At 38.0% G+C, this 57,671-nt stretch carries 64 protein-coding genes and 4 pseudogenes (2 of these 68 only partly in view); 64 read left to right on the plus strand and 4 right to left on the minus strand.

Features of this window, described 5'->3' with window-relative positions; genetic code table 11:
* Positions 1-15, plus strand: partial view of a CTP synthase gene (gene pyrG, locus ACUN28_RS02385; RefSeq protein WP_016085459.1) — the 3' portion only. Its footprint begins 1,593 nt before the window's first position; only the last 15 of its 1,608 coding nucleotides appear in the window; its start codon lies beyond the left edge, outside the window; its stop codon occupies positions 13-15.
* A 33-nt stretch (positions 16-48) separates the two neighbouring features.
* On the opposite strand, the gene ACUN28_RS02390 is transcribed toward pyrG, so the two are convergent.
* The gene (locus ACUN28_RS02390; protein ID WP_016085460.1) at positions 49-573 is read right to left on the minus strand and encodes a DUF2529 domain-containing protein; all 525 of its coding nucleotides are present in this window, start codon (positions 571-573) and stop codon (positions 49-51) included.
* A gap of 202 nt (positions 574-775) precedes the next feature.
* On the opposite strand from ACUN28_RS02390, the gene spo0F reads away from it, so the two are divergent.
* The 15 genes from spo0F (at position 776) to ACUN28_RS02465 (ending at position 13,754) form a co-directional block, all read left to right on the plus strand.
* Positions 776-1,144 carry a sporulation initiation phosphotransferase Spo0F gene (gene spo0F, locus ACUN28_RS02395; protein WP_000398592.1) on the plus strand — a complete coding sequence of 123 codons (369 nt, stop codon included), beginning with the start codon at positions 776-778 and terminating at the stop codon, positions 1,142-1,144.
* Between the two features lie 211 nt (positions 1,145-1,355).
* Complete coding sequence (locus ACUN28_RS02400; RefSeq protein ID WP_001131859.1) at positions 1,356-2,213, plus strand: class II fructose-bisphosphate aldolase; 858 nt, start codon at positions 1,356-1,358, stop codon at positions 2,211-2,213.
* Between the two features lie 331 nt (positions 2,214-2,544).
* Positions 2,545-3,834, plus strand: coding sequence for a UDP-N-acetylglucosamine 1-carboxyvinyltransferase (gene murA / locus ACUN28_RS02405; protein ID WP_000413265.1), 1,290 nt, complete (start codon positions 2,545-2,547; stop codon positions 3,832-3,834).
* A 116-nt stretch (positions 3,835-3,950) separates the two neighbouring features.
* Entirely contained in the window at positions 3,951-4,916 is a 966-nt protein-coding gene (gene glpX, locus ACUN28_RS02410; protein ID WP_000442336.1) for a class II fructose-bisphosphatase, read from the plus strand.
* A gap of 301 nt (positions 4,917-5,217) precedes the next feature.
* Complete coding sequence (gene rho, locus ACUN28_RS02415) at positions 5,218-6,489, plus strand: transcription termination factor Rho (RefSeq protein WP_001053898.1); 1,272 nt, start codon at positions 5,218-5,220, stop codon at positions 6,487-6,489.
* Between the two features lie 443 nt (positions 6,490-6,932).
* Positions 6,933-7,178: a type B 50S ribosomal protein L31 gene (locus tag ACUN28_RS02420; RefSeq protein ID WP_000643447.1), complete on the plus strand. Its 246-nt coding sequence runs from the start codon at positions 6,933-6,935 to the stop codon at positions 7,176-7,178.
* Between the two features lie 111 nt (positions 7,179-7,289).
* Positions 7,290-7,874 (plus strand): thymidine kinase, encoded by a 585-nt coding sequence (locus tag ACUN28_RS02425; protein ID WP_000281086.1) that lies wholly within the window; start codon positions 7,290-7,292, stop codon positions 7,872-7,874.
* A 194-nt stretch (positions 7,875-8,068) separates the two neighbouring features.
* A complete protein-coding gene (prfA, locus tag ACUN28_RS02430) occupies positions 8,069-9,136 on the plus strand; it encodes a peptide chain release factor 1 (RefSeq protein WP_016085462.1) in 1,068 nt (355 codons plus the stop codon).
* Positions 9,136-9,987, plus strand: coding sequence for a peptide chain release factor N(5)-glutamine methyltransferase (gene prmC, locus ACUN28_RS02435; RefSeq protein ID WP_016085463.1), 852 nt, complete (start codon positions 9,136-9,138; stop codon positions 9,985-9,987). The genes prfA and prmC overlap by 1 nt, the downstream gene beginning before the upstream one ends.
* A 112-nt stretch (positions 9,988-10,099) precedes the next feature.
* Complete coding sequence (spoIIR, locus tag ACUN28_RS02440; protein ID WP_016085464.1) at positions 10,100-10,960, plus strand: stage II sporulation protein R; 861 nt, start codon at positions 10,100-10,102, stop codon at positions 10,958-10,960.
* A 49-nt stretch (positions 10,961-11,009) separates the two neighbouring features.
* Positions 11,010-11,468, plus strand: a complete 459-nt coding sequence (locus ACUN28_RS02445) for a hypothetical protein (protein WP_016085465.1) — start codon at positions 11,010-11,012, stop codon at positions 11,466-11,468.
* Between the two features lie 108 nt (positions 11,469-11,576).
* Positions 11,577-12,617: an L-threonylcarbamoyladenylate synthase gene (locus tag ACUN28_RS02450; protein ID WP_016085466.1), complete on the plus strand. Its 1,041-nt coding sequence runs from the start codon at positions 11,577-11,579 to the stop codon at positions 12,615-12,617.
* Between the two features lie 77 nt (positions 12,618-12,694).
* Positions 12,695-13,243, plus strand: a complete 549-nt coding sequence (locus ACUN28_RS02455; RefSeq protein ID WP_016085467.1) for a manganese efflux pump MntP — start codon at positions 12,695-12,697, stop codon at positions 13,241-13,243.
* 19 nt (positions 13,244-13,262) lie between these two features.
* On the plus strand, positions 13,263-13,391 hold the full coding sequence (locus tag ACUN28_RS02460; protein ID WP_255290081.1) for a hypothetical protein: 129 nt from the start codon (positions 13,263-13,265) through the stop codon (positions 13,389-13,391).
* Positions 13,392-13,475: 84 nt separating this feature from the next.
* The gene (locus tag ACUN28_RS02465) at positions 13,476-13,754 is read left to right on the plus strand and encodes a DUF3935 domain-containing protein (protein ID WP_016085469.1); all 279 of its coding nucleotides are present in this window, start codon (positions 13,476-13,478) and stop codon (positions 13,752-13,754) included.
* A 315-nt stretch (positions 13,755-14,069) separates the two neighbouring features.
* Here the strand turns inward: ACUN28_RS02465 and ACUN28_RS02470 are convergent, their stop codons facing one another.
* Both ACUN28_RS02470 and ACUN28_RS02475 read right to left on the minus strand, forming a co-directional pair.
* Positions 14,070-14,681 (minus strand): flavin reductase family protein, encoded by a 612-nt coding sequence (locus ACUN28_RS02470; RefSeq protein WP_016085470.1) that lies wholly within the window; start codon positions 14,679-14,681, stop codon positions 14,070-14,072.
* 159 nt (positions 14,682-14,840) lie between these two features.
* Positions 14,841-15,227, minus strand: a complete 387-nt coding sequence (locus tag ACUN28_RS02475; RefSeq protein WP_000968618.1) for a DoxX family protein — start codon at positions 15,225-15,227, stop codon at positions 14,841-14,843.
* Positions 15,228-15,615: 388 nt separating this feature from the next.
* Between ACUN28_RS02475 and ACUN28_RS02480 the strand changes: the two genes are divergently transcribed.
* From ACUN28_RS02480 to ACUN28_RS02580, 21 genes and pseudogenes are all read left to right on the plus strand, one after another.
* Positions 15,616-16,113 (plus strand): PTS sugar transporter subunit IIA, encoded by a 498-nt coding sequence (locus tag ACUN28_RS02480; RefSeq protein ID WP_016085471.1) that lies wholly within the window; start codon positions 15,616-15,618, stop codon positions 16,111-16,113.
* Between the two features lie 246 nt (positions 16,114-16,359).
* Positions 16,360-16,686: pseudogene (locus ACUN28_RS02485) on the plus strand (low molecular weight protein arginine phosphatase); the annotation flags it as partial.
* A 617-nt stretch (positions 16,687-17,303) separates the two neighbouring features.
* Positions 17,304-17,423, plus strand: a pseudogene (locus ACUN28_RS02490) (zinc ribbon domain-containing protein); the annotation flags it as partial.
* A 67-nt stretch (positions 17,424-17,490) separates the two neighbouring features.
* Positions 17,491-17,616, plus strand: a pseudogene (locus tag ACUN28_RS02495) (low molecular weight protein arginine phosphatase); the annotation flags it as partial.
* Between the two features lie 96 nt (positions 17,617-17,712).
* Positions 17,713-18,156 carry a ribose 5-phosphate isomerase B gene (gene rpiB, locus ACUN28_RS02500; protein WP_016085473.1) on the plus strand — a complete coding sequence of 148 codons (444 nt, stop codon included), beginning with the start codon at positions 17,713-17,715 and terminating at the stop codon, positions 18,154-18,156.
* Between the two features lie 21 nt (positions 18,157-18,177).
* Positions 18,178-18,795, plus strand: a complete 618-nt coding sequence (locus tag ACUN28_RS02505; protein WP_016136088.1) for a TIGR01440 family protein — start codon at positions 18,178-18,180, stop codon at positions 18,793-18,795.
* A gap of 228 nt (positions 18,796-19,023) precedes the next feature.
* On the plus strand, positions 19,024-20,265 hold the full coding sequence (gene glyA, locus ACUN28_RS02510; RefSeq protein ID WP_016085475.1) for a serine hydroxymethyltransferase: 1,242 nt from the start codon (positions 19,024-19,026) through the stop codon (positions 20,263-20,265).
* 273 nt (positions 20,266-20,538) lie between these two features.
* A complete protein-coding gene (upp, locus tag ACUN28_RS02515; protein WP_000517539.1) occupies positions 20,539-21,168 on the plus strand; it encodes a uracil phosphoribosyltransferase in 630 nt (209 codons plus the stop codon).
* A gap of 371 nt (positions 21,169-21,539) precedes the next feature.
* Positions 21,540-21,653 (plus strand): DUF4024 domain-containing protein, encoded by a 114-nt coding sequence (locus ACUN28_RS02520; RefSeq protein WP_000232961.1) that lies wholly within the window; start codon positions 21,540-21,542, stop codon positions 21,651-21,653.
* A 26-nt stretch (positions 21,654-21,679) separates the two neighbouring features.
* Positions 21,680-21,904 carry an AtpZ/AtpI family protein gene (locus ACUN28_RS02525; RefSeq protein WP_001171223.1) on the plus strand — a complete coding sequence of 75 codons (225 nt, stop codon included), beginning with the start codon at positions 21,680-21,682 and terminating at the stop codon, positions 21,902-21,904.
* Positions 21,904-22,296, plus strand: a complete 393-nt coding sequence (locus tag ACUN28_RS02530) for an ATP synthase subunit I (protein ID WP_000567600.1) — start codon at positions 21,904-21,906, stop codon at positions 22,294-22,296. Before ACUN28_RS02525 ends, ACUN28_RS02530 begins: the two co-directional genes overlap by 1 nt.
* Positions 22,297-22,303: 7 nt before the next feature.
* A complete protein-coding gene (atpB, locus tag ACUN28_RS02535) occupies positions 22,304-23,023 on the plus strand; it encodes a F0F1 ATP synthase subunit A (protein ID WP_016085476.1) in 720 nt (239 codons plus the stop codon).
* Positions 23,024-23,079: 56 nt separating this feature from the next.
* A complete protein-coding gene (atpE, locus tag ACUN28_RS02540) occupies positions 23,080-23,298 on the plus strand; it encodes a F0F1 ATP synthase subunit C (protein ID WP_000052064.1) in 219 nt (72 codons plus the stop codon).
* A gap of 129 nt (positions 23,299-23,427) precedes the next feature.
* Positions 23,428-23,934 (plus strand): F0F1 ATP synthase subunit B, encoded by a 507-nt coding sequence (gene atpF, locus ACUN28_RS02545; RefSeq protein WP_001142618.1) that lies wholly within the window; start codon positions 23,428-23,430, stop codon positions 23,932-23,934.
* Complete coding sequence (gene atpH / locus ACUN28_RS02550) at positions 23,931-24,473, plus strand: F0F1 ATP synthase subunit delta (protein WP_016085477.1); 543 nt, start codon at positions 23,931-23,933, stop codon at positions 24,471-24,473. Before atpF ends, atpH begins: the two co-directional genes overlap by 4 nt.
* Positions 24,474-24,484: 11 nt before the next feature.
* The gene (atpA, locus tag ACUN28_RS02555; protein WP_000027521.1) at positions 24,485-25,993 is read left to right on the plus strand and encodes a F0F1 ATP synthase subunit alpha; all 1,509 of its coding nucleotides are present in this window, start codon (positions 24,485-24,487) and stop codon (positions 25,991-25,993) included.
* 214 nt (positions 25,994-26,207) lie between these two features.
* Positions 26,208-27,068: a F0F1 ATP synthase subunit gamma gene (gene atpG / locus ACUN28_RS02560; protein WP_016085478.1), complete on the plus strand. Its 861-nt coding sequence runs from the start codon at positions 26,208-26,210 to the stop codon at positions 27,066-27,068.
* A gap of 118 nt (positions 27,069-27,186) precedes the next feature.
* Positions 27,187-28,596 carry a F0F1 ATP synthase subunit beta gene (gene atpD / locus ACUN28_RS02565; RefSeq protein WP_016085479.1) on the plus strand — a complete coding sequence of 470 codons (1,410 nt, stop codon included), beginning with the start codon at positions 27,187-27,189 and terminating at the stop codon, positions 28,594-28,596.
* 20 nt (positions 28,597-28,616) lie between these two features.
* A complete protein-coding gene (atpC, locus tag ACUN28_RS02570; RefSeq protein WP_000847215.1) occupies positions 28,617-29,018 on the plus strand; it encodes a F0F1 ATP synthase subunit epsilon in 402 nt (133 codons plus the stop codon).
* Positions 29,019-29,149: 131 nt separating this feature from the next.
* Positions 29,150-29,932 (plus strand): DUF975 family protein, encoded by a 783-nt coding sequence (locus tag ACUN28_RS02575; protein ID WP_016085480.1) that lies wholly within the window; start codon positions 29,150-29,152, stop codon positions 29,930-29,932.
* Between the two features lie 47 nt (positions 29,933-29,979).
* Positions 29,980-30,633 (plus strand): DUF975 family protein, encoded by a 654-nt coding sequence (locus tag ACUN28_RS02580; RefSeq protein WP_016085481.1) that lies wholly within the window; start codon positions 29,980-29,982, stop codon positions 30,631-30,633.
* A 70-nt stretch (positions 30,634-30,703) separates the two neighbouring features.
* Here ACUN28_RS02580 and ACUN28_RS02585 read toward each other — a convergent pair whose 3' ends face one another.
* Entirely contained in the window at positions 30,704-33,433 is a 2,730-nt protein-coding gene (locus tag ACUN28_RS02585; RefSeq protein WP_445423329.1) for a putative bifunctional diguanylate cyclase/phosphodiesterase, read from the minus strand.
* A gap of 289 nt (positions 33,434-33,722) precedes the next feature.
* Between ACUN28_RS02585 and nuoA the strand changes: the two genes are divergently transcribed.
* The 27 genes and pseudogenes from nuoA to ACUN28_RS02720 form a co-directional block, all read left to right on the plus strand.
* Complete coding sequence (nuoA, locus tag ACUN28_RS02590) at positions 33,723-34,091, plus strand: NADH-quinone oxidoreductase subunit NuoA (RefSeq protein ID WP_445423330.1); 369 nt, start codon at positions 33,723-33,725, stop codon at positions 34,089-34,091.
* Entirely contained in the window at positions 34,082-34,600 is a 519-nt protein-coding gene (gene nuoB, locus ACUN28_RS02595; RefSeq protein ID WP_016085483.1) for an NADH-quinone oxidoreductase subunit NuoB, read from the plus strand. The genes nuoA and nuoB overlap by 10 nt, the downstream gene beginning before the upstream one ends.
* Entirely contained in the window at positions 34,597-35,790 is a 1,194-nt protein-coding gene (locus ACUN28_RS02600) for an NADH-quinone oxidoreductase subunit C (protein ID WP_016085484.1), read from the plus strand. Before nuoB ends, ACUN28_RS02600 begins: the two co-directional genes overlap by 4 nt.
* A 3-nt stretch (positions 35,791-35,793) precedes the next feature.
* Positions 35,794-36,894, plus strand: a complete 1,101-nt coding sequence (gene nuoD / locus ACUN28_RS02605) for an NADH-quinone oxidoreductase subunit NuoD (RefSeq protein ID WP_000621434.1) — start codon at positions 35,794-35,796, stop codon at positions 36,892-36,894.
* Positions 36,894-37,895 carry an NADH-quinone oxidoreductase subunit NuoH gene (gene nuoH, locus ACUN28_RS02610; RefSeq protein ID WP_000573437.1) on the plus strand — a complete coding sequence of 334 codons (1,002 nt, stop codon included), beginning with the start codon at positions 36,894-36,896 and terminating at the stop codon, positions 37,893-37,895. Before nuoD ends, nuoH begins: the two co-directional genes overlap by 1 nt.
* A gap of 25 nt (positions 37,896-37,920) precedes the next feature.
* On the plus strand, positions 37,921-38,340 hold the full coding sequence (gene nuoI / locus ACUN28_RS02615; RefSeq protein ID WP_000677191.1) for an NADH-quinone oxidoreductase subunit NuoI: 420 nt from the start codon (positions 37,921-37,923) through the stop codon (positions 38,338-38,340).
* Positions 38,337-38,861: an NADH-quinone oxidoreductase subunit J gene (locus tag ACUN28_RS02620; RefSeq protein WP_063262324.1), complete on the plus strand. Its 525-nt coding sequence runs from the start codon at positions 38,337-38,339 to the stop codon at positions 38,859-38,861. The genes nuoI and ACUN28_RS02620 overlap by 4 nt, the downstream gene beginning before the upstream one ends.
* Positions 38,854-39,168 carry an NADH-quinone oxidoreductase subunit NuoK gene (gene nuoK / locus ACUN28_RS02625; RefSeq protein WP_000100078.1) on the plus strand — a complete coding sequence of 105 codons (315 nt, stop codon included), beginning with the start codon at positions 38,854-38,856 and terminating at the stop codon, positions 39,166-39,168. The genes ACUN28_RS02620 and nuoK overlap by 8 nt, the downstream gene beginning before the upstream one ends.
* Before the next feature lie 29 nt (positions 39,169-39,197).
* A complete protein-coding gene (nuoL, locus tag ACUN28_RS02630) occupies positions 39,198-41,060 on the plus strand; it encodes an NADH-quinone oxidoreductase subunit L (RefSeq protein WP_098646527.1) in 1,863 nt (620 codons plus the stop codon).
* On the plus strand, positions 41,057-42,559 hold the full coding sequence (locus tag ACUN28_RS02635) for an NADH-quinone oxidoreductase subunit M (protein WP_098646529.1): 1,503 nt from the start codon (positions 41,057-41,059) through the stop codon (positions 42,557-42,559). The genes nuoL and ACUN28_RS02635 overlap by 4 nt, the downstream gene beginning before the upstream one ends.
* A 7-nt stretch (positions 42,560-42,566) precedes the next feature.
* Positions 42,567-44,081, plus strand: coding sequence for an NADH-quinone oxidoreductase subunit NuoN (nuoN, locus tag ACUN28_RS02640; protein ID WP_445423428.1), 1,515 nt, complete (start codon positions 42,567-42,569; stop codon positions 44,079-44,081).
* A gap of 212 nt (positions 44,082-44,293) precedes the next feature.
* Complete coding sequence (locus ACUN28_RS02645) at positions 44,294-44,530, plus strand: DUF1146 family protein (protein WP_071724788.1); 237 nt, start codon at positions 44,294-44,296, stop codon at positions 44,528-44,530.
* A gap of 51 nt (positions 44,531-44,581) precedes the next feature.
* Positions 44,582-45,286 carry a YwmB family TATA-box binding protein gene (locus ACUN28_RS02650; RefSeq protein WP_445423331.1) on the plus strand — a complete coding sequence of 235 codons (705 nt, stop codon included), beginning with the start codon at positions 44,582-44,584 and terminating at the stop codon, positions 45,284-45,286.
* A gap of 39 nt (positions 45,287-45,325) precedes the next feature.
* Positions 45,326-46,630: a UDP-N-acetylglucosamine 1-carboxyvinyltransferase gene (gene murA / locus ACUN28_RS02655; RefSeq protein WP_061679415.1), complete on the plus strand. Its 1,305-nt coding sequence runs from the start codon at positions 45,326-45,328 to the stop codon at positions 46,628-46,630.
* Between the two features lie 207 nt (positions 46,631-46,837).
* Positions 46,838-47,857 carry a stage II sporulation protein D gene (gene spoIID / locus ACUN28_RS02660; protein WP_061679414.1) on the plus strand — a complete coding sequence of 340 codons (1,020 nt, stop codon included), beginning with the start codon at positions 46,838-46,840 and terminating at the stop codon, positions 47,855-47,857.
* A 143-nt stretch (positions 47,858-48,000) separates the two neighbouring features.
* Positions 48,001-48,223: pseudogene (locus tag ACUN28_RS02665) on the plus strand (hypothetical protein); the annotation flags it as partial.
* 116 nt (positions 48,224-48,339) lie between these two features.
* Positions 48,340-49,347, plus strand: a complete 1,008-nt coding sequence (locus ACUN28_RS02670; RefSeq protein ID WP_097863794.1) for a LytTR family transcriptional regulator DNA-binding domain-containing protein — start codon at positions 48,340-48,342, stop codon at positions 49,345-49,347.
* 180 nt (positions 49,348-49,527) lie between these two features.
* The gene (locus ACUN28_RS02675; RefSeq protein WP_097817060.1) at positions 49,528-50,370 is read left to right on the plus strand and encodes an ABC transporter ATP-binding protein; all 843 of its coding nucleotides are present in this window, start codon (positions 49,528-49,530) and stop codon (positions 50,368-50,370) included.
* On the plus strand, positions 50,370-51,077 hold the full coding sequence (locus tag ACUN28_RS02680) for an ABC transporter permease (protein WP_087959193.1): 708 nt from the start codon (positions 50,370-50,372) through the stop codon (positions 51,075-51,077). The genes ACUN28_RS02675 and ACUN28_RS02680 overlap by 1 nt, the downstream gene beginning before the upstream one ends.
* A gap of 161 nt (positions 51,078-51,238) precedes the next feature.
* Entirely contained in the window at positions 51,239-52,144 is a 906-nt protein-coding gene (locus ACUN28_RS02685) for a M23 family metallopeptidase (RefSeq protein ID WP_098324538.1), read from the plus strand.
* Between the two features lie 140 nt (positions 52,145-52,284).
* Complete coding sequence (locus ACUN28_RS02690) at positions 52,285-52,419, plus strand: hypothetical protein (protein WP_000008903.1); 135 nt, start codon at positions 52,285-52,287, stop codon at positions 52,417-52,419.
* A gap of 309 nt (positions 52,420-52,728) precedes the next feature.
* The gene (gene spoIIID / locus ACUN28_RS02695; RefSeq protein WP_000544012.1) at positions 52,729-53,001 is read left to right on the plus strand and encodes a sporulation transcriptional regulator SpoIIID; all 273 of its coding nucleotides are present in this window, start codon (positions 52,729-52,731) and stop codon (positions 52,999-53,001) included.
* Between the two features lie 161 nt (positions 53,002-53,162).
* A complete protein-coding gene (locus tag ACUN28_RS02700) occupies positions 53,163-54,164 on the plus strand; it encodes a rod shape-determining protein (RefSeq protein WP_000457990.1) in 1,002 nt (333 codons plus the stop codon).
* 504 nt (positions 54,165-54,668) lie between these two features.
* Positions 54,669-55,103, plus strand: a complete 435-nt coding sequence (gene fabZ / locus ACUN28_RS02705; protein WP_000931959.1) for a 3-hydroxyacyl-ACP dehydratase FabZ — start codon at positions 54,669-54,671, stop codon at positions 55,101-55,103.
* 366 nt (positions 55,104-55,469) lie between these two features.
* Positions 55,470-56,147, plus strand: a complete 678-nt coding sequence (locus ACUN28_RS02710) for a CpsD/CapB family tyrosine-protein kinase (RefSeq protein ID WP_061679408.1) — start codon at positions 55,470-55,472, stop codon at positions 56,145-56,147.
* A gap of 276 nt (positions 56,148-56,423) precedes the next feature.
* A complete protein-coding gene (locus ACUN28_RS02715) occupies positions 56,424-57,167 on the plus strand; it encodes a YveK family protein (protein WP_097817058.1) in 744 nt (247 codons plus the stop codon).
* Positions 57,157-57,671, plus strand: partial view of a CpsD/CapB family tyrosine-protein kinase gene (locus ACUN28_RS02720; protein ID WP_097817057.1) — the 5' portion only. 187 nt of this gene lie beyond the right edge of the window; only the first 515 of its 702 coding nucleotides appear in the window; its start codon is at positions 57,157-57,159; the stop codon falls past the right edge of the window. The genes ACUN28_RS02715 and ACUN28_RS02720 overlap by 11 nt, the downstream gene beginning before the upstream one ends.

Raw genomic sequence — 57,671 nt, forward strand, 5'->3', positions numbered from 1 at the left:
AAAGAGAGCAAGTAATAAAAAAAAAGCGCCTGAAATAGGGCGCTTTTTTTAATATTCATTTAACATTTCATCGATTGTAAATTTGATCCCGTGATATGCAAATATAGCTATCATTAAACTTGGGAATCCGTAGCGATTGCCTTCATCGTCTGGAATAAGACCTTTTAACAGCTTTGTATCAATATGTACATCTGTATATTGTTCTAGTGATTCAGTACCTTCTTGAATAGCAGAGATGCCGACAATAGAGTGTCCATTTGCTTGAAGTTTTTTTGCAATTGCTACAACTTCTTCATCTGTTGAAAAACGGCTAATAAGAAGTACACGATCTGCAGAAGTTACTTCTACTTCTTTACCATCTTCAAATAATCGTTTTGCTTGCTTCATTGGTTCAGCGCCAAATAGTGCTTCAGCAATAACGCCCTCCATTTCGTTTGTACCATGTAAATAAATGAAGCCGTCGCCAACTAATGCTTGAGCAAGTAGACGGGCGCTATCTTCTATATTCATTTCTTCTTTTTGAGAAACTCTGGAGAAATAACCACTTAATTGAGTTGAAAAAATTTTTAACATAATGTTACTCCCTTTCGTACGTGTTTACCGGCTTTCATTATAGTTTATTTTTTTAGAAAGGTGAAATCGAAGGGTAGCATAACAAAATAGGAAACGGTAAAATAAGAAAGAATAGGAAGGAATTTGCCAAAGAATATCGAAAATTAATCGTTAAGATATAAGAAGCTTTAAATCTTGTATTTATACAGAAAGGTTGGGAGTTATGGAAGGGAAAATTTTAATCGTTGATGATCAGTATGGCATTCGTGTGTTATTACATGAAGTGTTCCAAAAAGAAGGTTATCAGACATTCCAAGCAGCGAATGGATTTCAAGCTTTAGATATCGTGAAAAAAGATAATCCAGATTTAGTAGTGTTAGATATGAAAATTCCAGGTATGGATGGTATAGAGATTTTAAAACATGTAAAGGAAATTGATGAGAGTATTAAAGTAATTTTAATGACTGCTTATGGAGAGCTTGATATGATCCAAGAAGCAAAAGATTTAGGAGCTTTAATGCACTTTGCTAAACCGTTTGATATTGATGAGATTCGTCAAGCAGTGAGAGATCAGCTTGCTGTAGAGGCGTAAAAAATGAATTTTTTATAAAAAATATGGAAAAAAGCGTTTACATGGACTATTGAGCAGGTGAATACGGTTGAGTTTTTGAGTACAAGTTGTTATCCTATTGAGTGTAGAAAAAAGTCCGGTATGTAAATATACATATTTTACCTTATTCTGGTCATACTACCAGCGATAAGAACTTATCGGATACAAAAAACGTTTTTTAGGAGGATTCACCATGCCTTTAGTTTCTATGAAAGAAATGCTAAACACAGCACTAGAAGGAAAATACGCAGTTGGTCAATTCAACATGAACAACTTAGAGTGGACTCAAGCTATCTTAGCTGCTGCGGAAGAAGAAAAATCTCCTGTAATCCTAGGTGTATCTGAGGGTGCAGCTCGTCATATGACTGGTTTCAAAACAGTTGTAGCTATGGTTAAAGCTTTAATCGAAGAAATGAACATCACTGTTCCTGTAGCGATTCACCTTGACCATGGTTCAAGCTTCGAAAAATGTAAAGAAGCAATCGATGCAGGTTTCACATCTGTAATGATCGACGCTTCTCACCACCCATTCGAAGAAAACGTTGAAACTACTAAAAAAGTAGTAGAATACGCACACGCTCGTAACGTATCTGTTGAAGCTGAGCTTGGAACAGTTGGCGGACAAGAAGACGACATCATCGCTGAAGGCGTAATTTACGCTGATCCAGCAGAGTGTAAGCACCTTGTTGAAGCAACAGGTATCGATTGCCTAGCTCCAGCTTTAGGTTCTGTACATGGTCCTTACAAAGGTGAGCCTAACTTAGGATTCGCTGAAATGGAACAAGTTCGTGACTTCACTGGTGTACCTTTAGTATTACACGGTGGTACTGGTATCCCAACTGCTGATATCGTAAAAGCTATCTCTTTAGGTACTTCAAAAATTAACGTAAACACTGAGAACCAAATCGAGTTTACAAAAGCTGTTCGTGAAGTATTAAACAAAGACCAAGAAGTTTACGATCCACGTAAATTTATTGGACCTGGCCGCGACGCTATTAAAGCAACTGTTGCTGGTAAAATGCGTGAATTCGGTTCTAACGGTAAAGCGTAAGAATAAAATTCCGTTTTGGAAACCGTCTAGTCTTTTAGACGGTTTCCTTTCGTTGTATAATGAAAGCGTGAACAAGTCTAAAGATTTTTATCATTTTGTTTTTGAAATAGAAAATAATGTGCATAGTCCTATTAATAAATGTGATAATGTATCTAAGTTTATAAAGTAAATTCGATGAATAGTTAATCTTTATCTATTCGTATTACGGGAGAAATGAAGATAATGGTTTCCTATTTATTGAGTTTTAGGGTGGAAGAGTGAGTGAGATTCTTAAGGGGAGCTTTCTATAAAGATATAGAAAGTAAATACATTCACAAGAAGGGAGCTCAATATGGAAAAATTGCTAATTGAAGGCGGAAGAGCTTTAAATGGAACAATTCGAGTGAGTGGTGCAAAGAACAGCGCCGTTGCACTAATTCCAGCGACAATTTTAGCAGATACTCCAGTAACTATTGGTGGTGTCCCTAATATTTCGGACGTGAAAATGTTAGGAGACTTGCTAGAAGAAATTGGAGGAAGAGTAACTTATGGACAGGAGGAAGAGATGGTAGTCGATCCTTCTAACATGGTTGCGATGCCTTTACCGAATGGAAAAGTGAAAAAATTGCGTGCTTCTTATTATTTAATGGGTGCGATGCTTGGCCGTTTTAAAAAAGCTGTTATTGGGCTTCCGGGTGGATGTCATTTAGGACCGAGGCCGATTGATCAGCATATTAAAGGGTTTGAAGCGTTAGGTGCACATGTTACGAATGAACAGGGTGCGATTTATTTAAGAGCAGATGAATTGCGCGGGGCACGTATTTATTTAGATGTTGTTAGTGTAGGAGCTACGATTAATATTATGCTAGCAGCTGTGCGAGCGAAAGGTAGAACTGTTATTGAAAACGCAGCGAAAGAGCCAGAGATTATTGATGTAGCTACATTGTTAACAAGCATGGGTGCACGCATTAAAGGTGCTGGCACAGATGTAATTCGAATTGATGGTGTGGATTCACTGCATGGTTGTCACCATACTATCATTCCGGATCGTATTGAAGCGGGTACGTATATGATTTTAGGAGCTGCATCAGGAGGAGAAGTAACGGTTGATAATGTTATTCCTCAGCATTTAGAGTCAGTTACGGCGAAGTTAAGAGAAGCTGGTGTCCAAGTTGAAACGAATGATGACCAAATTACAGTGAACGGTAATAGAAGGTTAAAAGTAGTTGATATAAAAACGCTTGTATATCCAGGATTCCCAACAGATTTACAACAACCATTTACGACGCTTTTAACAAAGGCGCATGGGACGGGTGTTGTAACGGATACGATTTACGGCGCGCGCTTTAAACACATTGATGAGTTACGTCGTATGAATGCACAAATTAAAGTAGAAGGTCGTTCGGCAATTGTAACTGGTCCCGTTTTATTGCAAGGTGCAAAAGTGAAAGCGAGTGATTTACGAGCTGGAGCGGCCCTTGTTATTGCAGGGTTAATGGCGGATGGAATTACAGAAGTAACCGGACTTGAGCATATTGATCGAGGTTATGAAAATATAGTAGACAAGCTTAAAGGGCTTGGCGCAAACATTTGGCGAGAACAAATGACAAGTCAAGAAATTGAAGAGATGAAGAACGCATAAGTGATACTTCCGCAAGGGGGAAGCGAAGCATCACTACTTGCGGAAGTACACTTTATAGAAAAACACGGTTCACAAAATACGGCAGAAATATAAAGACTTAAAGGAGAGGGATTATCGTGGAAAGAAGTTTATCTATGGAGTTAGTACGTGTAACAGAGGCTGCAGCATTATCATCAGCGCGTTGGATGGGGCGCGGGAAAAAGGATGAGGCAGACGGTGCAGCAACATCAGCTATGCGTGATGTATTTGATACAATCCCGATGAAAGGTACAGTTGTAATTGGTGAAGGTGAGATGGACGAAGCACCAATGCTGTATATCGGAGAGAAATTAGGTACAGGATATGGACCACGTGTAGACGTTGCAGTTGATCCTTTAGAAGGGACAAATATTGTAGCAGCTGGTGGATGGAATGCTCTTGCTGTTATTGCAATTGCAGATCATGGTAATTTGTTACATGCTCCTGACATGTACATGGATAAAATCGCGGTTGGCCCAGAAGCGGTTGGGGCGGTCGATATTGATGCGCCTATTATCGATAACTTACGTGCGGTTGCGAAAGCGAAAAATAAAGATATTGAAGATGTTGTAGCGACAGTTTTAAACCGTCCACGTCATCAAGCGATTATCGAAGAAATTCGTAAAGCGGGTGCTCGCATTAAATTGATTAATGATGGAGACGTAGCTGGCGCAATCAATACTGCATTTGATCGCACAGGTGTAGATATTTTATTCGGCTCTGGTGGAGCACCTGAGGGTGTATTAGCGGCAGTTGCATTAAAATGTTTAGGTGGAGAAATCCACGGAAAGCTTCTGCCTCAAAATGAAGCTGAATTAGCTCGTTGTAAAAAAATGGGTATTGAAGATATAAATCGTATTCTGCGTATGGAAGACTTAGTAAAAGGTGACGATGCAATCTTTGCAGCAACAGGCGTAACAGACGGAGAACTATTACGCGGCGTTCAATTTAAAGGTAGCGTTGGAACAACACAATCCCTTGTTATGCGCGCGAAATCAGGCACAGTACGCTTCGTAGACGGACGTCATAGCTTGAATAAAAAACCGAACTTGGTTATTAAGTAAAAAGTGTAAGCAGCTCGTTCAGAATGGAAGCGGCTCTTTTAGAAGCATAAATACCTTATTTATTGCCATTTAAAATAGGGTAAGTAGAAAAAAGAGAGAAATATAAAAAGCGAAGACAAATTTTCTTGTCTTCGCTTCTTGTATTTGTGTTTCAACGTATTGATTAAAACTAGATAAAAGGGTTACAATAGTGAATATTACCCTACTTGAACTTATTGCCTTTCATTATTAATTATTTGCCTTCCGTATTTTTTCCCTTTACCCATGTGAAAAGAGAATAACGTTAAAGTGTGGTGTCTGAATGAATTTGTCAATTGCAGCATTAGAAAACATGAAATTAAAAGAGTTATACGAGCTTGCGAAAGAATTTAAGATTTCGTATTATAGCAAATTAACGAAAAAAGAGTTAATCTTCGCTATCTTAAAAGCTCGAGCAGAAAAAGAAGGTTTCTTCTTCATGGAAGGCGTATTAGAAATTATTCAATCAGAAGGATTTGGATTCCTACGTCCTATCAACTATTCTCCAAGCTCAGAAGATATTTATATCTCAGCTTCGCAAATTCGTCGTTTCGATTTACGTAATGGAGATAAAGTTTCTGGTAAAGTACGACCTCCGAAAGAAAATGAACGCTATTTTGGATTATTACAAGTTGAAGCTGTAAACGGAGATGATCCAGAGTCAGCAAAAGAGCGTGTACATTTCCCTGCATTAACACCATTATACCCAGATCGCCAAATGAAATTGGAAACGGAACCGAAAAAGTTACCGACACGCATCATGGATTTAATCGCACCAGTTGGATTTGGACAACGTGGTTTAATTGTCGCGCCTCCAAAGGCTGGTAAAACAAGTCTATTAAAAGAAATCGCACACAGTGTTACAACAAATCACCCGGAAGCTGAATTAATTGTACTTTTAATTGATGAGCGTCCAGAGGAAGTAACAGACATTGAACGTTCTGTTAAAGGAGATGTTGTAAGTTCTACTTTTGATGAAGTACCAGAAAATCATATTAAAGTAGCGGAGCTTGTGTTAGAACGTGCAATGCGTCTTGTAGAGCACAAAAAAGATGTTATTATTTTAATGGATAGTATTACCCGTTTAGCGCGAGCTTACAACCTTGTTATTCCGCCAAGTGGTAGAACATTATCGGGTGGTATCGACCCAGCTGCCTTCCATAGACCGAAGCGTTTCTTTGGAGCTGCACGTAATATTGAAGAAGGCGGTAGCTTAACGATTTTAGCAACAGCGCTTGTTGATACAGGATCTCGTATGGACGATGTAATTTACGAAGAATTTAAAGGAACTGGAAATATGGAACTTCACTTAGATCGTTCATTAGCTGAGCGTCGTATCTTCCCGGCAATTGATATTCGCCGTTCTGGTACACGTAAAGAAGATCTATTAATTCCGAAAGAACATTTAGACAAGCTATGGGGTATTCGTAAAACAATGCGTGATACACCAGACTTTGTCGAAGGTTTCTTACGTAAACTTCGTCAAACAAAGACAAATGAAGAATTTTTACAAAACATTGTTGCAGACTCGAAAAGGTATGTAACAACTAAGTAAAGGGAAAAGATTGGGACTCGCTTATTTTGTGATAAGCGAGTTTTTTATGTTTTTTAAGGGGATATTAGAGAGAGTAATATATGGGAAAAATTTTATTTTTTGAGATAAAAATCATATTTGGGTCGAGAGCTTGAAGTGTCCTGGATTCTGAACGAGCCGCTTGTGCTTTTAATTAATATCCAGCTCCACGGCTAGCTCTTCGTGTCTAAGAACCGCTCACACTAAAGGTAAAGAGCACATTTTGTGCGAGCGAACCTTAGCCAGTCAGAGCTGAACGAGCTGCCTTCACTTTTAATTTTAAAAAGACAAAAACAGGTAGTTGCAAAATGGAGTTAGCCTTGTTATAATTTCATCATATGTGTTTCATCAATATAGTTGTGTAAGCAGCTGAAGATGAAAAACTCTGTTTCGAAAATGATTCAGGGCGGAAGGAGATGAAAAGAATGAAAGCAGGAATCCATCCAAATTACAATAAAGTTGTATTTATGGACACGAACACAGGCTTCAAATTCTTAAGCGGGTCTACTAAAGGCTCTAGCGAAACTGTTGAGTGGGAAGATGGTAACACTTATCCATTACTAAAAATTGAGATCAGTTCTGATTCTCACCCATTCTACACTGGACGTCAGAAGTTTGCTACTGCAGACGGACGTGTTGACCGCTTCAATAAGAAATACGGTATCAAGTAATAAAGAACATAAAACAGGCAAGTGTATGTATTCGCTTGTCTGTTTTTTTTGCAAAAAATATTAAACCTTTACCCTACTTTGGATTAGGAAAGTAGATGAAAGGAGAGCTCAATGTACTTAATGAATCAAAATGGTTGGATTGAAGTGATTTGCGGGAGTATGTTTTCTGGAAAATCAGAAGAGCTCATCCGCCGTATACGCCGTACACAATTTGCGAAACAACATGCGATTGTATTTAAACCATGTATTGATAATCGTTATAGTGAAGAAGATGTTGTATCACATAATGGATTGAAGGTTAAAGCAGTTCCTGTTTCAGCTTCAAAAGATATATTTAACCATGTAACAGAAGAAATGGATGTTATTGCAATCGATGAGGTACAATTTTTTGATGGGGACATTGTGGAAGTGGTGCAAGTATTGGCAAATCGTGGCTATCGTGTCATTGTAGCTGGATTAGACCAAGATTTCCGTGGTCTACCATTTGGACAAGTTCCTCAGCTGATGGCGATTGCTGAACATGTAACTAAATTGCAGGCAGTTTGTTCTGCATGCGGATCTCCTGCAAGTCGTACGCAACGTTTAATCGATGGAGAACCGGCGGCATTTGATGATCCAATTATTTTAGTTGGGGCTTCAGAATCGTATGAACCACGTTGTCGTCATTGTCATGCAGTACCTACAAAACAAAGATAAATGAAACTCGCTATGTAGAGCGGGTTTTTTTCGAAAATAGATGAAGATTGGGACTAGCTCTTCGTATATATAGCTAAGAACCTTAGGCAGTCAGAGCTGAGCAAGCCGCCTGCGCTTTTAAATATAATTTGCGTTTTTTGGATTAAGTACCATATACTATTTGTATTAGATACTAGGATGTAGAGGTGAATGGTGTGTTAGATCGTTTGCAAGCTGTAGAAGATCGTTATGAGAAGTTAAATGAATTGTTAAGTGACCCAGAGGTTATTAGCGATACAAATAAGCTTCGTGAGTATTCAAAGGAACAATCTGATATGCAGGAAACGGTAGAGGTGTACCGTGAGTATAAAGATGTTCGTGAGCAATTAAGAGATGCAAAAGCAATGTTAGAAGATAAGTTAGACGCTGATATGCGTGATATGGTAAAAGAAGAGGTTTCTGAATTAGAAGGACAAGAGAAAACATTATCAGAACGTCTGAAAATTTTACTTGTTCCAAAAGACCCTAATGATGATAAGAACGTTATCGTTGAGGTTCGTGGAGCTGCTGGTGGCGACGAGGCCGCTTTATTTGCTGGTGACTTATACCGTATGTATAGCCGTTATGCTGAGGTACAAGGTTGGAAAACTGAAATTATCGAAGCGAGCTATACAGAGTTAGGTGGATATAAAGAGATTATCTTTATGATTAACGGTAAAGGTGCTTTCGCGAAGCTGAAATTCGAGAATGGTGCTCACCGTGTACAACGTGTTCCTGAAACGGAATCTGGTGGACGTATTCATACATCTACAGCAACTGTAGCTGTATTACCAGAGGCAGAAGAAGTAGAAATTACTATTCATGAAAAAGATGTTCGTGTTGATACATTTGCTTCTAGTGGTCCTGGTGGACAAAGTGTTAATACAACAATGTCAGCGGTACGTTTAACGCATTTACCGACTGGTGTAGTTGTATCTTGTCAGGACGAGAAGTCACAAATTAAGAACAAAGAAAAAGCAATGAAAGTATTACGTGCACGTGTTTATGATAAGTTTAGACAAGAAGCGCAAGCTGAATATGATCAAAACCGTAAGCAAGCTGTTGGTACAGGTGATCGTTCAGAGCGTATTCGTACGTATAATTTCCCGCAAAACCGTGTTACAGACCATCGAATCGGTTTAACGATTCAAAAGCTAGATCAAATCTTACAAGGTAAGTTAGATGACTTCATCAATGCCTTAGTGATGGAAGATCAGGCTCAAAAGATGGAGGCAGCTGAGTAATGCGTGTCTATGAAGCCCTGAAATGGGCTTCTTCTTTTTTACAGGAAAATGGACGAGATGAAAATGCGGGAGAAATTGTCCTTTGTCATGTATTAAAGACGAATAGAACCGGGATGCTCATGAATATGCGTGAAGAAATAACTGCGGAACAAGAGAAGAGTTTTGCAGAATTTATCCACAAGCACGTAGAAGGTACTCCGATCCAGTATATGCTCGGTTATGAAATGTTTTATGGCCGATCATTCTTTGTGAATGAAGAAGTATTGATACCAAGACCGGAAACAGAGGAACTTATAGTTGGAGTGCTAGAGAGAATTGAGCGCCATTTCGGTAATGAGGAGCTTCACATAGCGGATATTGGAACAGGTAGTGGAGCGATTTCTATTACGCTTGCTTTAGAAAATACAAATCTTCATGTGTATACGGTAGATATTGCGCAGGAGTCGATTGAAGTTGCAAAAGAAAATGCAAAGACTTTAGGGGCGGATGTAACTTTCTATCACGGCGATTTACTGTCTCCGTTTTATGAAACAGGTCAGCAGTTAGATGTTGTTGTTTCCAACCCTCCGTACATACCAGAGGAAGATTGGCGTGGTCTTTCTACTGTTGTGAAGGAGCATGAGCCAAAGAGAGCGCTTGTTGGCGGTGAAGACGGATTAGATTTCTACCGCCGTTTTATGGAAGAATTGCCGAATGTGTTGCAGAAGAAAGCAATTGTGGCATTTGAAATTGGAGTAGGACAAGGTGAGGATGTAAAGGGACTGTTACAACAAGCTTTTCCACATGCTCATGTTGAGGTTGTTTTTGATATTAATGGGAAAGACCGTATGGTATTTGCAGAGATGGAGTAAGGTTCACACCTTACTCTATTTTTTTGTGGGAAAATTTATATAGATTTTGAATTTAATAGTTTAGAAAGATGAAAGTCTGTCCACACTGTTTGTAGAAGGGACGGTGGAGGAAATGAAAAAACAAGTTATTGCTTATCTTCTTCTATTATTAATTGGTGCACAGTTGCTTGTGCAGTTTGGATATATGAAAGCTGATGCGAAAGGGCCTTCAGTTATTCCGAAAGAGGCCGTTCGATTACGGATTTTAGCAAATAGTGATTCAGATAAAGATCAGGCGCTAAAGCGCAAAGTGCGTGATGAAGTAAAAGCACAAATTGATGGATGGGTAGCGGATTTAACTTCATTTGAAGAGGCGCGTAAAGTCATTCAAAGTCATATTCCAGAAATCGAAAAAACAGTGGCAAATACGTTAAAAGAAGAAGGAAGTAAAGATTCATTTCAAGTGAAATTCAGTAAGAATGTAAAGTTTCCTACAAAGGTATATGGGAATTTTATTTATCCAGCAGGGGAATATGAGGCAGTATTGATTACGATTGGGGAAGGTGAAGGGGCAAACTGGTGGTGTGTATTATTTCCACCGATGTGTTTCTTAGATTTTTCAAGTGGTACAGCTGTAAGGAAAGAAGAACATGTGGTGAAGGCTGAATCTCCTGAAGAGGAGCAGGGAAAACAATTAGATGAGGAAGTAGTAGATACAAAAGAGAAAAAAGAGGGTGCGGTGAAAGAAGAGAAAGTTGTAAAGCAGGAAGTAGCAAAAAAAGTAACAGCGTCTGAAAAGAAAGTAGTAAAAAATGAAACGAAGGTAGAAGAACAACCTGTGAGTAAAGAAGAAACAAAAACTGTGGACAAAATGGAGAAACCTGTGGAACAAAAACAAGAAAAGAAAAATGAGTATGTAAAAGTAGAGGAAGAAGAAAAGCCAGAAGTTAAGTTATTTATTGTAGAAGCTTTTACATCTTTATTCTCTAAATAGTACTATTAATAGGTCCCTTCTCATATATAAAAAAGAGGAGGGATTTACTATGAAGAAGGTATATTTTGCTACGAAAGCGGATGTGGAAAGATTGCATTCTTTTTTCGGACAAGCTAATAAAAAAGATGATAAAATAAATGAGTTATACGCGCAATTTATGATTTTGGAAGAGGCGGAAGAAATACGAGCTGTCATTGGATATGAACAAAGTGAAGAAAACGCACTTATTCGTTCTTGTTTATTCACACCTAATGTGGATAAACAGACTTTCTTATATTTTTTTGAAATGTTTTTGCGGTATATGAAAGAAAAAAATATTCGACAATTGTACTTACTAACAAATCATCCACAATCTATAACAATCTTTCAGTTTTTTGACTTTATTACTATAGAGAAAGAAAACGTACCAGAGGGAATTCGACAGTTAGAACACTTTTGTAAAAATATAAAAGAGCCAAATGCAATAATACTAAATTGTCAGCTATTCACAAAGTTATCCACGGATTAATTAGGTTTATCCACATTTTGTGGATAAACCTTGTTTGTCTTTTGGATAAATCTCATAGTAAACTAAAAATAGACAAGTATTTCAGGGTAGAAAAGGACGTGGGAAAAAATGCATACAAATATGTGGGTTGTGGATAATGTTGTGGAAAGAAAAAAATATTATCCACAGTTACAAGAAGCAGCAAAATTATTAAGGGAAAACGAGGCAATTGCCTTCCCAACAGAAACGGTATATGGACTAGGTGCGAACGCGATGAATGACGAAGCAATCGCGAAAATTTTTGAAGCGAAAGGAAGACCGAGTGATAATCCACTTATTGTCCACATCGGTACAAAATCGCAATTAGATGGAATTGTGAAGGAAATCCCGCCAGTTGCAGAGAAGTTAATGGAGCATTTTTGGCCAGGCCCGTTAACAATTATTTTACCTAGAAAAGAGGGGATTTCAGAGAAGGTGACGGCAGGACTTAATACGGTTGGAGTAAGAATGCCTGATCATCCAGTAGCGCTTGCTCTTATTGAGGAGGCAAATGTACCTGTTGCCGCACCGAGTGCGAATCGTTCTGGGCGCCCAAGTCCGACGCTAGCGTCTCACGTATATGAAGATTTAAATGAGAAAATCGCAGGTATTGTAGATGGTGGTGCAACAGGAGTAGGTGTGGAATCGACTGTAATTGATTGTACGAGCGCTGTTCCAACGATATTACGTCCAGGTGGGATTACGAAAGAACAATTGGAAGCGGTGATTGGCACTGTTTCTTTAGATCCGGCTTTAAAGGACGAGAAAGAAAAACCAAAATCACCTGGAATGAAATATACACATTATGCACCGAAAGCGCCACTTAGTATTGTTGAAGGATCACGTGAGTTTATTCAGCACCTTGTGGATGAGAAAAAGGAAGAAGGATTTAAAGTAGGGGTATTAACGACAGAAGAGTATCAGCATATGTATAGCGCGGATATTATATTATCTTGTGGTGTTCGAAGTGATTTAGCTAGCGTTGCGACTAAATTATATGATGTACTTAGAACGTTTGATGCAAGTGAAGTGGATGTTATTTTTAGCGAATCATTCCCGAATGAAGGAATAGGAAATGCAATTATGAATCGCTTAACAAAAGCGGCAGGACATCATATTATTACTGAATGATAAGGTAAGATTAGCAAACAGAATATTTCTCCTCGGATAAGCATATTGTGAAGTAGCACGTCCGAGGAGGGACATGAATGACGTTTGAACAGCTACTACCTTTAATAATTATGGCATTCGCCTTAGGAATGGATGCGTTCTCGGTGAGTCTTGGTATGGGAATGATGACCTTAAAGGTAAGACAAATCCTGTATATCGGTATGACGATAGGGATTTTTCATATTATCATGCCATTTATAGGAATGGTATTAGGTCGTTTTTTATCAGAGAAGTATGGAGATATTGCACATTTTGCAGGTGCTATTTTATTAATTGGACTAGGATTCTATATTGTATATTCCTCTATTTTGGAGAATGAAGAGACTAAAACGGCCCCTATTGGAATTAGCTTATTCGTATTTGCATTTGGCGTTAGTATAGATAGTTTTTCAGTAGGGCTTAGTCTTGGTATTTACGGAGCACAGACAATTATTACGATATTACTTTTTGGATTTGTTAGTATGTTATTAGCATGGATTGGTTTATTAATTGGTAGACATGCGAAAGATATGCTCGGTACATATGGTGAGATAGTAGGTGGTATCATTTTGGTTGGATTTGGATTATATCTCCTTTTTCCTATATAATTTTAAGGGTGAGGGCGCTATGAAAAAGTTATTGGAATGGTATATTCAATTTGTAACTTTCTTTCCTAGATGGTTACGACTGCTTATTATTTGGGGTATTATTTTGCAAATTTCAATTTTAGGTTGGATGAAGTTAATTCGCGAATGATAAAATAGTTCCTTTCTGTACATAGTTTTGTTTGTACTATACTCATTGCGCTAAAAAATTACATATATAGAAAGGATGAGATAGATGACGAGATTGAAACAAGTTTTTGGTATTATTATTAGTTTTTTTGTTTTTTGGTTTAGTATGCTCGGTGTACAAATGTTTGCTGAGTTTTTAGATATTGAGTCATTGAAGTTTGTCGCGGGAAAAACGGAGGCAGCGCGTGCTTTTTATTCTCCATACCCGTTTTTAATTGTTTTTCTTATTACATTGCTTTCCCTATACTTCTTAGTAATTAAGCTTGGGAAACCGAAAAAAGAGAAAGTGCCTACTTTAGAAGAAAAGAAGGAAGAATTACAATGATAAAATCCCCTGCTATTTAGCAGGGGATTTTATATTTAAGTGATGGAAGGAATCGAGCCGCTTCCGCTTTTAGGTATTATCCAGCTTCAGCGGCTAGAATCTCCGGTCATTTCGCTCTCTCGCATGAAGCAAAAAGCGCTTCAAGGTCGAGAGCTCCAATGCCCTGCGATTCTGAGCGAGCCGCTTCCGCTTTTAGGTATTATCTAGCTCCAGTGGCTAGAATCTCCGGTCATTTCGCTCTCTCGCATGAAGCAAAAAGTGCTTCAAGGTCGAGAGCTCCAATGCCCTGCGATTCTGGGCGAGCCGCTTCCGCTTTTAAATTGGCCTCACCAATTCAAATTGTTCTCCTAGTTTTGCGTAGTTGTGTCCTGCTAGGCGGCTTACTGGTTTTAGTGCTTCTGCATGAATGCGGCCATTTTCGTATAGGTGTTCTGCGACGTGGAAACGAACGACGCGTCCGATTAGTAGATCACAAGCTGGTGAGTCTTCTGTTCCACCAAGAGGGATTGCGCGTTCTAGTACGCATTCCATTCGAATATTTGCTTCTTTCACACCTGGAACAGAGATGACATCACTTTCAATTGGTGTTAGTTTTGCTAGTTCAATTTCACTCTCATTTGGTGGGAGGTTAGCTGCTGTTTCGTTAATTGCTTCTACGTAAGATTCATCAGAAATATGTACGACAAACTCCCCCTTTTCGATTGCGTTTCGAGAAGTATCTTTCGGTGTTCCTGCTTTTCGTTGTACAGAAACTGAGATAAGTGGTGGATTAGCAGCGACAATATTGAAATAACTATATGGTGCCCCGTTTAATACGCCGTCTTTTGTTACAGAAGTAACGAACGCGACAGGGCGTGGAATAATACTTCCCGTTAATAATTTGTAATTATCTTTTTCCGTTTGTTCATTTGGATTAATGGATAACATGTTTAAAATCCCCTTTCTAAATATGACGACTTATTGTTTGTTTACAAGATGTTAGTGGAAAACTCCTGCTGAAAATAATATTTTTATTACATAAAAAGAACTTACTTCAACCGCAATGAAGTAAGTTCCGTCTAAATAATCTCGAGTTCAAGATAAAAATTATAATAAAACGTATGCACCAGGTCCAATTAAAGCTACCCCGATAGCAACGGCGATTAACATTAAGTTGTATTCATATCCGTTTTGGGTTACCCAGTAACCATTTTTTCCGTGAACAGTGAAGATTGCCATTAACATTGTTCCAACGATAAATAATGAGCCGATTGCAGTGAAAATACCTGATGCGAATAAGAAACCACCTAATAATTCAGTTGCGCCAGCCATAAATGCCATGAATACACCAGGGCGTAAACCGATTGATTCCATCCAGCCGCCTGTTCCTTTCAGGCCGTAGCCACCAAACCAACCAAATAATTTTTGAGCACCATGACCCATGAATGTAATACCTATAATAAGACGAATAATAAGAAGACCGAAATCCATCATTTTTGAAAACCCCCTAAAAGTTATTAACTTACCTTATGTAAGTAATAATAAAATAGTTACTTACTTTAGTCAAGTGGGTTTTGAAAAAAGTTTGAAAAAAATTTTACAAATTAACAACAAAAAACAAAATGTAGTAAAGACCTCTAGACATGTCGGACGAAAAAAGAGAAAATATAAGTAGAAGTTAACTTTCTTATTGTTATTCAGACAATCAGAATTGACTGGAATTTTATGAAGCGCTACAATAAGAGTCTATTAGTAATGACGTAATTTATTTCGAAAGCGTTTTTACAGTATAATATTCGAAGTATGAAGTCTTACATGTATCCCGATCTTTACTAGGGATTGCCCTATAAACTTTTAGGTAAATTATAAGGAGGACTATCCTATGTTTAAAAAATTATTCGGTCTTGGTTCAAAAACAAATGAAGAAACAATCGTAGCTCCATTAACTGGAGCAGTGAAAAATATTGAAGAAGTACCAGATCCAGTATTCGCTGGTCGTATGATGGGTGAAGGTGTTGCAATCGATCCTACTGAAGGTGTAGTTGTATCTCCAGTTGATGGTGAAATCGTACAATTATTCCACACAAAACATGCTGTAGGAATTAAAGCGAAAAACGGTACAGAAATTTTAATCCACGTTGGATTAGAAACTGTAAAAATGGAAGGCGAAGGTTTCGAAGCTCACGTTTCTGAAGGCCAAGCTGTAAAAGCGGGAGATAAATTAATCTCATTCGACTTAGACTTAATCCGTGAAAAAGCGAAAAGTACAATTACTCCAATCGTTATTACAAACACAGATGCAGCTGAGTCTATTAAAACAACTGTAGGCGTAACAGCTACAAAAGGTTCAACAGAAGTAATGAAAGTTACAATGAAATAATTATTGTATAAGAGGAATCCGTTTCGTATGAAATGGATTCCTTATTTTGTTTTGTAGTACGCTTGCTATGTATGTTAAAATACTCTAGGCACTTGGAAATAGGGTTTCACATATATGTGGATAAGGCGCATTTTTCTTAGAAAAAATATAAGAGAAATGCGCCTTTTGTATATTCACATTTCTTTTGTTCTATTCTTATGTACGCTATGATAAAGGAAAGGAAGCAGAGAAAAGAGGTGGGTTTAGATGAAACGAGTATTATTTGTTTGCACTGGAAATACATGCCGTAGTCCGATGGCTGAGGCGTTACTTCGTCATCATGGAAAAGGTAAGTTTGAAGTGCAATCTGCTGGTGTTTTCGCCTATCCTGGAAGTGATGCGTCGGTACATGCAAAGGAAGCTTTAGCGGAAAAGGGAATTGCAATCGATCATGCCGCGCAGCAGGTGAACGAAACCTTGATTGATTGGGCAGATATTATAGTAACAATGACGGAAAACCATAAGCAAATTGTACTTGGGCATTATCCGGGTGTTGAAAAGAAAGTAGATACATTATATGGAGTAACTGAGGGGTAACTAACTGTTACAATTTATTTAACCAATTATAATCAAAGTTAATTAAATATATCAGTAAGCCCTGCTAGTCAAGTGATTGGCTAGTAGTGAGGGTTAACTGCGGGCAATCCCTAAAGCTGATTGAACTACAACGTGGCTAGAAATAGCGAGCGTGAATGTCGCGAAAGCAGAAAAAATCAATCAGATGGTGCAAGGTTAAATCCTAAACACTAGAACAATGGGTCTTCCGCCTCGAATCATCTAAGTTAAAATGGATAAGATGAACGTTCAACGACTATCTCGTATAACTGACGAGAGTACACCACAAGCCTATGGTGGTGGAAAAATCCTCTATCTCTAAGGAGATAAACATATAGTCTGCGCTCATGTGAAAATATGAGAAGTTCATAAGAGAACTGGCTAAGGAATTGCGCCCTTAGTTGAACGAGATACATTTAATTAAATCTATCAAACCTCATCGAATCCATCGAACGTACGTGCCATGTTAGGTTCAACGAGGTAAGAATAATAATGAAATTTTTACGAGTTAGTCAAGTGTCAGAATTAACAGGTTTGCATCCGAGTAGTCTCAGGAGAATGCTGGTGGAACACGCTACTATTCAGAAGAACAAATCTTTCATTGTTTATCATACAAGTGCGAGAAGTATGGCATTGCGTATGTAAAAGCTGATAAATGGTTCGCCTCAAGCAAGATTTGTTCATGTTGCGGAGTGTTATACCCCTCGTCCCTTCGGGGTTGCGAGAACACGATGAAGCACTAACTCGTGTGAATTTGATTGAATTGTATAGATTTAGTTAAGTTTATCGTATCGGATAAGTAAGGATATTTCAGATCCATTTGGGGGCTCTCTCTATATTTATAAAGAAACGTTAGATGAGATGGAAAAACTTGTACAAACTTTACTGAAAAAACATTCAGAAGGTTGATGTTTCGTGTATAATACGATATTGGAGATCACTTCGTTCCATTAAGGTAGCGAGTGAGAAATGAAGATAATGGATTGAAACTTTGGAGGGGTAAAAATGAAAGTAGTAGTAGCATCTGATCACGGCGGTATGAATATCCGTAAAGAACTTGTAAGTTTATTAGAAGAGTTAAATATTGAATATATTGATTTAGGTTGTGAATGTGAAGCTGGTTCTGTTGATTACCCTGATTTTGCGTTTCCAGCAGCGGAAATGGTAGCAAATGGCGAAGTAGATCGTGGTATTTTAGTTTGTGGGACAGGCATCGGTATGTCAATTGCGGCAAACAAAGTAAATGGTATTCGTTGTGCGTTAGTTCATGATACTTTCAGTGCGAAAGCAACAAGAGAGCATAATGATACGAACATGCTAGCAATGGGCGAGCGTGTAATTGGTGCTGGTCTAGCACGTGACATCGCAAAAATTTGGTTAACAACTGACTATGAAGGTGGCCGTCACGAAAACCGCGTAGGAAAAATTAAAACATACGAAGCAAAGTAATAGATTCTAACTAGAAGCAGTATGAAATATAATTTGGTGAACCAACCTGTGAAAGGAAGAGGCGTAATGACAGAAATCGTAAAGGTAAGAGAACAGTTACAAATGTCGCTTTCTGATTTCCAAGAACAAGCTTCATTACAAAGTGGTCAAATTTTTGTAGTGGGGTGTAGTACGAGCGAAGTGCTAGGAGAAAGAATTGGAACATCAGGAACGATGGAAGTAGCAGAGGCGATTTTTTCTGAGTTAAAACAATTTCAAGAGCAAACAGGTATTGAGTTGGCGTTTCAATGTTGTGAGCATTTAAACCGTGCTTTAGTAGTTGAGAGAGAGTTGGCGATGAAATATCAATTTGAAGTTGTAACAGTTACGCCTGTTAGATCAGCAGGTGGTGCATTAGCAACATATGCTTATCACAATTTGAAAGATCCGGTAGTAATTGAGTTTATTAAAGCAGATGCAGGAATGGATATTGGCGATACATTTATCGGTATGCATTTAAAGCATGTAGCTGTTCCGGTTCGTACAAGTGTGAAGGAAATTGGAAGTGCGCATGTAACGATGGCAACAACACGTGGAAAACTAATTGGTGGAGCACGTGCTGTTTATGCGGCGAAGGAAGAGACTATCACTTGCCGTTAAAGTTTCATTGTATCCTACGAATAAGGTATGTTGTCTGACTTTATCATAGAAGAAAGAAAAGACCGATTTTCGGTCTTTTTTTTCTTTTATGATATAGAAAGTCATGTTAGAATGTAGTTGAAAACATGAAGGTTCGAAAGAATTACAACCTGAATTTTCGTTTTTTCTGAATAAATGAGAAAAAACTATTGGGAATCGATGTAATTCGTTCAGAAAAGGGGGATTTTGGTGGATCATTTAAAACGTCAAGATGAAAAGGTATTTGCTGCAATTGAGGCAGAACTAGGAAGACAGCGTTCAAAGATTGAGTTAATTGCTTCGGAAAACTTCGTAAGTGAATCAGTAATGGAGGCACAAGGTTCTGTTTTAACGAATAAGTATGCTGAAGGATATCCTGGAAAACGTTACTATGGTGGCTGTGAGCACGTAGACGTAGTGGAAGATATCGCACGTGATCGCGCGAAAGAAATTTTTGGTGCAGAGCATGTAAATGTTCAACCACATTCTGGTGCGCAAGCGAACATGGCAGTATACTTCACAATTTTAGAGCAAGGCGATACAGTACTTGGTATGAATTTATCCCATGGTGGTCACTTAACACACGGAAGCCCTGTTAACTTCAGTGGAGTACAATATAATTTCGTAGAATATGGCGTGGATGCCGAGTCTCACCGTATTAATTACGATGATGTATTAGCAAAAGCGAAAGAACATAAACCAAAATTAATCGTTGCAGGTGCAAGTGCATATCCTCGTGTTATCGATTTCAAACGATTCCGTGAGATTGCAGATGAAGTGGGTGCATACTTTATGGTTGATATGGCACATATCGCTGGTTTAGTAGCTGCTGGTTTACATCCAAACCCAGTACCGCATGCACATTTCGTTACAACGACAACACATAAAACATTACGTGGTCCACGTGGTGGTATGATTTTATGTGAAGAGCGATTTGCAAAACAAATTGATAAATCAATCTTCCCTGGTATTCAAGGCGGTCCACTTATGCACGTAATTGCTGCAAAAGCTGTTGCGTTTGGTGAGACACTACAAGATGAGTTTAAAACATATGCACAAAATATCATTAATAATGCGAATCGCTTAGCTGAAGGTCTTCAAAAAGAAGGACTTACACTTGTTTCTGGTGGAACAGACAATCATTTAATCTTAATTGATGTTCGTAACTTAGAAATTACAGGTAAAGTAGCAGAGCACGTATTAGATGAAGTTGGTATTACAGTGAACAAAAATACAATTCCATTTGAAACAGCAAGCCCATTTGTAACAAGCGGTGTACGTATCGGTACGGCAGCTGTAACATCTCGTGGTTTCGGTTTAGAAGAAATGGATGAAATTGCATCACTTATTGCTTACACATTAAAAAATCATGAAAATGAAGTTGCATTAGAAGAAGCACGTAAGCGTGTAGAAGCGTTAACGAGCAAATTCCCAATGTACACAGACCTATAATAAATGGAAGAAGACTGCTGAGACGTAATTGTTTTGGCAGTCTTTTTTTTTGGACATATATTGTTCTTTAAGTATGTATACAAATGATGAATAAATTTTGGCGATATAATGAAGGATACAGCTCCCATAATTGGTAAAGATACTAGATAGATTCATCGTAAAATCATGATTTTGCCAAATTTGCCCTTGAATATTAGTAGCGTTTTCTTTACAATCGTAAATAGTGTAAAAAAGCGTGTAAACGCATGAATATCATCTAAAGGAGAGATTCACATGGGAAAACTGTATGTATTTGATCACCCGTTAATTCAACATAAGATTACATATATTCGCGATAAGAATACAGGTACGAAAGATTTTCGTGAATTAGTGGACGAAGTAGCAAGCTTAATGGCTTTCGAAATTACTCGCGATCTTCCACTTAAAGACATTGAAATTGAAACACCTGTAAGCAAAGCGACAACAAAAGTGATCGCTGGTAAAAAACTTGGTTTAATTCCGATTTTACGTGCAGGTTTAGGAATGGTTGATGGAATTCTGAAATTAATTCCAGCAGCAAAAGTAGGACACGTTGGTTTATACCGTGACCCTAAAACATTGCAACCGGTAGAATACTATGTGAAACTTCCAACGGATGTAGAAGAACGTGACTTTATCGTACTAGATCCGATGCTAGCAACAGGTGGTTCTGCAGCTGAAGCAATTAACTCTCTGAAAAAGCGCGGTGCAAAACAAATTAAATTAATGTGTATCGTTGCAGCTCCAGAAGGAGTAAAAGTAGTACAAGAAGAACATCCTGATGTTGATATTTATGTAGCAGCATTAGATGAGAAATTAAATGACCACGGATATGTAGTACCAGGTCTTGGTGATGCTGGTGACCGTTTATTCGGAACGAAGTAAGACAACTGACGAGAGGGATTCCCCTCTCGTTTTTTTATGTCTCGATTAGGTAGGGGAGGGGGGATAAATATACATAGTATATACAACATAAGTTGCATACACTTCACATATAATATAGAAGTCTTACGTCTAAAGAGCACTATATTATGGAAGGAAAGCGTTATATCTTAAAAATATAATAGTGACAAACTTGTGAACATTCTCTTCTATTATAAAGAGAAAACTGTTAGAAATTGCATATCTCTAACCAGTATTTAGAAGGGGAACGTTTTCATTTTTGGGAGGAAATGACTAATACTCAAATTTTTTGATTTTTTACGATTTCTCGTTGACACTGTTAATACCCTATTGTATGCTAACAACGGGGATAGATGGTAGGGCTTTCAGTGACAAAAATACATCTATTCCGTGACGAAAATGTAAACTTTTTATTTTGTATAGGATTTATGCAGAAAAATGAGTTATTATTAACACATCGTGAATGAGGGTTACATATTGGAGGGATGAATCCTTGCAAAAAAACGATCGCAGCCATATAAAAGCTTATGCTTTAATGTCAGGTATTCTTGCTCAGTTAGTCGGTTCTATTCTTGTTGGAATCTTTGGTGGGCAGTGGATTGATAATAAGGTTGGAACGTTTCCATTGTTTCTTATTATAGGGTTATTACTTGGATTAGGAACAGGGGTATACGCAATGATTCGACTCATTCGACATTACTATTCGGGAGAGCAATGATGATAGACGTACATGGACTTGTCCAAAGACAAAAGAAATATATGTACTACTTGCTTGCGCTTCTAGTACTAGGATGGGGATTCACCTCTTACAAGGATGTGTTTCTTGGGCTGATTATCGGAACGATTTTCAGTTTTCTTAGTTTGCGCATCATTGCACGTAGAACAGACAAGCTGTTGGATCGCGTAACAAATGGAGAAAACGTGAAGTTTAAAGCAACAGCGGTAAGTACATATTCGAGATTCGCCACGATTGGGTTATTAATTTTATTTGCAGCCAAATATCAAGAGTTAATTGCGATGTGGGGCTTAGGTGTGGGATTGCTGACAGGATACCTTGTCATGATCATAGATTTTCTTTATTTAGAGTATAAGAGCAGGGAAGAGAGGTGAATTACTAGTGGAACACGGTAGATTAGTTGAATTTCTAGGTTTAACGTTCGATTTGTCATCAGTTATGATGGTTACTGTAGCAGCAGTTATTGTTTTCTTAATCGCTGTTATCGGAACTCGCAGCTTAGCTCTTCGCCCAACAGGAATGCAAAATTTCATGGAATGGGTGTTTGACTTCGTGAAAGGGATTATCAATAGTACGATGGACTGGAAAACAGGTGGACGTTTCTTAACGCTTGGCGTTACGCTTATCATGTTTATCATCGTATCGAACTTCCTTGGTTTACCATTCATGTATTCAACAGTTGAGGCTGGCGAACATATTGCATGGTGGAGATCACCAACGTCTGATCCAGCAGTTACATTAACATTAGCCGTGATGGTAGTTACCCTCACCCATTATTATGGAATTAAGATGAAGGGTACGAAAGAATACGTTAAAGGTTATTTCCAACCGATGAAATTCTTATTCCCATTAAAGGTTATTGAGGAGTTTGCTAACACATTAACGTTAGGTCTTCGTTTATTCGGTAACATTTATGCAGGTGAGATTTTATTAGGATTACTTGCTAAGTTAGGCGGGGCATCATTCCTTGGAGCATTGGGTGCGCTTGTACCAATGTTAGCATGGATGGGATTCAGCGTATTCGTTGGATCAATCCAGTCATTTATTTTCGTTATGTTAACGATGGTTTATATGGCTCATAAAGTCAGTCATGACCATTAATATAATTTAAGTAAGAAAAAAATTATTTTTTTATAATACAAAGGAGGACAAATTAAATGAGTTTAGGTGTAATCGCAGCTGCAATTGCAATTGGTTTATCAGCATTAGGTGCAGGTATTGGTAACGGTCTTATCGTATCACGTACAATCGAAGGTGTTGCTCGTCAACCAGAATTAAAAGGCGCACTTCAAACAATTATGTTCATCGGGGTTGCTTTAGTTGAGGCACTTCCAATCATCGGTGTAGTTATTGCTTTCATCGTAATGAACAAATAAGGGAGACTCCCCTTACATAGATGGCGAAGAGTGTTTTTCCGAACTTTCTTCGCCATTGCTTTATGAATGAAACGTATGTCTTTTTTTTTCATATGATCAATTTAGATATTTTGAAGGGAGTGAATCCTTGTGCCAACTTTATTATTAGGGGCTGCCATTCCATTTGGAACGATTGCTTATACATTGTTCATTTTCTTACTTCTATTAGTAATGCTACGCAAATTTGCGTGGGGTCCTTTAATGGGAATTATGAAAGAACGTGAAGAGCATGTTACTAATGAAATCGACGCTGCAGAAAGAAGTAACGCTGAAGCGAAGAAGTTAGTAGAAGAACAACGTGAAATGTTAAAACAATCACGTGTTGAAGCACAAGAGTTAATCGAAAGAGCGAAAAAACAAGCTGTAGATCAAAAAGATGTTATTGTTGCTGCTGCGAAAGAAGAAGCAGAATCAATTAAAGCATCTGCTGTACAAGAAATTCAACGCGAAAAAGAGCAAGCGATTGCTGCTTTACAAGAACAAGTTGCTTCTTTATCTGTTCAAATTGCTTCTAAAGTAATTGAAAAAGAATTAAAAGAAGAAGATCAAGTGAAGTTAATTCGCGATTATATTAAAGAAGTAGGAGAAGCGCGATGAGCAATGGGATTGTAGCAAAACGTTATGCTGTCGCTCTTTTTAAAATTGCTAAAGAAAAACACGTATTAGAAATGTTTGAAGAGGAATTACGCCTTGTACAAAACGTTTATGTAAAGAACGGAGAACTACATAGCTTTTTAACGCAACCGAACATTTCAAAGGAACAAAAGAAAACGTTTCTTGCAAACGTATTCGGATCTGTTTCTGAATCTATTTTAAATACGTTATATATTTTAATTGATAACAAACGCATTGATATTTTACCTGAAATTGCAGATGAATATGTTGTTCTTGCTAATGAAGAACGTAACGTAGCGGACGCAACTGTATATTCTACTCGTCTTCTATCAGAAGAAGAGAAGCTTAACATTGCAGAAGCATTTGCAAAGAGAACGGGAAGAGATGCAATTCGCGTGAAAAATGTTGTAGATGAAGATTTACTAGGCGGCATTAAAGTACGTATTGGAAATCGCATTTATGACGGAAGTTTACAAGGCAAATTAGCACGTATTCAACGTGAATTAATGAAGAATAGATAGGGGTGAAGCACATGAGCATCAGAGCTGAGGAAATTAGCGCACTGATAAAGCAACAAATCGAGAACTATCAGTCTGAAATCGAAGTTAGTGATGTTGGTACAGTTATCCAAGTTGGTGACGGTATCGCGCGTGCTCATGGTCTTGATAACGTTATGGCTGGTGAACTTGTAGAGTTCTCTAACGGCGTTATGGGACTAGCACAAAACTTAGAAGAAAACAACGTAGGTATTATTATCTTAGGACCTTACACAGAAATCCGTGAAGGTGACGAAGTTCGTCGTACTGGTCGCATCATGCAAGTACCAGTAGGAAAAGAACTAATCGGTCGTGTTGTAAACCCATTAGGTCAACCAGTTGATGGTTTAGGCCCAATCAATACAACAAACACTCGTCCAATCGAAAGTCCAGCACCAGGTGTAATGGATCGTAAATCTGTTCATGAACCACTTCAAACAGGTATTAAAGCGATCGATGCTCTTGTACCAATTGGCCGTGGACAACGTGAGTTAATCATCGGTGACCGCCAAACAGGTAAAACAGCAGTTGCACTTGATACAATCATTAACCAAAAAGATGAAGATATGATTTGTATCTATGTAGCTATCGGACAAAAAGAATCAACTGTACGTAACGTAGTAGAAACACTACGTAAGCACGGTGCATTAGAGTACACAATCGTTGTAACTGCATCTGCTTCTCAACCAGCTCCATTATTATACTTAGCTCCTTATGCTGGTGTAACAATGGGTGAAGAGTTCATGTACAATGGTAAACACGTATTAGTAGTATATGATGACTTATCAAAACAAGCAGCGGCTTACCGTGAGCTGTCATTACTATTACGTCGTCCTCCAGGTCGTGAAGCTTATCCAGGGGATGTATTCTACTTACATTCTCGCTTATTAGAGCGTGCAGCAAAATTAAGTGATGCAAGAGGCGGCGGTTCTTTAACTGCACTACCTTTCATCGAAACACAAGCAGGGGACGTATCAGCATACATCCCAACAAACGTAATCTCTATTACGGATGGACAAATCTTCTTACAATCTGACCTATTCTTCTCTGGCGTACGTCCAGCGATCGATGCGGGTACTTCTGTATCTCGTGTTGGTGGATCTGCTCAGATTAAAGCGATGAGTAAAGTATCAGGTACACTTCGTCTTGACCTTGCATCTTACCGTGAGTTAGAAGCGTTCGCTCAGTTCGGTTCTGACCTTGATAAAGCAACTCAAGCGAAACTAAACCGTGGTGCTCGTACTGTTGAGGTATTAAAACAAGGATTACACAAACCGTTACGTGTAGAGAAACAAGTTATCATTCTTTACGCTTTAACACGTGGATTCCTAGATGATATCCCAGTAGTAGATATCACTCGTTTCGAAGAAGAATTCCATGCTTGGTTAGATTCTAATGCGACTGACTTATTAGAAGAAATCCGCACAACTAAGAAACTTGCGGATGACGACAAATTTGCAGCAGCAATTAACGGATTTAAAAAAGTATTCGTAGCTTCTGAGTAATAAATAAAAGCTCCAGGGGCTCGTTCAAGCCGCTGGAGTTAGATAATATATAAAGGCATCTCAATTTTTGAGATTGCTGACGGTTATGTAAAGGAAAAGAGTAGGTGCACCCATTCTTTTCCTTCAATCATGAGCAAGAATATCTTGCAACGTAGATTAGGAAGAGGATTCTTACTAATCGTGCCAACTTCCGGAAAAAAGGTGGTGAAAACCTGTGGCATCTTTACGCGATATAAAAGCGAAGATTACCTCGACAAAGAAAACGAGTCAAATTACGAAAGCGATGGAGATGGTATCTGCATCTAAGTTAAACCGTGCAGAGCAAAATGCTAAATCTTTCGTTCCGTATATGGAAAAGATTCAAGAAGTAGTAGCGAGCATTGCGCAAGGAAGCAAAGGAATTAATCATCCAATGCTAAATGCGCGTCCTGTAAAGCGTACAGGATACATCGTTATTACATCGGATCGCGGACTAGCAGGTGGTTATAACAGTAACGTATTACGTACAGTTAGTAACGTAATTCGTGAACGTCATAATATGGATTCAAACCAATATTCTATTATTGTGCTTGGACGACTAGGACGTGATTATTTAAAACGTCGCGGCTTTAACATCATTGATGAAGTAGTTGGACTATCTGACCATCCATCATTTACTGATATTAAAGATCTTGCTTCTCGAGCAATTGCGATGTTTGCAGATGGAGCTTATGATGAGCTGTATATTTACTACAACCACTATGTAAGTAAAATTTCACAAGAAGTAACGGAAAATAAAATTTTACCGCTTACTGATGTGGCGTCTGATAAAAAGACGACAGCTTATGAATTCGAACCTTCTGAAGAAGAAATTTTAAAAGTACTATTGCCACAATACGCAGAAAGCTTAGTGTACGGTGCATTACTAGACGGTAAAGCAAGTGAACACGCAGCGCGTATGACAGCAATGAAGAGTGCTACAGACAACGCAATGGAAGTTATCGATTCACTTACACTTTCATTCAACCGTGCGCGTCAAGCAGCGATTACGCAAGAGATTACGGAAATCGTTGGTGGAGCAGCAGCGTTAGAATAGTATTAAAAAGCGTAGGCGGCTCTTTCAAAAGAGTCGCGTAAGCATAAACCAATAAAAAATTAAAAGCTAACTGCTCGTAGCGAGTTGGCTAATTAAAAGAAAGCTAGGAGGGAACCCGATGAATAAAGGGCGCGTTACGCAAATCATGGGTCCGGTTGTAGACGTTAAGTTTGATGGCGGAAAGCTACCAGAAATCTACAACGCCCTTACGGTAAAACAAAGCAACGAAAACGGAGCAAGCATTAACTTAACATTTGAAGTTGCACTTCATTTAGGTGATGATACAGTTCGTACAGTTGCAATGTCTTCCACAGATGGACTTGTTCGTGGCACAGAAGTAGAAGATACTGGTAAAGCAATCTCTGTACCAGTTGGTGATGTAACACTTGGTCGCGTATTTAACGTATTAGGTGATGCAATTGACTTAGATGGTGAAGTTCCAGCCGATGTACATCGTGATCCAATTCACCGTCAAGCACCTGCATTCGAAGAATTATCTACTAAAGTAGAAATTCTTGAAACTGGTATTAAAGTAGTAGACTTACTTGCTCCTTACATCAAGGGTGGTAAGATCGGTCTATTCGGCGGTGCCGGCGTAGGTAAAACGGTATTAATTCAGGAATTAATTAACAACATCGCACAAGAACACGGTGGTATCTCTGTATTCGCTGGTGTAGGTGAGCGTACTCGTGAGGGTAATGACTTATACCACGAAATGAGCGATTCTGGCGTAATTAAGAAAACTGCGATGGTATTCGGACAAATGAACGAGCCACCTGGAGCACGTCAACGTGTTGCATTAACAGGTTTAACAATGGCTGAACATTTCCGTGATGAGCAAGGACAAGACGTACTATTGTTCATCGATAACATCTTCCGTTTCACGCAAGCAGGTTCTGAAGTATCTGCCCTTCTTGGTCGTATGCCATCTGCGGTAGGTTACCAACCAACTCTTGCGACAGAAATGGGTCAATTACAAGAGCGTATTACATCTACAAATAAAGGGTCTATCACGTCTATCCAAGCGGTATATGTACCAGCCGATGACTATACGGATCCAGCACCAGCTACAACGTTCGCTCACTTAGATGCAACAACAAACTTAGAGCGTCGTTTAACACAAATGGGTATTTACCCAGCCGTAGATCCATTAGCATCTACATCTCGTGCACTTTCTCCAGAAATCGTAGGAGAAGAGCATTATGAAGTAGCTCGTCAAGTACAGCAAACTTTACAGCGTTATAAAGAGCTTCAAGACATCATCGCTATCTTAGGTATGGATGAGTTATCTGAAGAAGATAAGTTAGTTGTACATCGTGCTCGTCGTATTCAATTCTTCTTATCTCAAAACTTCCACGTAGCTGAGCAGTTTACAGGTCAAAAAGGTTCTTACGTACCTGTAAAAAATACAGTTAGTGGTTTCAAAGAAATTCTAGAAGGAAAATATGATGACCTTCCAGAAGATGCATTCCGCTTAGTTGGTGGCATTGAAGAAGTTATTGAAAACGCGAAGAAAATGATGGCGTAAGGCCTTAGGAGGGACGAAGTATGAAGACATTTCCAGTCAGTATTGTAACTCCTGATGGACCGGTTTACGAAAAAGAAGTAGAAATGGTAAGCGTAAAAGCAGAGAGTGGGGAAATGGGGATCTTACCGGGTCACATTCCAACTGTTGCACCATTAAAAATTAGTGCAGTTCGTCTGAAAAATGGTGGGCACACTGATTATGTAGCAGTAAGCGGTGGCTTTATCGAAGTTCGTCCAGATAAAGTAACTGTATTATCATCATCTGCTGAAGAAGCAAACCATATCGACATCCATCGTGCAAATGAAGCGAAGCGTCGTGCTGAGCAACGTATGCAAGATAAACAAGCACATGTTGACTTTAGACGTGCAGAAATGGCCTTACAGCGTGCTGTGAACCGTTTAAACGTTTCCGATATGAAATAAAAAAATCCGTAAAGGCTTTGCCTTTACGGATTTTTTTATGTAATTCATGGATAATTTTACAAAAATGGTATAATTATATTGATGCTTGTATAAGTAGAGAATGTACAACAATTAATAAAGGGGATGAATAAATGATTGGTGAAATGAAACGAGAAGCGTTGCACTCTTTAAAGGGAAAATGGGGGCTAGGAGTCGGATCAACGATTTTATATTTTATTTTAAGTTATGTTGTTTCAATGGCTGCAATGCTTATACTTTTAATTCCAGGAATTATTATATTTTTCTTATTTGCTGGTTTAACAGGATCAATTGAAGAGGAAGCGATGTCAATCGGAGCAGGTATTACATTTGGGATTTTTTATTGCATTATGATAATTTTAAGTAATGCATCGTATGGAATTACATCATACGGTTATATAAATGTATTTCTACAGATTAGTAAACGAGAAGGTGCTAAAGTAGATCACTTATTCGAAGGGTTTCGTGGTTTTAAAAGAATGATGAAAACGATGTGGGCGATGCTTGCAATTTTATTATATACAGGTACATGGATTCCAATGTTGCTAGTAGCCTTATTCGCATTTTTGGGTGAAGAAGGAAATACGTCGTTTACTATCGCCTTCTTTGTACTAGTAGCTATTTCAATCGTTGTTATGATTGTGATGTATTTTTCTTATGCGATGACGTACTATGTAATGGTTGAAAATCCAGAGTATAGTGTGTCACAAGCAATGAAAGAAAGTAAGCGTCTTATGAAGGGACATAAATTAGATTTGTTTCTTTTATGGCTTAGTTTTATAGGATGGGGTATTTTAGCGATTTTAACACTTGGAATAGGTTTTCTTTGGCTTAGCCCGTATATGAGTACAACGACAGCGCATTTTTATCGCTATCTTTCAAAAGATGAATTGTAGTAGGAACATGCTATACTAATAGAGTTATTGTGTATAGGAGGCTACGTATGATTGGTGATTTAAAAGGAGAAGCATTAGATTCATTAGAAGGGAAATGGGGATTAGCTGTCGGGGCAACATTACTCATTTCAATTCTTATCACGATTTTTAGTTTTAGTATTGAGTGGGGATTTTCTACAATGATTGGTGGAAAAGAAACAAGTGGTTCACTTTCAATGAATATCCTTACAGTTTTTGTTACGGGACCGTTAACTTTAGGTGGATATTATCTTGCTTTAAATATTCTTCGTGAAAAGCAAGCTAGTATCGGTAATATATTCATTTGGTTTTCAGAGGGAAAAAGATTTCTAAAATCATTTTTATTATATTTATTAGTAAATCTTTATCTTTTCTTATGGATGTTACTATTTATTATCCCAGGCATTATTAAATCATTTTCTTATGCGATGACGTACTTTATTATAAACGACCATCCTGAGTATTCACTGAACCAAGCTATTACAGAAAGCCGTCGTATGATGGATGGACATAAGATGGAGTATTTCATTTTATGTTTAAGCTTTATTGGTTGGTTTATATTAAGTTGTATTACATTAGGGATTGGATTCCTATGGTTAATTCCATATTTTTATACGACGTCAGCAGCTTTTTATGAAGAGGTTGCAGAGGAATATTACGAGAAAACAATTCCGACACTATAAAGTGGGGCATCTCACGTTGATGACTAGTTTTACTGTCAGCAAATAGTATGATAAAAACACCGAGTATGAGCTATTGGTTCATACTCGGTGTTTTTTGTAGGAATTTTATAAATTGATGACTAGTAAGTGGTTTACTGAAATAATAACCTTGCATGTATTTACAGTTGTTCTTTTGTAGAAACTTAAGTTGTTTTTCTGTTTCAATTCCTTCAGCAACGACAGAAAGGTTTAAAGCATTTGCAAGGGAAAGGATAGTGGAAACGATGGCTCTTTCTTCAGGCCGATGATCGGCTAGTTGTGTAAATTCTCTCGGTACTTTTAATGTATCGATAGGGAAAAGTGATAAATAAGCGAGAGAAGAATAGCCGGTACCGAAGTCATCAATGGACGTTTGAATACCATATTCTTTTAGTTGCTTTAGCCTGGATAATGTTTCTTTTTCATTGATCATCGCAATTCGTTCTGTTAACTCAAGTGTTACATACTTTGGATCAACTTTAACATCTGTTAGTATTTGTGAAATGTTCTCGATTAAATGCTCTTGCTGGAATTCTTTTGCTGATAAGTTAACACTTATTTTTAAATCTTGGTAGCCAAAAGTATGCCATATTTTTAACTGAAGACAAGATTCTTTTAATACCCAACGACCGAGTGGAACGACTTGTGGCGTCTCTTCTACAATTGGAATGAACTCACATGGTGGTATTTCACCTAGGAGCGGGTGTTTCCAGCGTATTAATGCTTCAGCACCAATAATCTTTTTCGTTGTAATATCAATTTGTGGTTGATAGACGAGATAAAATTCTTTGTTTACTAAAGCGAGTGGTAAATCTTTTTCAATTCGAGCTTTTCGTTCCATTTTTTTATACAATTCTTTCGTGTACAGAGAGCTACCGTTTTTTCCTTTATTTTTTGCTTCGTACATGGCCATATCAGCATGCTGCAAGATTGATAATGGATCTTCACCTGCTTCAGGATAGATTGCAATCCCGATGCTCGGTGAGATTTGTAAATGTTGATTTTCGATTTCGAATGGTTCGTTCATGGCCGCTACAATCGTATCAGCTATTTTTTTAACATCTGGCCTTTTTTTATAATTTTCGATAAGGATTGTGAACTCATCCCCAGCTAATCGGGCAAGCTTCATATTTGGTGTCGATATATCTTCGAGTCTTTTTGCTACTGCAATTAATAGAAGGTCTCCTACCCTATGACCGAGAGTATCATTAATAACTTTAAAACGGTCTAGGTCGAGAAACATAACAGCAAAAGGCCTTTTTGATATTTCAGATCGAGCAATTGCTTGTTCTACATATTGATGAAATGCACGGCGATTTGCAAGCTCTGTTAAAGTATCACGATAGGCTAGGAAATTAATTTGCTCTTGTTGTTGTTTACTTTCCGTAATATCTTTAATCATTAAATAAACACCAGAAATATGATCCTTTAAAAAGATAGGAACAGCGGTAACATGCAAGTAGTAAATATCTCTGTTCTTATGATACGCCCGTACTTCTAAAGAAATAGATTTCCCCTTTTTTACATGACGAAAGGCATTAATGATGTCTTCCAAATCTTCTTCATACGTAAGTGAATAGTATGGTTGCTTTAATAATTCATTCGTTTGATAACCGAGTAAAGTAGTACCAGCGTTGTTCACGTTGAGAAAATTACCATACAAGTCTAATGTGAAAATTGGATCTGGATGATGCTCGTATAAAGATTTAAACATTTGTTGGTTATGATATAGTTCATTTTTTTGTTCTACTAAATCTTCTGTACGTAGTTCGATTTGTTTCTCGAGTTCTAAGTTGAATTGCATTTGGGCTAGTAATAATATTTTATTTTGTTTTCGAACTAAACTATGGCGTATGAGAACGAAGGAGAAAGTTATCATAAGCCCGATTACTACAATAGGTGCAAAAACGTATTCAACTAATATAAAAACAATAAGCATGACTACAGAAATATAAGGTAATGACAATCTGATCGATTCCCCAAGTTTAGGTGTTAATAGTACTTGCTCTTGTTTTTCAGGTTCTTTTGTATGCTGAATACAGGCGATTGCTACTAGTACTAAAGTTACTTGATAGAGAGGGGTAACTGTAAACATAGAATACTCTGGTGTGAAGTATTTGATATAAGCATAAATCGCATCAGTAGTAGCATATAAAATTAAAGCACTGCCAAGAAGTGCACCAACTTTTTTAGGTAATAAGGATAATGGCTTGAATAACAGATTGATTCCTATGAGAAGAAAGAGTAAATCAGCCATTGGATAGGTAAGTTGAACAAATATGTCGATATAGGATGTTGAAGAAACGTGAATCGTTCGTTCAATAAGTAAGTAGTAACTTAAAGTAAATTGTGCTGTAACAATAATACAAATATCACATATCATAAAAAGCTTTTCTAATAAATCTCGGTTATAAATGATCTCATATAGAAAGGCCAATGCAAAGCTAATTAAAAAAAGTAGGTAAAAAAAGTCGGACGGATCAACGAATGTATAGTAGTCCTTTAAAATTAAACGTTGATAGGCAACGACTATATCACCAATGAAATAAGAGAGGGTTCCAACAGACAATATGGTCCAAAATAAACGAGGTAACCCTTCTTTCCTATTTGAAAAATAAAGTATATAACTACAAGCGATAATATCAATGAATAGGGTACTCATTCCAATTAATATTTGAAAAGGAAATGAGTATTCATATAGAAAAGGCATTGCCACGTAATGAATTGCTATAGACAACAATATAATGCTTATAAGAATAGTTACATGTGTTTGTTTTTTCATTTATCTCACCCACTGTATATACATATAAATTCCTCTTTTTATTTTTTATAGTTTCTTGAAACATATATATAATTTCTATACTTATTTTGCACAGGTATAGCGAGTTGTAAAAATAGATTTTAATAATTCTCGTTTCTGTCCCCAACATATCGACATAGGAATTTGAAGTTTGTTATAATAGTTAAAATAGTTGCATTATTTAGAAAAATTTAAAAATAATAATTGCTGCAACTAGGACATATTGTTTACTAAGTGAACTTGTTCTTAATTCAGGGGGGAGGGTTTCACAATGGCAAGTGTATATGAAAATAGTTATATGATCGTTTTGATTTTCTTGCTATTAGGCATATTGCTGCCGGTAGTGGCTCTTACATTAGGAAGGATGCTGCGCCCAAACAAACCAAGTGCAGCGAAAGCGACGACGTATGAGAGTGGGATTGAGCCTTTTCATGATGCGAATATTCGGTTTCATGCTCGTTATTATATTTTTGCTTTATTGTTTGTCATCTTTGATGTAGAAACTTTATTTTTATATCCATGGGCTGTTGCATATGACAAGCTCGGTTTATTTGCACTTATTGAAATGCTCATCTTTGCTGTAATGTTGCTAGTTGGATTAGCGTATGCTTGGAAAAAGAAGGTGTTACAATGGTTATAAATTTTGAGGAATTACATCCAAATGAGCGAGCGAAATTAGAACGAAATATCTTTTTTTCTACATTGGAGCAGTTAAAAGGATGGGCACGGAGCAATTCTTTATGGCCGATGACATTCGGACTAGCATGCTGTGCAATTGAAATGATGGGAGTAGGTTCATCACATTATGATTTAGATCGATTTGGGTCATTTTTTCGGACTTCACCAAGGCAATCGGACGTTATGATTGTGTCGGGAACGGTAACGAAGAAGATGGCTCCTATTGTTCGGCGTTTATACGATCAAATGCCTGAACCAAAATGGGTTATTGCAATGGGATCCTGTGCGACAGCAGGTGGCCCATATGTAAATTCATACGCTGTTGTGAAAGGTGTGGATCAAATTGTACCAGTTGATGTGTATATCCCTGGTTGCCCACCAAATCCCGCTGCTTTAATTTATGGAATTAATAAATTGAAAGAAAAAATTCGTTACGAGGCAAAGACGGGAAAGCAGGTGACGAATAAATGAGTGATCCAAACAAAGACTTAGAGGATTTGAAAAGAGAAGCAGCTAGGCGTGCGAAAGAAGAGGCGAGAAAGCGTCTTGTTGCGAAACATGATGCAGAAATAAGTAAACTTGAGGAAGAAAATCGGGAAAAAGAGAAAGCGCTACCAAAAAATGACGATATGACTGTAGAAGAAGCAAAACGACGTGCAGCAGCGGCCGCAAAAGCGAAAGCCGCGGCGTTAGCGAAACAAAAAAGAGAAGGAACAGAAGAGGTACCGGAAGAAGAAAAGGCCAAAGCGAAGGCAGCAGCGGCAGCGCTAGCGAAGCAAAAAAGAGAAGGAACAGAAGAAGTAACGGAAGAAGAAAAGGACAAAGCAAAAGCGGCGGCGTTAGCGAAGCAAAAAAGAGAAGGAATAGAAGAGATACCGGAAGAAGAAAAGGCCAAAGCCAAAGCAAAGGCGGCAGCGGCCGCGTTAGCGAAACAAAAAAGAGAAGGAACAGAAGAGGTACCGGAAGAAGAAAAGGCCAAAGCGAAGGCAAAGGCAGTGGCGGCTGCAAAAGCGAAAGCCGCGGCGTTAGCGAAGCAGAAGGCTTCGCAAGGTGATGGGGATTCGGGAGATGAAAAGGCGAAAGCAATTGCAGTAGCTAAGGCGAAAGCGGCTGTGGCAGCAAGGGCGAAGACAAAGGGCGCTGAAGGTAAAGCGGAAGAGGAGCCGAAGCAGGAAGAGCCATCCATGAATCAGCCGTATTTAAATCAGTATGTTGAAGTTATTAAGGAAAACATAGGAGAGGATGCATTAGTAGATTCCTATATTAATAAACTTTCAAAAGATGTGCCAACTCTTGTGGCGGAGCCCTCAAAATATTATGAAGTAATGGAGTTACTGCGATTCCATGAGGGACTTGCTTTTGATTATATGTCAGAGCTACATGCGACGGATTTTGTGACACATATGGAAGTGTATGTTCATTTATTTTCATATGGAAAGAAACAGTCAGTAGCGGTGAAAGTGAAGCTGGATAGGGAAGAACCGCAAGTAGAATCGGTGACAGCGCTTTGGAAAGGCGCGGACTGGCCAGAGCGAGAAGCGTATGATTTGCTGGGCATTGTATTTAAGGGGCATCCGAATTTATCACGTATTTTAATGCCGGACGATTGGATAGGGCATCCGCTTAGGAAAGATTATGAACCGTATGATGTGGAGGTGTAGCTTATGATCCGTACGGAAGAAATGCTTTTGAATGTAGGTCCTCAGCATCCGAGTACGCATGGTGTGTTCAGGCTTGTTATTAAGATTGACGGAGAAATTATTAAAGAAGCTACACCGGTTATTGGATATTTGCATCGCGGGACTGAAAAGATTGCTGAGAGTTTACAGTATACGCAAATTATCCCTTATACAGATCGAATGGACTATTTATCAGCAATGACGAATAATTACGTCATTTGCCATGCTGTAGAGACGATGATGGGGCTTGAAATCCCTGAGCGGGCCGAATACTTGCGAGTACTTGCAATGGAGCTTGGGAGGATTGCGAGCCACCTCGTTTGGTGGGGGACAAATCTTCTTGATATAGGAGCGGTCAGCCCGTTTTTGTACGCGTTTCGTGAACGAGAGATGATTATAAATTTATTAAACGAATTATGCGGTGCACGTCTTACTTTTAACTATATGAGAGTCGGCGGTGTGAAATGGGATGCGCCGGACGGCTGGATTGAAAAAGTGGAAGAGTTTGTGCCGTATATGAGAGAGCAATTGGCAGGTTACCACGACCTTGTTAGCGGTAATGAGATTTTCTTAAATCGTGTGAAGGGCGTTGGTATATATAGCGCGGAAGAAGCGATTTCGTATTCTTTAAGCGGAGCAAATTTGCGGTGCACCGGAGTAAACTGGGATCTTCGCAAAGATGAGCCGTATTCTATTTATGATCGTTTTGATTTCGATATTCCTGTTGGGAGTGTGGGGGATGCTTGGGATCGCTACGTTTGCCGCATGCAAGAGATTGAGGAGTCATTAAAAATTGTTGAGCAAGCTGTCCAGCAGTTCCCGAAAGACGGAGCCGTGCTGGCGAAAGTACCGAAAATCATTAAGGCGCCTAAAGGAGAAGCGTTTGTCCGTATAGAATCACCGCGAGGAGAGATTGGTTGCTATATTGCTAGTGACGGAAAGAAAGAGCCGTACCGCTTGAAGTTTCGCAGGCCGTCTTTTTACAATTTGCAAATTTTACCGAAGTTATTGAAAGGTGAAAATATCGCCAATTTAATTACGATTTTAGGTGGAGTTGATATTGTACTTGGGGAGGTTGATGGCTAATGATTGAAACGCTCTTACAATCACCTTCAAGCTGGACGAATTTCTTTATTTTTTTCGGATTAGCGGTGCTTCTATTATTTGCAGTCCTTGGCTTCGTTACATATGGTATTTTGGCAGAACGGAAAGTGATGGGATTTATGCAAGGGCGGATTGGACCAAACCAAGTTGGGGGCCGATTCGGTTTACTGCAAACGGTAGCCGATGTTTTAAAACTATTACTGAAAGAAGATAGTATTCCGAAAGCGGCAGATAAACCGTTGTTTATATTAGCACCTGTTATTGCATTCGCACCGGCATTTATGGTGCTTGCAGTCATCCCGTTTACTGATAAATTTCAGTTCGCGGATATTGGCGTAGGCTTACTGTATTACATTGCTGTTTCTGGTATTACGACGATTGGTGTCGTGACTGGAGGATGGGCATCAAATAATAAATATTCCCTTTTAGGAGGGATGCGTGCGGCGGCGCAAATGATTTCTTATGAAATTCCGCTCGTAATGAGTGTAATTGGCGTCGTTTTGTTAGCTGGTAGTCTGAATTTAAATGAAATTGTAGCAGCGCAGGAGAATGTTTGGTATATTTTCGTGCAACCAATCGGTTTCGTCGTATTCTTAATCGCAGCGGTAGCAGAGTTAAATAGGACGCCGTTCGATTTACCGGAAGCAGAGTCAGAACTTGTTTCTGGATATCATACGGAATACTCAGGATTTCGCTGGGCGTTTTTCATGCTTTCAGAGTACGTATATTTCTTCGGAATGGCATCTTTAATTACAGTGCTCTTTTTAGGCGGATGGAATCCAGTCATGTTCCTTGGATTTATTCCAGGAGCTGTATGGTTTGCTTTGAAATTTAGCAGTGTAGTCTTTCTATTAATTTGGTTCCGCGTTACGTTCCCGCGTATAAGAGGTGACCAGTTAATGGAGTTTGGCTGGAAAGTATTATTGCCAATTGCACTTGCGAATATTTTCTTAACGGCATTGATTAAGGAGTTATTCTTCTAATCTATGAGGGGGGTGCCAGTAAGAGATGAAAGGACTATTTAAAGGATTAAAATATACATTAAGCAATTTGAGTAAGAAGAAGGTGACTTACGATTATCCGAATCAACCGTTGCCGTTGCCAGACCGCTTTCGAGGCATTCAAAAGTTTTATCCGGAAAAGTGCATTGTTTGTAACCAGTGCTCTAACATTTGTCCGACAGACTGTATTCAGTTAACAGGGAAAAAACATCCGGATCCTACGAAAAAAGGAAAAATTATCGACACGTACGATATTAATTTTGAAATTTGTATTCTTTGTGATTTATGTACAGAAGTTTGTCCGACAGAGGCGATTGTTATGACAAACAACTTTGAACTCGCGGAATATTCACGTGATGATTTATTTAAAAATTTGCAGTGGCTTGACGAAAACGACGAAAACGTCAGGAAGGAGAATAAAGCATGAATGGCGAGTTTGTAGCATTCTTCATACTATCCTTGTCTGCAATTATCGGCGGCGTTCTTATGTTGAACTTAACGAAAGTCATGCATATGATGCTAGCTCTCGTTCTGACATTCCTCAGCATTGCAGGTTTGTACTTTCTTTTATCAGCTGAATTTATCGGAGTTGCACAAATTTTACTTTACTCGGGTGCAATCACAATTATTATGATTTTTGGCATCATGTTAACGCAACATAACGCAGAAAATGAATCACGTCTTACTCTTCGAAAATGGATTATCTTCTTTGCGGTTGTAGCATTTGGGGCAGTTATGTATTTCGCTGTTAACAATATTGATTTTGCAAATGAAAGCGCACAAGGAAGTTTACCTCTCCATGAAAAAAACACACTTCAAATCGGTACACTTCTCTATTCGAAATATATTATTCCATTTGAGTTAACCTCAGTTATTTTACTTGTAGCACTTGTTGGCGCAATTATTCTTGCGAAGAAGGATGAGAAAGAGGAGGATTCCAATGAGTAGCGTTCCTGCTTCTGCATATTTAACGCTTGCGATTATTTTGTTTTGCATCGGTTTGTTTGGAGCTTTAACAAAGCGAAATACAGTGATTGTATTAGTTTGTATTGAATTAATGCTTAATGCGGCCAATTTAAATTTAGTAGCATTTAGTAAATTAGGTTTGTTCCCAAATTTAACAGGGCAAATTTTCTCTCTGTTTACGATGGCTGTAGCGGCTGCGGAGGCGGCGGTAGGACTCGCCATTTTAATTGCTTTATATCGTAATCGTACGACGGTTCATGTAGATGAAATGGATACGCTCAAAGGATAACATTGTGACCGAAAAGGGGGAAGGAAACAATGATCGATTATGCATGGCTCATACCGCTTTTCCCGCTTGTTTCGTTTTTTTTATTACTTATATTCGGGAAGAAAATTAGAGAAGGAAGCAGTGTACTTAGTATTTTCCTCGTCTTTCTCTCCTTTATATTTGCGGTACTTGTGTTAATAGAACGATTTTCGAAGGTAGGATTGAAGCATAAGTGGGTATGGCTTAGAACGGGAGATATTGATATATCATTTGGCTTTGAAGTTACAGCATTAGGGGCTTTAATGCTGTTTATCGTTACACTTGTGAGTTTACTTGTACATGTGTATTCGAAAGGTTATATGAAAGGTGACGAAAGATTACCAACCTTTTATGCATATTTAGGACTCTTTACATTTGCGATGCTCGGGCTCGTTATATCGCCGAATTTATTACAGCTTTATATATTTTGGGAGTTAGTAGGCCTCGGTTCATTTTTACTCATCGGTTTTTATTTCTTTAAAGAAGAAGCGAAGGCTGCTGCGAAAAAGGCTTTTATTATGACTCGTATTGGAGATGTCGGTTTATTTGTAGGGATGATCTTACTTTTTTGGCACGCAGGTAGTTTTGAATATGACGTAATTTTTAGAGCGATTCATACGGGTGATCTTACCCCTACGATGATTACAATAACGGCGATATTAATTTTTATCGGGGCGATGGGGAAGTCAGGTCAGTTCCCGCTTCATACGTGGTTACCAGATGCGATGGAGGGGCCGACGCCTGTTTCGGCACTTATTCATGCGGCGACGATGGTCGCAGCTGGCGTATATTTAGTGGCGACGATGTTTCCGCTATTTTCAGCAAGTGCGGTGGCGATGCAGACAGTGGCAATCGTTGGAGCCTTTACTGCAATCTTTGCGGCTTCTATCGGTCTTGTGCAAACGGATATAAAGAGAGTGCTTGCTTATTCTACAGTTAGTCAGCTTGGTTATATGATGCTTGCATTAGGATCTGCTGGTTATGTAGCTGGTATTTTCCATTTAACGACACACGCCTTTTTTAAAGCGCTACTATTTTTGGCTGCAGGAAGTGTCATTCATGCAGTGCATACGCAAAACATTAATAAAATGGGCGGTTTACAGAGGAAGATGAAAGTAACGGGTGCACTATTTTTAATCGGTACACTTGCAATTAGTGGTGTGCCACTCCTTTCTGGTTTCTTTAGTAAAGATGAAATTTTAGCGGCGGCTTGGATGAATGGCAATTACGTTTTATTCATATTAGCAGTAATTGCAGCATTCTTAACAGCGTTCTACATGTTCCGGCTATACTTCCTTGTCTTTACTGGGGAAGCGAAGACGAAGGAAGATGTGAAGGAATCACCCCGCGTTATGACGTATCCGATGATTGTCCTCGGTGTCCTCGCGGTAGTGGCGGGTTATATGAATACACCATGGTTTGGGACATTTCTCGGGGATTGGCTTACGAAAGATGTAGCATTTAAAGCGAGAGAGGTACACGGGCCAGTTTGGATTATGATCGTAGCGACGCTCGTTTCATTTGCAGGAATCGCTCTTGCATATTTCATATACGGTAAGAAATCTATTTCTAGAGATTGGGCTGGTGGCGAGGGAACACCTCTTTATAACCTTTTGAAAGAAAAATATTATGTGGATGAACTATACAATATGACGGTGCTCCCTATTACGAAGGGAATCGCTCATGTGCTTCGCTTATTTGAGTTGTATGTAGTCGAAGGAATTTCCGTTTTAATAGGGAGTTTAGTTAAAGGAATGAGCGTACTCGGTTCTAGACTCCAAAACGGAAATGTACAAGTGTACGGCACTGTAACAGCTGTTTCGCTTGCAGTACTCGTCATTATTTTGCTCTATACGGGAGGGGATTTACGATGAATGATTTGTTATTAACGTTCTTCATTTTTTCCCCGCTTTTAGGAATTCTTTTACTTGCATTAACACCGAAAAAAGAATCGCGTACAGTGCGAGCTCTCGGTTTATTTGGGACGGCGCTTCCATTTGGAATCGCTATCGTCCTCGCTTGTACATATGCTTCTGGAAAGAGTTTGTCGCTATTCGATGAAAAAGTGAAATGGATTAAATTTGGGGATTTAGCAGCGGTGGATAAAAGATGGTTTTCCATTTATTACGAGCTTGGTATCGATGGTTTATCGCTCGTTATGATGGTGCTGACGGCCCTTCTAGCAATGCTTGCAGCAATTGCGGCATTTACTATTAAAAGGAACTTAAAAGCCTTTTATATGCTGCTACTCATGCTAGAAATAGGGATGCTCGGCGTCTTCGCTGCTCAAAATTTAATGCTGTTCTTTATCTTCTTTGAAATTACATTGCCGCCAATGTTTTTATTAATTGGGAAGTGGGGGAAATTGTCGAGTGAAAAGGCTGCTTACAGTTATTTAATATATAACGGTATTGGCTCCGCTATTTTACTCATCGTTTTCTCGGTTTTATTTGCGAAAACAGGTACAACAAATATTACAGAGCTTAAAGAAATATTAACGAATGTAGGTGCTGGGGGAGGAATGGCTGTCTCAAGTAGTTTACAGTTCGGTTTGTTTCTTGCCATAATGATCGCTTTTGCGATTAAACTACCTGTTTTCCCGTTACATCGCTGGATGGTTAATGTGCATATTGAGGCGCATCCAGCTGTAGTTATGCTTCATGCGGGCGTTTTACTGAAGATTGGAGCATACGGTATGATTCGTTTCGGAAAAGGGCTATTCCCGGAATACTTTCGCGAGTTTGCAATGCTCATTGCGATTTTAGGAGTGATTAATTTATTGTACGGAGCCTTCTTAGCGCTCATCCAAACGGATTTTCGAAAGGTGCTTGCTTACTCTAGTATTTCGCATATGGGTATTGTATTAATGGGCCTTGCGGCGTTAAATGCACCAGGTACACAAGGGGCACTATTCCAAGTTGTGTCGCACGGTTTAATTGCGGCCTTACTCTTCTTCTTACTTGGTGTTATAGAACAACGTTTTGGGACGTCGGATATTACAGCGCTTGGCGGACTTGCAAAAAGTGTCCCAATACTTAGCGGATTCTTCTTAGCGGGAGGAATGGCATCGCTTGGATTGCCGGGCATGTCTGGATTTGTTAGCGAGTTTCTTGCCTTTCTCGGTTTATTCCAAGGAGAGCCGGTCATTGCGGCAGTCGGCGTACTTGGCATCATTTTAACCGCTGTATACGTATTGAGAGCAACACTTCAAGTAACATTTGGTAAGAAAGAGTGGGAAGCGAAAGCTGATATACATGGATGGGAGTATGTCCCTATATTGCTACTTATCTTCTGCATTATTGCAATTGGAGTAATGCCAGAAATACTAGGGGATCCGCTTCAAAATACATTGAAAACATTGGGGGTGAAGTAGGATGGATATGAATACGTTACTTAGCTTATCATGGCATCTCATGGTGCCAGAATTCATAATTCTCGGAGCTGCCATCCTTCTTTCCATATGTGATTTGTTTTTTAAGTTGAACCATAGATATGTAGCGCTTAGTGCAATCGCAGCCGTCATATTAGCAATCGTGTCATTAATTACGCTATATGGTGAACCGACAGGAGACATTTTAAACGGGTCGTTCGTGTTAGATGGGTTTTCAAAAGGGTTCAAAACGTTGTTATTAGGCGGAGCGGCCCTCATCTTATGCACCGCAATGAGCGATGATAAGAAGAATCCCATTGAAGATAAGGGAGAATATTATTATTTATTTTTAATGGCACTTCTTGGGGCTATGTTTATGGCTTCTAGTGTCGACTTCATTACACTTTTCGTCGGTTTAGAATTGCTTTCACTTTCTTCATATATTTTAGTAGGAATACGAAAAAAGAACCGTGCATCAAACGAGGCGGCCATGAAATATGTCATTAACGGAGGAATCGGAACGGCAATTACGCTCTTTGGAATGAGTTATTTATACGGTATTACAGGATCAACTAATATCGTGGATATGCAAAAAGTATTCGCAGGGGAGCTTGCTGGTGGTATTCAGTTATTGTTAGCTCTCGCATTTCTACTATTACTCGTTGGACTCTCGTTTAAAATTGCGACGGTGCCGTTTCATATGTGGGCACCAGATGTGTATGAGGGAGCGGCTACCCCTGTTACTGCTTTTCTTGGAACGATTTCTAAAATTGCAGGGTTCCTACTCATTATTCGTCTGTTTCTCATGGTTTTTGCAAGTGTATCGGTGCAAGGAGATATACAATCTTTATACGGACGTATGAGCATATACATTGCCGTGCTAGCGAGTATTACGATGATTATTGGAAATGTAGTAGCGCTAAAGCAATATAACGTAAAACGTCTATTCGCCTATTCAGGAATCGCACATGCGGGATATTTACTCGTTCCGCTTGTAGCATTATCACCATTTACGATGGATAGCATGTGGTTTTACATGCTTGCGTATATGCTTATGAATATAGGCGCGTTTGCAATTATCCACGGCTTAATCTTACAAAGCGACAAAGAAAACATTACCATTTTCACCGGATTATATAAAAGGTCGCCATTTACAGCGATAGTGATGACGATTTTTATTTTATCGTTGGCTGGAATACCTGGAACAGCTGGTTTCATCGGGAAAATTAACATCTTTTTAGGTGCACTGCATGTAGAGCCAGCTCATTACGTACTAGCTTCTATTATGATGGGGACGACAGTCATTTCATTCGTATATTATTTCCGTATTCTACAGCAAATGTTTTTCCGGACGGCTGAAATGGAAGAGAAAATTCATTTGCCATTCAATATAAAGGTTGTTATGAGCCTTTGTGCAATTTCGATTGTAATACTAGGGATTATGCCGATGATCGGGTACAATTTCTTTTATGAATATTTTCCATTAATGAAGGATTTCTTCTTCCTAGGGAACGTGGTACAATAGTGAAAATAAAAGGTGTGGAGTTGCTACTCTGCGCTTTTTATTTTGCGTGAACTACAATTGAAAATGCATGTAGGTATACGTTTTTTGAGAGCAAATTACGATGTGAAATGTAAGATGCTTATTTGTATTTGAAAAAGTGTGGCTCCTACTTATTATGGTATCGTTTTTATAGTATTTCGTAAGTAGTGGCTGGGTAAAAAGGGGTCGATTTTTTGGCACATCTTTTAGGGCAACAAGCACTGATTGCCATCGTTTCGCATTTATTGTTTATTACCATTACGTGGTGGGCCTTACAAGGTATTCACATTGAGCGTTTAATGAAGCCTGGAAAGGTGATGCAGACGCGAGTATTACTCATTCTAATTACAATTACAATTGGGACATCTGTAAGTAACTTTTTCCTTGATTATTTAGGCTATTCAAAGAGTTTAACGTATTTAGTAAAGTAAGTGTATAGAACCTCATATCTCCGTTAACAATGGGGATAGGAGGGGATGAAATTGAAGCTTAAAGCCATTCTTATTGTTGTGATAAGTGTTGTTTTATTTTTGGTTGGATATAGAGAAATGAAACCAATCAGCGATGAACAAAAAATGGAGAGCATGATTGCAACTTTAGAGAAAAATAATGCTAAAGTAGAGAAGTGGTCATGGTTAGCGCGAGAAACAAAAACAATTTCTAATATACATACGTTTCAAAAGTTGTTAAACGATGTGAAGGACAAGGCGAATATTCAAAAGTGGGAATTAGAGCAATCTCCAGATGGATATAAAGCTACATCCTATAAAAAGTTTTCTTCTTATGAAGAACGAGTAGTAGTAACATGGAGTAAGGAAAATACTAAAGAAAACACTTTCATTATTTTTGAAGTAAGTGGGGCGAAATGGGACCCGAAGTACATTCAGAAAACAAATAAAATTTTTAGTGAAAAACCTATAATTTACACTTGTGTTCGAGGTGTACTGAATGATAAGATTGAAGGTGTTTTGCAAAATAAAACCAATCAGGTTTTGAAAGATCTTTCAGCAAGAGCGATCGAACAGATAGAAGAAAGAGCATTTGTGTCAGTCTCCGCATACAATAAAAAGTGGGATGACGCTCTTTCAACAAATAGAGAGAAAATAAATGTGCAAATAGCAATACGTTCTACAGACAACAAAGATACAATTGTGGTTGGCACACCGATCATAACTTCTGAGTATTGAGTGAATAGATACTGAAAAAAGGACACGGAGGGGAATAATTTGGAAAAGATCATCGTCCGTGGCGGAAAGCGGTTAAACGGCACAGTGCGTGTTGAGGGCGCAAAAAATGCTGTATTACCTATAATCGCTGCAGCCCTATTAGCGAGTGATGGAAAGAATGTACTATCTGAAGTACCAGTTTTGTCTGATGTATACACAATTAATGAGGTATTACGTCATTTAAATGCTGAAGTCGTATTTGAAAATAACCAAGTAACAATCGATGCTTCTAAAGAACTAAACATCGAAGCACCATTTGAATATGTACGTAAAATGCGTGCATCTGTTCAAGTAATGGGACCATTACTTGCGCGTAACGGTCGTGCTCGTATTGCACTTCCTGGTGGATGTGCAATTGGTTCACGTCCAATTGACCAACATTTAAAAGGTTTCGAAGCAATGGGAGCAAAAGTACAGGTTGGTAATGGTTTTGTTGAGGCATACGTTGAGGGAGAACTAAAAGGAGCTAAAATTTATTTAGACTTCCCAAGCGTGGGCGCGACAGAAAACATTATGTCTGCAGCTACATTAGCAAAAGGGACAACAATCCTTGAAAACGCAGCGAAAGAACCAGAAATCGTTGACTTAGCTAACTTCTTAAATGCGATGGGAGCGAAAGTACGCGGAGCTGGAACTGGAACGATTCGTATCGAAGGCGTTGATAAATTATATGGTGGAAACCACTCTATTATTCCTGACCGTATTGAAGCGGGAACATTCATGGTTGCAGCGGCAATTACTGGTGGAGACATCTTAATTGAAAATGCTGTACCTGAACATTTACGCTCAATTACAGCGAAAATGGAAGAAATGGGTGTTAAAGTTATTGAGGAAAATGAAGGTGTACGTGTTATCGGCCCAGATAAGTTAAAAGCGGTTGATATTAAAACTATGCCTCACCCAGGTTTCCCAACAGACATGCAATCACAAATGATGGCATTATTACTACAAGCTGATGGAACAAGTATGATTACAGAAACGGTATTCGAAAACCGCTTTATGCACGTTGAAGAATTCCGTCGTATGAATGCTGATATTAAAATCGAAGGTCGTTCTGTTATTATGAACGGTCCAAACAGCTTACAAGGTGCTGAAGTAGGCGCAACTGATTTACGTGCTGCTGCTGCATTAATCTTAGCTGGTTTAGTATCTGAAGGTTACACTCGTGTAACTGAATTAAAGCATCTTGACCGTGGTTATGTAGATTTCCATAAGAAATTAGCTGCATTAGGTGCAACTATTGAACGTGTAAACGAACAAGTAGAAGAAGTGAAAGAACAAGAAGTTTCTGATCTTCACGCTTAATTGAAATAGTCTCTACGTCTTTTGACGTAGGGGCTATTTTTTTGGGTTATTACTGTTATAGTCAATAAATTCTATACTTATGCACGTACCAGTGAAAATATTTAGAAAATTTCCGTTTTAGCTGGTTCCCCTTAAGTATGTTCTAAAAGAAAGAGTTGTTCCATAAGAATGAATGGAGTAAAGCTTTTTCATATTGGGGGAAATAAGATGAAATTTTCAAAGCCACTTTTCATCACAGTAGCGCTTCTCATAGCGCTCGTTATCATTGTACCTGCTGCTCTTGTTATTCCGTTTGCGAAAGCAAAGGTAGGGGAAGAAGCAGCTTCTAAAACTCCTCCAGCAATAGAAAGTATACCAGCTCCAGGGAAAGTGGATACAGCGGTGCAAGTTGCTGTATATCGTGAGAAACAGAAAAAGGTAGATACATTACCTATGGAGGAGTATGTGACCGGTGTAGTAGCTTCTGAGATGAATGCCAGTTTTGAAATAGAGGCGCTAAAGGCGCAGGCATTAGCAGCGAGAACATTTGTGGTGCAGCGTATGCTAAGTGGAGGAAAGAAAAACAATGCGGACGTGACAGATACGGTGAAAGATCAAGTGTACAAAAGTAAAGAAGAATTGAAGAAACAATGGGGTAATAACTACGAAAATAATTTGAAGAAAATCGAAGAAGCCGTTTCGAAAACCGCAGGACAAGTTTTAACATACGATGGAAAACCAATCTCAGCATCCTTCTTCTCAACGAGTAATGGACGGACAGAAAATGCGGCTGATTACTGGGGAAATGATTATCCGTACTTAAAGAGCGTAGATAGTCCGTGGGATCAAGCTTCTCCGAAATTTACGAGCGAGCAAACATTTACAGTAGCTGACTTCCAAAAACGTCTCGGTGTGAAAGTGCTAGCAGACGGAAAGGTTGGAAATATTAAAGATCTTACGGAAGGAAAGCGAGTAAAAGACGTAGCATTTCAGGGGAAAACATTAACAGGAAAAGAAGTGCGTGAAAAATTAGATTTACGCTCTTCTGACTTCACGTGGAAACAAGATGGAGATAAAATCATTGTTACAACGAAAGGCTTCGGCCACGGCGTTGGCATGAGCCAATACGGAGCAAATGGCATGGCAGCGGAAGGTAAAAAATATACAGATATCGTTGCTCATTATTATAAGGGTGTCGAAATAAAGTCGATGAATGATTATGAAGGAAAGTTAATGGTGAAGAAGTAAGGTACAGAATAAACCGTCCCAAGAGGTATATTGGGACGGTTTTTCTTTTGTTAGTAAATAGGTTATCTCTGTCGCATTTTGTAGTTAAGTCGATAGTCTTTGGTTAATCGTTGATATATTAAAAAAATCGTCCATGTTCAGCGATGGCAGAACTCTGTTTAAGGGGTCCGTGGATCGCTGGGAGCTATTATAAGGGTGAGCGTACAGAAGAATCAATGAAAGGTGGCTAGCTCCATACAGGAGACATTGTCACGGTCGATTTGGAAGGATGTATTTGTAAACGAAATTCCGAAAACATCTGTAGGGAAGTTTTTAAAACGAGCGCTGCGTGATCAGCTCAAGACGTATATGGTAGAGCAAAACTAGAGAAGAAGGCTATCCTTTCAGTTGGATAGCCTTCTTTTTATGGTACTTCATAAAATATCTAAATCTTCCATTAATTGTTTGGTATAATAGGATAAAAAGTATTTGGGGGAGACAGAATGGCGTTATTGGAGTTGAGACAGTTAGGAAAAACGAACCAGTTACCAGCAGTTGAACTGAAGGTTGAGCAAGGACAATGTGTTGTTTTGCAATGCAATAACCATACAGCTAAAGTGTTGCACCGCATTATTATTGGTGAGGAAGAAGCTTCAACTGGCAACGTGCTATTTGAGGGAGAATCGATTGGAAAGAAAAATTATTCTCGCATTGGCTTTTGTTTTTTGAAAGATGAAGCATACGAACGTTTGAAGGTAAAGGAATACTTTAAGTTCTTAATAGGGCTGTATGGATCAAATATGAGCACGGAAGAAGTAGTACAATATGTCGGTCTCTTAGATAAGTTAAACGTTAAAATAGAGAAATTATCATTTTCAGAGAAACGTCGCCTTCATATTGGGCGAGTTATGATTCATAATCCGGATTTAGTTATTTTGGAAGAGCCGGAGCAAAATGTAGATACAGAGAGCACGATTATTATTCGAAAATCAATTATGAAAATGAAAGAGCAAGGAAAAGCAATTTTTATTACGTCATCCTTTTTATCAGACGCCCTTTCATTAACAGAAGATGTATACATATTAAACAATGAAGGTGTGAAAAAAATAGAAATCGAACAAGAAGAAGTGGAAGAGATGGATGAAGAAAAGGTTGTTCAAATGATTCCGCAAATGAAACTTGAAAGAATTCCAGCGAAAGTGAACGATAAAATCATTTTACTTGATCCGATGGAAATTCATTTCATTGAAACGCAAAACGGAGTGACACATATTCATGTACGCGAAGGTGATTTCGTATGTGCATTAACGTTAAGTGAACTAGAAGCGAGATTAACAGGATTCGGGTTCTTTAGATGTCATCGCTCGTACCTTGTGAATTTACAAAGAGTACGAGAAGTCATTACGTGGACTCGTAATAGCTTCAGTTTAATTTTGGATGACGAAAGAAAAAGTTCAATCCCGCTTTCAAAAGGACGAATGGATGAATTAAAAGGTGTGATTGGGCTATAAAAATTGCTCCAATAAGCTCAAAATACGATTCATTCACCGGTAAAAATACTCCTTTTACCGGTATTTTACTGCGTAACCTCTTTGTTTTTCATATGATTGAGTCAAGAAAAGCGAAACAAATAAACGAAAAGCGCTAAAGCGACTTTCATCTATAAAAGAAAAAACAAAGGGGATAACGAGATGACATTGGCAATTGAAATGAAAGATGTAATGAAAAGTTTCAACGAAAAAACAGCACTTCGAAATGTAAATATTGAAGTGAAGCAAGGAGAAATTTTTGGATTCCTCGGACCGAGTGGATCAGGAAAAACGACAACAGTAAAGATTTTAACTTCTCAATTACTTCATAGCGTTGGAACGGTAAGGGTACTAGGAAAAGATATTACAGGACCAAGCAGCATTGATTATAAACGAATTGGTATTTTAACAGACAACAGCGGTTTATATGAGAGACTTAGCATTTATGATAACTTACTATTATTTTGTGACCTATATGATTGTAAAAAAGAGCGAATTGATGAAGTGTTAGCACAAGTGAACTTAATAGATGATAAGAAAACATTAGTAAAGAAACTATCAAAAGGAATGAGGCAGCGTGTCACACTAGCAAGAGCAATCCTTCATAAACCAGATATCCTCTTCTTAGACGAACCAACATCCGCACTAGATCCAGTTAACGTACAAAACATTCATAAAGTCTTAAAAGATTTAAATAAAGAAGGAACGACAATTTTCTTAACGACTCACAATATGGAAGAAGCAGAGACGCTTTGTAACCGCATTGCCTTTCTGTGCGGCGGAGCAATTGTAGCGCTTGATACACCAGAAAACCTTCGCTTACAATACGCGAAAGATCAAATACAAGTCGTATTAAAAGATAAGCAAAAAGAAATCGTACAAAAAGATGAATTAGGTGCAAAACGTATTTCAGAATGGATGAAAAAAGGTGAATTACTATCGATTCATTCACATGAACCAACGCTAGGCGATATCTTTATTGAAGTTACTGGGAGGGGATTATAATGATATTTTCAATGAGACGATTTTCAGCTATTTTTCGGAAAGAGGTACAGGATATTAAAGCAAATGCATCTGTGCTCGTAATGGCGGCAATGCCACTTGTATTTTCTTTTGTTTATCAACAGATGGATGGACCCAAAGAACAAATAGCTAATATGGTAACTTTAATGGCTTTAACGATGGTAGGAAGTTTTGTTCAAGCAGCTTTAATTGCGGAAGAAAAAGAAAAACACACGCTACGTGTAATGATGCTATCGCCAGCATCATCGTTAGAAGTGTTACTAGGAAAAAGTACATTAACAGCTCTTATCACATTTGTAATTTGTATTAGTAACTTTGCTATTTTAGGTGTAATAAAGGGCAATATGGTTTTAATCGCTCTATTTTTACTTGTCAGTATATTTTTCTTCCTTATGTTAGGTACGGCGATTGGATTAATAGCTAAAACAACGGCGTCAACATCAGTAGTAGGTATGCCGATTCTATTTGTTTTTCTTCTAGCTCCAATGTTAGGCGGATTTATTAAAAGCGAGTTTGTAAAAAAGGCAATCGATTTCCTTCCAACGAAGCATCTTGCGGATGCAATGCCGAAATTGCTGGCTGGAAAAGGATTTTCAACTGTTAGTGGTGATTTAATCAATATTATAATTTGGTGTGTGCTTTCAATTATTCTTTGTATTGTAGTTTACAAAAAGAAACAAATGGACTAAAAACTGAGCTGAAACGCTCAGTTTTTTCTTTTTTCAATCATTTCCTCGGAAATCTTACAATTCCTATACATATTTTTACAGATTTTGTCGAAAAGTAATTAGTTATAGGTTGTATAGGATACGTGAATATTGTTCAAAATGATTGCTGAGGTGATGATGGAATGCGAGGAAGAAACAATAAAAAGTCGCAAAAGGTAGTACATTTATTTCAAAAAAGATGGGTGTTTCCGGCACTATACATTGCTTGTGCAGCGGTAATTTTAATGGTTGCGCTATGGTTTCAAGGAGCTAATCCGAAGAAGACTCCGAACCAAGATCAAGCAACACCGTATACACAATCGGAAGATCCAGCAGTACCAGTAACGAAATCTTCAGAAGTAGTGAAAATGCCAGCGGCCGCGAGTGTGGAAGTAGTCGTACAGAAGAAGTTCTATGAAGATGCAGCAACTGAGGCGGAACAAGAAAAAGCACTTGTCTTTTATAACAACACATATTCCCCGAATAAAGGAATCGACATTGCTGCGAAGAATGGAAAAGAATTTAATGTAGCTGCTGCTTTAAGTGGTACAGTAACGAAAGCTGAAAAAGATTCACTTCTTGGTTATGTTGTAACAGTTGATAGCGGAAATGGTGTAGCAGCTTCTTATCAAAGCTTAGGCAGTGTAAAAGTAGAAAAAGGTGCACGAGTTGCACAAGGTGAAGTATTAGGAAAATCCGGTCTAAGTGCAATGAATAAAGAAGCAGGTTCTCACGTTCATTTTGAAGTACGTAAAGACAATGTGGCTGTGAACCCTGAACGCTACTTAAATAAATCAGTAGCCGAAATTAAAGCTGATGCAGGTGCTGCAAAAGCAACGAACGCTTCTGGTAAAAAAGCTGATGACAAATCTCAAAAAGAAGAAAAGTCAACGAGCACGAAACCAGAAAGTAAAACAGAAGATAAGTCTCAAAAAGAAGAGAAATCAACTAGCGGTTCGACTAGTGACAAAAAAGAAGAACCGAAGAAAGAAGAAAAATCAACAAATGGTTCTACAGAATCATCTAACAGTTCTTCTTCACAAGAATAAAAAAGTGGAAAAATCAGTTCTCACTAGGAGAGCTGATTTTTTACTTTTATATAAAAATACTCAATTTCGAGAAAAAAGTTGCAATAACAAGGAAAAATGACGAGATTCTCGAATATATATTACAAAAGGGAGGGGATACTGTGTCATTTTTGTTTGTTCTGTCGACTGCTATTATTTTATTGTTTGTTTTATTCACTTTATATTATTACATTGCTGGTAAGAAAGAGGTTCCCCACCATCAGTTATTAGAAGAAGAATTGGAACGAGAAGAATGACGCCTTATATATAAGGTGTCATTTTTTTTTCGCCAAAATAGTCACTGTTAACGTATTTCTCACAAAAAAATGTAATTTTTCTTAACTTAGTCCGCAAAAATAGTGAACATGTAGCATATATCAGTAGTGCGGGCAATACAATGGTATAAACCAAAGCAAAGAGAGTGTTTGAGGTGAGAAATCGTGAATCATTTCATTATAAATCCAAGAATGTTTAACGCTTACAAACAGCACTCACACTTACTTCTTAGTCATATGCAGCGAGGCTCATTTCACCCTTCTCACATCCAATTTAGGGAGGCGAGTGGTGTGCACGATTACATCAAAGAGAGAACTATCAAGATTGGTAAGTATATCGTGGAGACAAGAAAGACAGTGCGTGTCATTGCAAAGGAATTTGGGGTATCAAAGAGTACAGTCCATAAAGATTTAACGGAACGTCTACCAGAAATTAATCCAGAGCTCGCAAATGAAGTGAAAGAAATTCTTGATTATCATAAGTCTATTCGTCATTTAAGAGGCGGAGAAGCAACAAAGCAAAAGTATAGAAAAGAAGATGTAGAAAAGCCGGTCCGTCAATAAATATGCGATCGCAAACATTCCGTGTCAATTCGGTAATATTTTTCAGAAGAATTCTTTTTGCGAATATTACGTTTCTGTTAAATTTATGATAAAATCAGAAATTAGGTGTAAAAGAATTCGGGTATAACCTGATTTTGAATATCGAGGAGGAAAAAACGGGAATGTTTGCGCGAGATATCGGAATTGACCTAGGTACGGCTAACGTATTAATCCATGTTAAAGGTAAGGGTATTGTATTAAATGAGCCATCTGTTGTTGCAATTGATCGTAACACAGGTAAAGTATTAGCAGTAGGTGAAGAAGCAAGAAGTATGGTGGGACGTACGCCTGGTAATATTGTAGCAATTCGTCCACTTAAAGATGGTGTAATCGCAGATTTCGAAATTACAGAAGCAATGTTAAAGTATTTCATTAACAAATTGGACGTAAAGAGCTTCTTTTCAAAACCTCGTATTTTAATTTGTTGTCCAACAAATATCACATCAGTAGAACAAAAAGCAATTCGTGAGGCTGCTGAACGTTCAGGTGGTAAAACAGTATTTTTAGAAGAAGAACCAAAAGTAGCCGCAGTTGGTGCTGGTATGGAAATCTTCCAACCAAGCGGTAACATGGTTGTTGATATTGGTGGAGGTACAACAGATATCGCTGTACTATCTATGGGTGATATTGTTACCTCTTCCTCTATCAAAATGGCTGGCGATAAGTTTGATATGGAGATCTTAAACTATGTTAAGCGTAAGTATAAGCTGTTAATTGGAGAACGTACTTCAGAAAATATTAAAATTAAAGTTGGTACAGTATTCCCAGGTGCACGTAGCGAAGAGCTTGAAATTCGTGGACGTGACATGGTAACAGGCTTACCGCGTACAATTACAGTATGCTCTGAAGAAATTACAGAAGCACTAAAAGAAGACGCGGCTATCATTGTACAAGCTGCAAAAGGCGTATTAGAGCGCACACCACCAGAATTATCTGCGGACATCATCGACCGCGGTGTTATTCTAACAGGCGGTGGAGCTTTACTACACGGTATCGACATGCTTCTAGCAGAAGAACTAAAAGTACCAGTATTAATTGCTGAAAACCCAATGCAATGTGTTGCGGTTGGTACAGGTATTATGTTAGAGAATATTGATAAATTGCCAAAGCGTGCTTTACGATAAAGTGAAACTTTAATAAGTGGGGGTATTCCCCACTTATTATTAGCTCACAAATAGCAGGAAGATGAGAAGAACTAAGGTGTTAACCGTAGTTCTTTTTTGTTTTTTTATTCTTTTATTTTTTTATTTTATTTTGATTTATTGAGAAAATAGAAGAAAAATAGAGAAAAATGAAGAAAACAGGTAAAATATTCATATATATGGTTAAATTTAATATTTCCTTATTTGAAAACGTTTATAATATAATGAGTCGAATACGACATTAAGGCAAATAATGTTTCAATACATATTGCCTTTCCCTAATCTGGGCATACACTCTTTTCTACCTCCGTGTCAGTTGCAAGTATATGCAGCTATTTTAAGGGAATAGAGTGTGTGCATTTTTTTATATATAAAGCTGGGAAGATATTAAAGTTTCACTTTATAATGACAAACAATAAACAAAATGGGATAATAAACAATATGTCCAAGTGGTAAGACCAATATTACAAAAGGGGCGATTGTTATATGCTAAATATAGAACAAATTAAAGAAATCATTCCTCACCGCTATCCATTTTTACTTGTTGATAAAATATTAGAAGTAGATGAAGGAAAAAGAGCGGTTGGAATTAAAAATGTATCCGCAAACGAAGAATTTTTTAACGGGCACTTTCCTGACTATGCAGTGATGCCCGGTGTACTTATTGTAGAAGCATTGGCACAAGTCGGAGCAGTTGCGGTATTAAAGAAAGAAGAAAACCGTGGAAGACTTGCTTTCTTCGCGGGTATCGACAATTGCCGTTTCAAAAAACAAGTACGTCCAGGTGATCAACTTCGCCTAGAAGTTGAAATGACACGTGTACGTGGTCCAATCGGCAAAGGAAAAGCAATCGCAACAGTAGATGGTGAAGTTGCGTGTGAAGCTGAAATTACATTTGCGATTGGTGATAAAAAAGAATAGATGTTAATTAAAAAAATTCTTCTGCCTATTGCAGAAGAATTTTTTTAATTAATGTATTTTTTGTTCGAAATATTAAAATGCAGAGTAATCAGAATTTTTATTGTAAATGAATGGAAGTTCATATATAATGACGCTATAAATATCTTGAAATTAAGATAAATGATAGCGCGATAAAAATAGAGATGTCGTTGTCACATTATAGAAGGTGTGGGATAGGACAAAGGTTATTCTGATTCGTTATGATGAATTGTAGAGGAAAGTAATGGAGAAATTTAACGGTAGAAGTAAATGAAAAATTGGCGTAGCATATCGAGCATAAAAGAGAAAAAGGGGAAAATGACGTATTCTGAAAAAGGAGACCACAACATGTTCGGGAGAAAGAAAAGAAAGCCATTAAGACAATTAATTACAAATAAAGAGCCTAAATCACGCATTGCGGAACAATACCGTAATATCCGTACAAATATTGAATTTACATCTGTAGATAACCATATTCGTTCTATCATTGTTACTTCAGCAGATCCAGGTGATGGGAAAACAACGACTATTTCTAATCTAGCAGTTGTTTTTGGGCAACAAGGGAAAAAAGTATTGTTAATTGGGGCTGACTTACGTAAACCAACATTGCAAAATTTATTCGCTGCACATAATCCAAATGGATTAACGAATTTATTATCAGGACAAGCATCATTTGTGCAATGTATTCAAAAAACAGACATAGAGAATGTATATGTTATGTCAGCAGGTCCAATCCCACCAAACCCAGCAGAGCTACTTGGATATCGTAAAATGGATGAAGTACTTCTAGAGGCATATAAGATGTTTGACATCGTTTTGATTGATACACCACCTGTATTGGCCGTTACAGATGCACAAATACTCGCTAATAAATGTGATGGAGTTGTATTAGTAGCGCGTAGTGAAAAAACAGAAAAAGATAAACTAATAAAAGCAAAACAAATATTAGATAAAGCATCCGGAAAGCTACTTGGTGTTATATTAAATGACAAAAGAGAAGAACACGAGCAATATGGATATTATTAGAAAATAATGTATGAAATAGTATTTTTTTAAAGCTAGTATTTTTTTTGCTAGCTTTTTTGAATTGTTTTAAAATTTTGTATTGTATTATACGAAAAAAATGATATAATGGAATTTTTGTCAAATTGATGGAATGTGTTGTCATATTTAAGATTATTTTGTAAGATTATATATGTTTTTAAATAAGAAACGTACATAGATATTACTAAAATAAAAAAATGTAAGATTTATATGTTATAATTTTTCTTATGTGCAAATTTTAGAAAGTTGGAGGAACTTATGGAAGAAACAATTAGTTTGAAAGAGTTATTTCATATTTTAAAAAAACGTTTAGCAATGATCCTCGTAATCGCCTTTGGTGCAGCTATTGTAAGTGCTATCATTAGCTTCTTCTTCATGACACCAATCTATCAATCTTCGACGCAAATTCTTGTTAATCAGAAGAAACAAGAGGGATCAATGTTTCAAGCTGGTGAAGTTCAGACGAATATTCAATTAACGAATACATATAAGGTTATTATTAAAAGTCCAGTAATCTTAGATCAAGTGAATGAAAAATTAAATTTAAATATGGTAGCGCAGGATCTAACAAAGAAGATTAATGTTGCGAATGAAAAAGATTCACAAGTAATCTCTGTTACAGCTGAGGATAAAGATCCGAAAGTTGCGCGTGATATTGCCAATGCAACTGCGGATGTATTTAAAGGTGAAGTTGCAAAAATTATGAACGTTGATAACGTAACAGTACTATCTAAAGCAGAAGTTGCAGAAAATCAATCTCCAATTAAACCACGTCCAATGTTAAATGTAGTAATTGCCTTTGTTGTTGGTTTAATGGCTTCAGTTGGTCTAGCATTCTTACTAGAATACTTAGATAACACAGTTAAAAAAGAAGAAGATGTAGAAAACTTACTTGGCTTACCAGTGTTAGGTATTGTAGCTCGTATGGATGAAGAAACAATGAACGTGAAATCACACGCTCCATCATCAAGAAAAGTGAGGGGACAAACAATTGGCTCTTAATTTATTTAAAAAGAAAAATAATCATCGTCAACGTCGTCAATTAATTGCTCATCAACAACCGAAATCACCGATTTCAGAACAATATCGTAATATTCGAACGAATATCGAATTTGCATCTGTTGATACGAATTTACATTCATTAATGGTAACTTCTGCGAACCCGAGTGAAGGGAAAACAACGACAACAGCGAATATGGCGGTTGTGTTTGCCCAACAAGGAAAGAAAGTATTATTAATTGATGCAGATATGCGTAAACCGGCGATGCATCAAATGTTCCAAGTAGATAATATTTTTGGATTAACGAATGTATTAACACATAGTGAACGTTTAGAAAAATGTGTACAAACGACATCAGTTGATAATTTACACTTTTTAGCTTGTGGTCCAATCCCACCAAATCCAGCAGAATTATTAGGGTCAAAATCAATGCAAGAACTTCTTGCACAAGCATACAGTATGTACGATTTAGTCATTTTTGATTTACCGCCAATTTTAGCTGTAAC

This window comes from Bacillus sp. WC2507 (assembly GCF_052656125.1).

Bases quoted from the DNA above. Each gene is read 5' to 3' on its own strand.
- ACUN28_RS02390 (WP_016085460.1), bottom strand. From the start codon at position 573: ATGTTAAAAATTTTTTCAACTCAATTAAGTGGTTATTTCTCCAGAGTT.
- spo0F (WP_000398592.1), top strand. From the start codon at position 776: ATGGAAGGGAAAATTTTAATCGTTGATGATCAGTATGGCATTCGTGTG.
- ACUN28_RS02400 (WP_001131859.1), top strand. From the start codon at position 1,356: ATGCCTTTAGTTTCTATGAAAGAAATGCTAAACACAGCACTAGAAGGA.
- murA (WP_000413265.1), top strand. From the start codon at position 2,545: ATGGAAAAATTGCTAATTGAAGGCGGAAGAGCTTTAAATGGAACAATT.
- rho (WP_001053898.1), top strand. From the start codon at position 5,218: ATGAATTTGTCAATTGCAGCATTAGAAAACATGAAATTAAAAGAGTTA.
- ACUN28_RS02420 (WP_000643447.1), top strand. From the start codon at position 6,933: ATGAAAGCAGGAATCCATCCAAATTACAATAAAGTTGTATTTATGGAC.
- ACUN28_RS02425 (WP_000281086.1), top strand. From the start codon at position 7,290: ATGTACTTAATGAATCAAAATGGTTGGATTGAAGTGATTTGCGGGAGT.
- prmC (WP_016085463.1), top strand. From the start codon at position 9,136: ATGCGTGTCTATGAAGCCCTGAAATGGGCTTCTTCTTTTTTACAGGAA.
- spoIIR (WP_016085464.1), top strand. From the start codon at position 10,100: ATGAAAAAACAAGTTATTGCTTATCTTCTTCTATTATTAATTGGTGCA.
- ACUN28_RS02445 (WP_016085465.1), top strand. From the start codon at position 11,010: ATGAAGAAGGTATATTTTGCTACGAAAGCGGATGTGGAAAGATTGCAT.
- ACUN28_RS02450 (WP_016085466.1), top strand. From the start codon at position 11,577: ATGCATACAAATATGTGGGTTGTGGATAATGTTGTGGAAAGAAAAAAA.
- ACUN28_RS02455 (WP_016085467.1), top strand. From the start codon at position 12,695: ATGACGTTTGAACAGCTACTACCTTTAATAATTATGGCATTCGCCTTA.
- ACUN28_RS02460 (WP_255290081.1), top strand. From the start codon at position 13,263: ATGAAAAAGTTATTGGAATGGTATATTCAATTTGTAACTTTCTTTCCT.
- ACUN28_RS02465 (WP_016085469.1), top strand. From the start codon at position 13,476: ATGACGAGATTGAAACAAGTTTTTGGTATTATTATTAGTTTTTTTGTT.
- ACUN28_RS02470 (WP_016085470.1), bottom strand. From the start codon at position 14,681: ATGTTATCCATTAATCCAAATGAACAAACGGAAAAAGATAATTACAAA.
- ACUN28_RS02475 (WP_000968618.1), bottom strand. From the start codon at position 15,227: ATGATGGATTTCGGTCTTCTTATTATTCGTCTTATTATAGGTATTACA.
- ACUN28_RS02480 (WP_016085471.1), top strand. From the start codon at position 15,616: ATGTTTAAAAAATTATTCGGTCTTGGTTCAAAAACAAATGAAGAAACA.
- rpiB (WP_016085473.1), top strand. From the start codon at position 17,713: ATGAAAGTAGTAGTAGCATCTGATCACGGCGGTATGAATATCCGTAAA.
- ACUN28_RS02505 (WP_016136088.1), top strand. From the start codon at position 18,178: ATGAAATATAATTTGGTGAACCAACCTGTGAAAGGAAGAGGCGTAATG.
- upp (WP_000517539.1), top strand. From the start codon at position 20,539: ATGGGAAAACTGTATGTATTTGATCACCCGTTAATTCAACATAAGATT.
- ACUN28_RS02520 (WP_000232961.1), top strand. From the start codon at position 21,540: ATGGTAGGGCTTTCAGTGACAAAAATACATCTATTCCGTGACGAAAAT.
- ACUN28_RS02530 (WP_000567600.1), top strand. From the start codon at position 21,904: ATGATAGACGTACATGGACTTGTCCAAAGACAAAAGAAATATATGTAC.
- atpE (WP_000052064.1), top strand. From the start codon at position 23,080: ATGAGTTTAGGTGTAATCGCAGCTGCAATTGCAATTGGTTTATCAGCA.
- atpH (WP_016085477.1), top strand. From the start codon at position 23,931: ATGAGCAATGGGATTGTAGCAAAACGTTATGCTGTCGCTCTTTTTAAA.
- atpA (WP_000027521.1), top strand. From the start codon at position 24,485: ATGAGCATCAGAGCTGAGGAAATTAGCGCACTGATAAAGCAACAAATC.
- atpD (WP_016085479.1), top strand. From the start codon at position 27,187: ATGAATAAAGGGCGCGTTACGCAAATCATGGGTCCGGTTGTAGACGTT.
- atpC (WP_000847215.1), top strand. From the start codon at position 28,617: ATGAAGACATTTCCAGTCAGTATTGTAACTCCTGATGGACCGGTTTAC.
- ACUN28_RS02575 (WP_016085480.1), top strand. From the start codon at position 29,150: ATGATTGGTGAAATGAAACGAGAAGCGTTGCACTCTTTAAAGGGAAAA.
- ACUN28_RS02580 (WP_016085481.1), top strand. From the start codon at position 29,980: ATGATTGGTGATTTAAAAGGAGAAGCATTAGATTCATTAGAAGGGAAA.
- ACUN28_RS02585 (WP_445423329.1), bottom strand. From the start codon at position 33,433: ATGAAAAAACAAACACATGTAACTATTCTTATAAGCATTATATTGTTG.
- nuoA (WP_445423330.1), top strand. From the start codon at position 33,723: ATGGCAAGTGTATATGAAAATAGTTATATGATCGTTTTGATTTTCTTG.
- nuoB (WP_016085483.1), top strand. From the start codon at position 34,082: ATGGTTATAAATTTTGAGGAATTACATCCAAATGAGCGAGCGAAATTA.
- ACUN28_RS02600 (WP_016085484.1), top strand. From the start codon at position 34,597: ATGAGTGATCCAAACAAAGACTTAGAGGATTTGAAAAGAGAAGCAGCT.
- nuoD (WP_000621434.1), top strand. From the start codon at position 35,794: ATGATCCGTACGGAAGAAATGCTTTTGAATGTAGGTCCTCAGCATCCG.
- nuoH (WP_000573437.1), top strand. From the start codon at position 36,894: ATGATTGAAACGCTCTTACAATCACCTTCAAGCTGGACGAATTTCTTT.
- nuoI (WP_000677191.1), top strand. From the start codon at position 37,921: ATGAAAGGACTATTTAAAGGATTAAAATATACATTAAGCAATTTGAGT.
- ACUN28_RS02620 (WP_063262324.1), top strand. From the start codon at position 38,337: ATGAATGGCGAGTTTGTAGCATTCTTCATACTATCCTTGTCTGCAATT.
- nuoK (WP_000100078.1), top strand. From the start codon at position 38,854: ATGAGTAGCGTTCCTGCTTCTGCATATTTAACGCTTGCGATTATTTTG.
- nuoL (WP_098646527.1), top strand. From the start codon at position 39,198: ATGATCGATTATGCATGGCTCATACCGCTTTTCCCGCTTGTTTCGTTT.
- ACUN28_RS02635 (WP_098646529.1), top strand. From the start codon at position 41,057: ATGAATGATTTGTTATTAACGTTCTTCATTTTTTCCCCGCTTTTAGGA.
- nuoN (WP_445423428.1), top strand. From the start codon at position 42,567: ATGAATACGTTACTTAGCTTATCATGGCATCTCATGGTGCCAGAATTC.
- spoIID (WP_061679414.1), top strand. From the start codon at position 46,838: ATGAAATTTTCAAAGCCACTTTTCATCACAGTAGCGCTTCTCATAGCG.
- ACUN28_RS02670 (WP_097863794.1), top strand. From the start codon at position 48,340: ATGGCGTTATTGGAGTTGAGACAGTTAGGAAAAACGAACCAGTTACCA.
- ACUN28_RS02675 (WP_097817060.1), top strand. From the start codon at position 49,528: ATGACATTGGCAATTGAAATGAAAGATGTAATGAAAAGTTTCAACGAA.
- ACUN28_RS02680 (WP_087959193.1), top strand. From the start codon at position 50,370: ATGATATTTTCAATGAGACGATTTTCAGCTATTTTTCGGAAAGAGGTA.
- ACUN28_RS02685 (WP_098324538.1), top strand. From the start codon at position 51,239: ATGCGAGGAAGAAACAATAAAAAGTCGCAAAAGGTAGTACATTTATTT.
- ACUN28_RS02700 (WP_000457990.1), top strand. From the start codon at position 53,163: ATGTTTGCGCGAGATATCGGAATTGACCTAGGTACGGCTAACGTATTA.
- fabZ (WP_000931959.1), top strand. From the start codon at position 54,669: ATGCTAAATATAGAACAAATTAAAGAAATCATTCCTCACCGCTATCCA.
- ACUN28_RS02710 (WP_061679408.1), top strand. From the start codon at position 55,470: ATGTTCGGGAGAAAGAAAAGAAAGCCATTAAGACAATTAATTACAAAT.
- ACUN28_RS02715 (WP_097817058.1), top strand. From the start codon at position 56,424: ATGGAAGAAACAATTAGTTTGAAAGAGTTATTTCATATTTTAAAAAAA.